General features: G+C 59.2%; 49 protein-coding genes, 1 tRNA gene and 1 pseudogene (1 of these 51 only partly in view). 33 read left to right on the top strand and 18 right to left on the bottom strand.

The genetic code is table 11. The annotated features are described in order from the left end of the window. Together murU and IF654_RS02920 are read right to left on the bottom strand one after the other, a co-directional pair. A protein-coding gene (murU, locus tag IF654_RS02925; protein WP_070414526.1) for an N-acetylmuramate alpha-1-phosphate uridylyltransferase MurU crosses the window boundary here: on the bottom strand, positions 1 to 385 show its 5' portion. Its footprint begins 287 nt before the window's first position; 385 of the gene's 672 nt are visible here — the first part of the coding sequence; it begins with the start codon at positions 383 to 385; the stop codon falls past the left edge of the window. Continuing rightward, positions 382 to 1407 carry an aminoglycoside phosphotransferase family protein gene (locus tag IF654_RS02920; protein WP_194862769.1) on the bottom strand — a complete coding sequence of 342 codons (1026 nt, stop codon included), beginning with the start codon at positions 1405 to 1407 and terminating at the stop codon, positions 382 to 384. Before IF654_RS02920 ends, murU begins: the two co-directional genes overlap by 4 nt. A gap of 130 nt (positions 1408 to 1537) precedes the next feature. On the opposite strand from IF654_RS02920, the gene IF654_RS02915 reads away from it, so the two are divergent. From IF654_RS02915 to IF654_RS02865, 11 genes are all read left to right on the top strand, one after another. Then, complete coding sequence (locus IF654_RS02915; protein ID WP_095009899.1) at positions 1538 to 4288, top strand: LPS-assembly protein LptD; 2751 nt, start codon at positions 1538 to 1540, stop codon at positions 4286 to 4288. After that, positions 4263 to 5603, top strand: coding sequence for a peptidylprolyl isomerase SurA (surA, locus tag IF654_RS02910; protein WP_194862770.1), 1341 nt, complete (start codon positions 4263 to 4265; stop codon positions 5601 to 5603). The genes IF654_RS02915 and surA overlap by 26 nt, the downstream gene beginning before the upstream one ends. Next, positions 5600 to 6589 carry a 4-hydroxythreonine-4-phosphate dehydrogenase PdxA gene (gene pdxA, locus IF654_RS02905; RefSeq protein WP_047278005.1) on the top strand — a complete coding sequence of 330 codons (990 nt, stop codon included), beginning with the start codon at positions 5600 to 5602 and terminating at the stop codon, positions 6587 to 6589. Before surA ends, pdxA begins: the two co-directional genes overlap by 4 nt. Continuing rightward, positions 6586 to 7404, top strand: a complete 819-nt coding sequence (gene rsmA, locus IF654_RS02900; protein WP_194862771.1) for a 16S rRNA (adenine(1518)-N(6)/adenine(1519)-N(6))-dimethyltransferase RsmA — start codon at positions 6586 to 6588, stop codon at positions 7402 to 7404. The genes pdxA and rsmA overlap by 4 nt, the downstream gene beginning before the upstream one ends. A gap of 115 nt (positions 7405 to 7519) precedes the next feature. Beyond that, on the top strand, positions 7520 to 7900 hold the full coding sequence (gene apaG, locus IF654_RS02895; protein ID WP_047281413.1) for a Co2+/Mg2+ efflux protein ApaG: 381 nt from the start codon (positions 7520 to 7522) through the stop codon (positions 7898 to 7900). Further along, entirely contained in the window at positions 7900 to 8784 is an 885-nt protein-coding gene (locus IF654_RS02890) for a symmetrical bis(5'-nucleosyl)-tetraphosphatase (RefSeq protein ID WP_047278012.1), read from the top strand. Before apaG ends, IF654_RS02890 begins: the two co-directional genes overlap by 1 nt. Positions 8785 to 8804: 20 nt before the next feature. After that, complete coding sequence (gene glpE, locus IF654_RS02885) at positions 8805 to 9134, top strand: thiosulfate sulfurtransferase GlpE (RefSeq protein WP_047281414.1); 330 nt, start codon at positions 8805 to 8807, stop codon at positions 9132 to 9134. A gap of 300 nt (positions 9135 to 9434) precedes the next feature. Then, positions 9435 to 11357 carry a PrkA family serine protein kinase gene (locus IF654_RS02880; RefSeq protein ID WP_047278017.1) on the top strand — a complete coding sequence of 641 codons (1923 nt, stop codon included), beginning with the start codon at positions 9435 to 9437 and terminating at the stop codon, positions 11355 to 11357. Positions 11358 to 11472: 115 nt separating this feature from the next. Beyond that, positions 11473 to 12747, top strand: coding sequence for a YeaH/YhbH family protein (locus IF654_RS02875; protein WP_047278020.1), 1275 nt, complete (start codon positions 11473 to 11475; stop codon positions 12745 to 12747). After that, positions 12744 to 14306, top strand: coding sequence for a SpoVR family protein (locus tag IF654_RS02870; protein ID WP_047278022.1), 1563 nt, complete (start codon positions 12744 to 12746; stop codon positions 14304 to 14306). The genes IF654_RS02875 and IF654_RS02870 overlap by 4 nt, the downstream gene beginning before the upstream one ends. Before the next feature lie 62 nt (positions 14307 to 14368). Further along, positions 14369 to 15613 carry a multifunctional CCA addition/repair protein gene (locus IF654_RS02865; protein WP_095009903.1) on the top strand — a complete coding sequence of 415 codons (1245 nt, stop codon included), beginning with the start codon at positions 14369 to 14371 and terminating at the stop codon, positions 15611 to 15613. A gap of 31 nt (positions 15614 to 15644) precedes the next feature. Here IF654_RS02865 and folK read toward each other — a convergent pair whose 3' ends face one another. Then, complete coding sequence (folK, locus tag IF654_RS02860) at positions 15645 to 16172, bottom strand: 2-amino-4-hydroxy-6-hydroxymethyldihydropteridine diphosphokinase (protein WP_047278026.1); 528 nt, start codon at positions 16170 to 16172, stop codon at positions 15645 to 15647. Further along, positions 16163 to 16516, bottom strand: a complete 354-nt coding sequence (gene folB / locus IF654_RS02855; RefSeq protein WP_047278029.1) for a dihydroneopterin aldolase — start codon at positions 16514 to 16516, stop codon at positions 16163 to 16165. The genes folK and folB overlap by 10 nt, the downstream gene beginning before the upstream one ends. A 74-nt stretch (positions 16517 to 16590) precedes the next feature. On the opposite strand from folB, the gene plsY reads away from it, so the two are divergent. After that, the gene (gene plsY, locus IF654_RS02850; protein ID WP_047278031.1) at positions 16591 to 17160 is read left to right on the top strand and encodes a glycerol-3-phosphate 1-O-acyltransferase PlsY; all 570 of its coding nucleotides are present in this window, start codon (positions 16591 to 16593) and stop codon (positions 17158 to 17160) included. Between the two features lie 53 nt (positions 17161 to 17213). Here the strand turns inward: plsY and tsaD are convergent, their stop codons facing one another. Further along, entirely contained in the window at positions 17214 to 18239 is a 1026-nt protein-coding gene (tsaD, locus tag IF654_RS02845; RefSeq protein WP_047279319.1) for a tRNA (adenosine(37)-N6)-threonylcarbamoyltransferase complex transferase subunit TsaD, read from the bottom strand. 198 nt (positions 18240 to 18437) lie between these two features. Here tsaD and rpsU point away from each other — a divergent pair, with 198 nt between their 5' ends. The 15 genes from rpsU to IF654_RS02770 all read left to right on the top strand — a co-directional run bounded on the left by rpsU (position 18438) and on the right by IF654_RS02770 (position 37644). Further along, positions 18438 to 18653 (top strand): 30S ribosomal protein S21, encoded by a 216-nt coding sequence (gene rpsU / locus IF654_RS02840; protein ID WP_002551877.1) that lies wholly within the window; start codon positions 18438 to 18440, stop codon positions 18651 to 18653. A gap of 470 nt (positions 18654 to 19123) precedes the next feature. Further along, the gene (gene dnaG, locus IF654_RS02835; protein ID WP_070414532.1) at positions 19124 to 21073 is read left to right on the top strand and encodes a DNA primase; all 1950 of its coding nucleotides are present in this window, start codon (positions 19124 to 19126) and stop codon (positions 21071 to 21073) included. Positions 21074 to 21140: 67 nt separating this feature from the next. Beyond that, the gene (gene rpoD / locus IF654_RS02830) at positions 21141 to 22991 is read left to right on the top strand and encodes an RNA polymerase sigma factor RpoD (RefSeq protein ID WP_047278039.1); all 1851 of its coding nucleotides are present in this window, start codon (positions 21141 to 21143) and stop codon (positions 22989 to 22991) included. Positions 22992 to 23113: 122 nt separating this feature from the next. Then, positions 23114 to 26485, top strand: coding sequence for a bifunctional diguanylate cyclase/phosphodiesterase (locus tag IF654_RS02825; protein ID WP_047278040.1), 3372 nt, complete (start codon positions 23114 to 23116; stop codon positions 26483 to 26485). Between the two features lie 15 nt (positions 26486 to 26500). After that, positions 26501 to 26577, top strand: a tRNA-Ile gene (locus IF654_RS02820). 159 nt (positions 26578 to 26736) lie between these two features. Beyond that, a complete protein-coding gene (locus IF654_RS02815) occupies positions 26737 to 27189 on the top strand; it encodes an Lrp/AsnC family transcriptional regulator (protein ID WP_047279149.1) in 453 nt (150 codons plus the stop codon). A gap of 162 nt (positions 27190 to 27351) precedes the next feature. Beyond that, positions 27352 to 29034, top strand: coding sequence for a flavin monoamine oxidase family protein (locus tag IF654_RS02810; RefSeq protein WP_047281417.1), 1683 nt, complete (start codon positions 27352 to 27354; stop codon positions 29032 to 29034). 35 nt (positions 29035 to 29069) lie between these two features. After that, positions 29070 to 29864: a carbon-nitrogen hydrolase family protein gene (locus IF654_RS02805; protein WP_194862773.1), complete on the top strand. Its 795-nt coding sequence runs from the start codon at positions 29070 to 29072 to the stop codon at positions 29862 to 29864. A gap of 48 nt (positions 29865 to 29912) precedes the next feature. Then, positions 29913 to 32357 carry a pyrroloquinoline quinone biosynthesis protein PqqF gene (gene pqqF, locus IF654_RS02800; protein WP_194862774.1) on the top strand — a complete coding sequence of 815 codons (2445 nt, stop codon included), beginning with the start codon at positions 29913 to 29915 and terminating at the stop codon, positions 32355 to 32357. Positions 32358 to 32511: 154 nt separating this feature from the next. Beyond that, positions 32512 to 32586 (top strand): pyrroloquinoline quinone precursor peptide PqqA, encoded by a 75-nt coding sequence (gene pqqA / locus IF654_RS02795; RefSeq protein ID WP_003444522.1) that lies wholly within the window; start codon positions 32512 to 32514, stop codon positions 32584 to 32586. Positions 32587 to 32672: 86 nt separating this feature from the next. Beyond that, positions 32673 to 33584 (top strand): pyrroloquinoline quinone biosynthesis protein PqqB, encoded by a 912-nt coding sequence (gene pqqB, locus IF654_RS02790; RefSeq protein WP_047279331.1) that lies wholly within the window; start codon positions 32673 to 32675, stop codon positions 33582 to 33584. A 105-nt stretch (positions 33585 to 33689) separates the two neighbouring features. Further along, entirely contained in the window at positions 33690 to 34442 is a 753-nt protein-coding gene (pqqC, locus tag IF654_RS02785) for a pyrroloquinoline-quinone synthase PqqC (protein ID WP_047278051.1), read from the top strand. Then, on the top strand, positions 34439 to 34714 hold the full coding sequence (gene pqqD / locus IF654_RS02780; protein ID WP_047279333.1) for a pyrroloquinoline quinone biosynthesis peptide chaperone PqqD: 276 nt from the start codon (positions 34439 to 34441) through the stop codon (positions 34712 to 34714). The genes pqqC and pqqD overlap by 4 nt, the downstream gene beginning before the upstream one ends. Further along, the gene (gene pqqE / locus IF654_RS02775; RefSeq protein ID WP_047278055.1) at positions 34686 to 35852 is read left to right on the top strand and encodes a pyrroloquinoline quinone biosynthesis protein PqqE; all 1167 of its coding nucleotides are present in this window, start codon (positions 34686 to 34688) and stop codon (positions 35850 to 35852) included. The genes pqqD and pqqE overlap by 29 nt, the downstream gene beginning before the upstream one ends. Continuing rightward, positions 35818 to 37644 (top strand): S9 family peptidase, encoded by a 1827-nt coding sequence (locus IF654_RS02770; RefSeq protein ID WP_194862775.1) that lies wholly within the window; start codon positions 35818 to 35820, stop codon positions 37642 to 37644. Before pqqE ends, IF654_RS02770 begins: the two co-directional genes overlap by 35 nt. A gap of 89 nt (positions 37645 to 37733) precedes the next feature. Here the strand turns inward: IF654_RS02770 and IF654_RS02765 are convergent, their stop codons facing one another. Together IF654_RS02765 and IF654_RS02760 are read right to left on the bottom strand one after the other, a co-directional pair. After that, entirely contained in the window at positions 37734 to 37892 is a 159-nt protein-coding gene (locus IF654_RS02765) for a YqaE/Pmp3 family membrane protein (RefSeq protein ID WP_047278059.1), read from the bottom strand. Positions 37893 to 38083: 191 nt separating this feature from the next. Beyond that, positions 38084 to 39367, bottom strand: coding sequence for an aspartate aminotransferase family protein (locus IF654_RS02760; RefSeq protein WP_194862776.1), 1284 nt, complete (start codon positions 39365 to 39367; stop codon positions 38084 to 38086). Positions 39368 to 39596: 229 nt separating this feature from the next. Between IF654_RS02760 and IF654_RS02755 the strand changes: the two genes are divergently transcribed. Next, complete coding sequence (locus IF654_RS02755) at positions 39597 to 40496, top strand: LysR family transcriptional regulator (protein ID WP_047278062.1); 900 nt, start codon at positions 39597 to 39599, stop codon at positions 40494 to 40496. A 271-nt stretch (positions 40497 to 40767) separates the two neighbouring features. Here the strand turns inward: IF654_RS02755 and IF654_RS02750 are convergent, their stop codons facing one another. From IF654_RS02750 to bioB, 10 genes are all read right to left on the bottom strand, one after another. Further along, the gene (locus tag IF654_RS02750; protein ID WP_047278063.1) at positions 40768 to 42546 is read right to left on the bottom strand and encodes an acyl-CoA dehydrogenase C-terminal domain-containing protein; all 1779 of its coding nucleotides are present in this window, start codon (positions 42544 to 42546) and stop codon (positions 40768 to 40770) included. A gap of 126 nt (positions 42547 to 42672) precedes the next feature. Next, the gene (locus IF654_RS02745; RefSeq protein WP_194862777.1) at positions 42673 to 43965 is read right to left on the bottom strand and encodes a GGDEF domain-containing protein; all 1293 of its coding nucleotides are present in this window, start codon (positions 43963 to 43965) and stop codon (positions 42673 to 42675) included. Positions 43966 to 44235: 270 nt separating this feature from the next. Beyond that, positions 44236 to 46041: a phenylacyl-CoA dehydrogenase gene (locus tag IF654_RS02740; protein ID WP_047283209.1), complete on the bottom strand. Its 1806-nt coding sequence runs from the start codon at positions 46039 to 46041 to the stop codon at positions 44236 to 44238. Positions 46042 to 46127: 86 nt separating this feature from the next. Continuing rightward, positions 46128 to 46286: a hypothetical protein gene (locus IF654_RS02735; protein WP_156466845.1), complete on the bottom strand. Its 159-nt coding sequence runs from the start codon at positions 46284 to 46286 to the stop codon at positions 46128 to 46130. A gap of 40 nt (positions 46287 to 46326) precedes the next feature. Continuing rightward, complete coding sequence (locus IF654_RS02730) at positions 46327 to 46623, bottom strand: pyrroloquinoline quinone biosynthesis protein PqqE (RefSeq protein WP_094988977.1); 297 nt, start codon at positions 46621 to 46623, stop codon at positions 46327 to 46329. Between the two features lie 120 nt (positions 46624 to 46743). Continuing rightward, positions 46744 to 47424 (bottom strand): dethiobiotin synthase, encoded by a 681-nt coding sequence (gene bioD / locus IF654_RS02725; RefSeq protein WP_047278070.1) that lies wholly within the window; start codon positions 47422 to 47424, stop codon positions 46744 to 46746. Further along, a complete protein-coding gene (gene bioC / locus IF654_RS02720) occupies positions 47421 to 48221 on the bottom strand; it encodes a malonyl-ACP O-methyltransferase BioC (RefSeq protein WP_047281425.1) in 801 nt (266 codons plus the stop codon). Before bioC ends, bioD begins: the two co-directional genes overlap by 4 nt. After that, on the bottom strand, positions 48214 to 48933 hold the full coding sequence (locus IF654_RS02715) for an alpha/beta fold hydrolase (protein ID WP_070414809.1): 720 nt from the start codon (positions 48931 to 48933) through the stop codon (positions 48214 to 48216). Before IF654_RS02715 ends, bioC begins: the two co-directional genes overlap by 8 nt. Next, the gene (bioF, locus tag IF654_RS02710; protein WP_194862778.1) at positions 48926 to 50098 is read right to left on the bottom strand and encodes an 8-amino-7-oxononanoate synthase; all 1173 of its coding nucleotides are present in this window, start codon (positions 50096 to 50098) and stop codon (positions 48926 to 48928) included. Before bioF ends, IF654_RS02715 begins: the two co-directional genes overlap by 8 nt. 121 nt (positions 50099 to 50219) lie before the next feature. Beyond that, a complete protein-coding gene (bioB, locus tag IF654_RS02705) occupies positions 50220 to 51275 on the bottom strand; it encodes a biotin synthase BioB (protein WP_047279342.1) in 1056 nt (351 codons plus the stop codon). An 88-nt stretch (positions 51276 to 51363) separates the two neighbouring features. Between bioB and IF654_RS02700 the strand changes: the two are divergent. The 5 genes and pseudogenes from IF654_RS02700 to rarD all read left to right on the top strand — a co-directional run. Then, positions 51364 to 52103: pseudogene (locus tag IF654_RS02700) on the top strand (hypothetical protein); the annotation flags it as partial. A 56-nt stretch (positions 52104 to 52159) separates the two neighbouring features. Further along, on the top strand, positions 52160 to 52921 hold the full coding sequence (locus IF654_RS02695; protein ID WP_194862779.1) for a TOBE domain-containing protein: 762 nt from the start codon (positions 52160 to 52162) through the stop codon (positions 52919 to 52921). 85 nt (positions 52922 to 53006) lie between these two features. Next, positions 53007 to 54908, top strand: coding sequence for a PhoX family protein (locus tag IF654_RS02690; RefSeq protein WP_194862780.1), 1902 nt, complete (start codon positions 53007 to 53009; stop codon positions 54906 to 54908). Positions 54909 to 55010: 102 nt separating this feature from the next. Then, entirely contained in the window at positions 55011 to 55985 is a 975-nt protein-coding gene (locus IF654_RS02685; protein ID WP_047278086.1) for a serine/threonine protein kinase, read from the top strand. Between the two features lie 165 nt (positions 55986 to 56150). Continuing rightward, positions 56151 to 57038, top strand: coding sequence for an EamA family transporter RarD (gene rarD / locus IF654_RS02680; protein ID WP_047278088.1), 888 nt, complete (start codon positions 56151 to 56153; stop codon positions 57036 to 57038). A 107-nt stretch (positions 57039 to 57145) separates the two neighbouring features. Here rarD and IF654_RS02675 read toward each other — a convergent pair whose 3' ends face one another. Beyond that, the gene (locus IF654_RS02675; protein WP_047278090.1) at positions 57146 to 57664 is read right to left on the bottom strand and encodes a glycine cleavage system transcriptional repressor; all 519 of its coding nucleotides are present in this window, start codon (positions 57662 to 57664) and stop codon (positions 57146 to 57148) included. Between the last annotated feature and the right edge of the window lie 7 nt (positions 57665 to 57671).

Genomic DNA, 57671 nt, shown 5'->3' with positions numbered 1-57671 from the left:
GCACCAGATGCGCCAGACCGGCGCAAGGTTTGCGCAAGGCAGCAAAATCGTAGTCGGTCCAGATATCACCGTTCACCACCACGAACGGGTTATCGCCCAACAAGGGCAATGCTTTAAAAATCCCCCCGCCGGTTTCCAGTGGCTCGCCCTCGGCGGAGTACTGAATGCTCACCCCGAAGCGCGACCCGTCGCCCAGGTAATCTTCAATTTGCTGACCGAGCCAGGCGTGATTGATCACGATCTCGGTAAACCCTGCGGCCGCGAGCGCCCGCAGGTGGTACTCGATCAAAGGCACGCCGCCCGCACGGATCAAGGGCTTGGGCGTATGCAGGGTTAAAGGCCGCAGGCGCTCACCTTTGCCGGCGGCCAGAATCATCGCCTTCATGCCTGAGCCTCGACCGGTTCACGCAGACTGACAAATAGCTCACCCAACTCTGACAGTTCCGGGCGGCGGGCCAACACGGCTTCTATATAAGAGAAGAAACGCGGCACGTCGGCCAGATAACGTGGTTTGCCGTCGCGATGGCAAATCCGGGCAAAAATGCCGATCACTTTCAAATGCCGCTGCACACCCATCAGGTCACTGGCGCGCAGGAAGTCCTGCAGCACGGGCTGCACCGGGATCGCCAGATGACGCGCGTTTTCCCAGTACTGGGCCAGCCATTGCAGCACCCGCTCTTCGGGCCAACTGAGGAAGGCATCCTTGAACAGGCACGTGATGTCATAGGTCACCGGCCCGTACACCGCATCCTGGAAATCCAGCACGCCGGGGTTGGGGATGCTCAGCATCAGGTTGCGCGGCATAAAGTCGCGGTGCACAAGCACTTTGGGCTGCGCCAGCGCGCTGTCGATCAGCACATCGCTGACCCGTTGCCACTGCGCCTGCTGTTGCGCGTCCAGTTCGATCCCCAGGTGACGGCGGACATACCACTCAGGGAACAATTCCAGTTCGCGGCGCAGCAACGCCACGTCATAACTGGGCAACGGGGCGGTCATGGGCAATTGCTGAAAAGCCAGCAAGGCTTCGATGGCATCGTCGAACAGTTCATCGGCGTTATCGTCATTAATAACGTCAAGAAAGGTTTTATTGCCCAGGTCATTGAGCAAAAGAAACCCGCGATCGAGGTCCTGAGCAAAAATTTCCGGCACATTTATCTCGCTGATACGCAGCAATTGAGCGATATCGACGAAAGGTTTGCAGTTTTCCTGAGGCGGCGGCGCGTCCATCACGATAAAACTACGACCCTCACCCTCCCAGCGAAAATACCGCCGAAAACTTGCGTCACTGCTGGCCGCAGCCAACGTGGCCGGGGGCACGGCGCCCCATCCGTTGTTTAAATACAGGGCTGACAATTGCTCATCGAGCCAAACTTTAAGGTGTTGCAAGCGTACATCTTGGTCAGGCATTACGTGGGTCTCCGACGGCCCTAGCCGTCAAGCGGGTCATGCTTTATTATCCAGCATCTTTTCCAGACCATCGAGAGGCGTGCGGCCCCCACCGCGGGCTGATGGCACGCAGGAAGCCCGGACTAATAAGATGGCATTGAAATCCCCCGCGTTTCGTAAAAAATTTCCGTTGCTGGTAACCGGCAGTTTGCTGGCCATGCAACCTCTAGCCACGCCTTTCGCTGTTGCCGAGGAGCAGTATGACTGTTCCGTGTCGGCTTCGGGCGGCTGGGACTGCGCACCGAAAGCGACCACGGCTCAATTGCCGCCGCGCCCGGTTCACAACGCCAACTCGGTGGGCGCCAATGGCGAACCCGTCGAGGAGGTCGCCCAGACCCCTTTGGTGACAGAAGCCAAGGGCCGTGGTCTCAAAGCGCGCAGTGCCGACTACAGTCACCTCGACTGGGTTCCGCGAGACAAGCTGACCCCCGCACAACTGGCCGAGACCGGCCCGTATTGCGCAGGCGCGTATGTCGAGCCGATCCGTCCGGGCATGAACGACCCGACCAGCAAAAGCGATGCGCCGACCTTTATCGGCGCCAAGGCTTCCCGCTACCAGCAGGAAGAACAGATCGCAACGCTGGCCGGTGACGTTGTCATGCGTCAGGGCAGCATGCAGATCGAGGCCGACGAAGCCAGCCTGTATCAGGCTGAAAACCGCGGCGAGCTCAATGGCAAAGTCCGCCTGCGCGACAACGGTGCACTGATCGTCGGCGATCACGCCGATGTGCAGCTCGACACCGGCGCGGCCAAGGTCGACAACGCTGAATACATCCTGCACAAGTCGCGCATTCGCGGCAGTGCGCTGTACGCCAAGCGCGGCGAAAACGCGATCATCCGCCTCAAGGATGGTACATACACCACGTGCGAACCGAACAGCAACGCCTGGCAACTCAAGGGCAACAACATCACGTTGAACCCGGCCACCGGTTTCGGTACGGCGACCAACGTGACGCTGCGGGTCAAAGACATTCCGGTCTTCTACACCCCGTACATCTACTTCCCGATCGACGATCGCCGTCAGTCCGGTTTCCTGCCGCCGTCGTTCAGCAGCAGCACCGACACCGGCTTTATGCTCGTGACCCCGTACTACTTCAACCTGGCGCCCAACTACGACGCCACGTTGTACCCGCGCTACATGACCAAACGCGGCTTGTTGATGGAAGGCGAATTCCGCTACCTCACCGAGTCCAGCGAAGGCCAGTTCGGTGCTGCTTACCTGAACGACAAGGACGACAAGCGCAAAGACCAGACTGACTACAAAGACACCCGCTACATGCTCAACTGGCAGCACAAGGGTGGCCTGGACTCCCGCGTCCTGACCGAGGTCGACTACACCAAGATCAGCGATCCGTACTATTTCCAGGATCTTGAAACCGAACAGATCGGTGTTGAAAGTCAAGACTATGTGAACCAGCAGGGTTCGGTGACGTACCGTGGCGACACGTTCAACGCCAAGCTGAATGCGCAGGCCTATCAACTGGCCACCGTGACGCAAATCACCCCTTACAACAAGCTGCCGCAAATCACCTTTAACGGTGCGCTGCCGTATCACCCGGGAGGTGTGGACTTTAGCTACAACACCGAATTGGTACGGTTTGATCGCGACCTTGAAAATGGTTACTTCACTAACGAAGACGGTACAAAATCGAAAAGGCTTGACAGCTACGTAACCGGTTTGGCGCGCGCGAACGGCACACGCTTGAACGTTGCGCCAAGCATTAGCCTGCCAATGACCGCAAGCTACGGCTATGTGACGCCAAAGCTCAAGTACATGTACACCCAGTACGACCTCGATTTGGACTCGGTTGGCAAAAGTACACTGTCGGCAGGAGAGCGGTTCAAGAGCTCCCAAAACCGCAGCGTGCCAATTGCCAGTATCGACAGCGGCCTTTACTTCGATCGCAACACTCAATGGTTCGGCACCAACTACCGCCAGACCCTCGAGCCGCGTGCCTTCTATCTGTACGTACCAGAACGCGACCAGACTGATATCCCGGTCTTCGACACAGGCGAAAGCACCTTCAGCTACGGCTCCCTGTGGCGGGACAACCGCTTCTCGGGCAGCGACCGTGTGGGCGACGAAAACAAACTGTCGCTGGGCCTGACCAGCCGCTGGATTGAAGAAAACGGCTTTGAGCGCCAGCGCATCAGCGTGGGCCAGGCCTATTACTTCAAAGATCGCAAAGTGCAAATGCCGGACATCCCGGAGAACCGCGACGATTCCACCTCCAGCGTTTCGCCGTATGCACTTGAGTACGCCTACCGTTTCAACCGTGACTGGCGCGCAACCGCTGACTACAACTGGGACCCGGAAACCCGCAGCCCACGTTCTGGCAGCGCGATGATGCATTACCAGCCGGAGGACAATCCGAACAAAGTCGTCAACATCGGTTACCGCTATCGCAATGACCAGGTGCGCTACAACCAGTACACCGGTAAGTGGGAAATCGGCGGCGGTGACTTCGGTAAAAAAGGTGATCCGAACTACATCAAGGACTACTACAAGATCCAGCAGCATGATTTCTCGGTTATCTGGCCGATCGTGCCGCAGTGGAACGTCATCAGCCGCTGGCAGTACGACTACAACCGTAACCGCACGCTGGAAGCCTTCGGTGGTTTCGAATACGACAACTGCTGCTGGAAACTTCGTCTGATCAACCGTTACTGGGTCGACAACGATGAGTACACCCAAGAAGCCCCGACCAACGAAAAGGGCGACCATGGTCTCTTCCTTCAAATTGTGCTGAAAGGTCTCGGTGGCGTTGTTGGCACCAAAGTAGAGAGCTTCCTCGACAAAGGCATCCAAGGTTATCGTGAACGTGAAGATCAAGCTTTCTGAGTGTTTGCGCCCGCTAGTGCTGGGCGCGTTGTTCCTGGGTACCGCGGCTCACGCCGCGGTTGAACCTCTCGACAAAATCGTTGCCATCGTTGACAACGACGTGATCATGCAGAGCCAACTGGACCAGCGTGTTCATGAAGTTCAGCAAACCATCGCCAAACGCGGTCAGGGCGTACCGCCTACCAGCGTGTTGGATCAGCAAGTGCTGGAGCGCCTGATCGTCGAGAACCTGCAATTGCAGCTCGGCGAGCGCATGGGCATTCGTATCACCGATGAAGAGCTGAACGATGCCGTGGCCACCATTGCCCAGCGCAATGGCATGACCATCGATCAGTTCCGCAGGGCCCTGGCACACGACGGTCTGTCTTATGAAGACGCCCGCGAGCAGATTCGCCGCGAAATGACGATCAGCCGTGTGCGCCAGCGTCGTGTGGCCGAGCGCATTCAGGTCACCGATCAGGAAGTGCAAAACTTCCTGAAATCGGACCTGGGCAAGATGCAGATGTCCGAAGAGTTCCAGTTGGCCAATATCCTGATTCCAACGCCTGAAAGCGCGAATTCGGAAGCCATCCAGAACGCCTACAAGCAAGCGGTTGATGTCTACAACCAACTGAAGAAAGGCGCCGACTTCGGCCAGATGGCGATTGCCCGTTCGGGCAGCGACACTGCTCTGGAAGGTGGCGATATGGGCTGGCGTAAAGCAGCTCAACTGCCACCTCCGTTTGACAGCCTGCTCAGCAAAATGCCGGTTGGCGAAATCACCGAGCCTATTCCTACACCGGGCGGCTTCATCATCCTTAAGCTCAATGCCAAGCGCGGCGGCCAGTCAGTGGTAGTGGACGAAGTACATGTTCGTCACATCCTGATCAAGCCAAGCGAAATCCGCACTGAAGCGCAGACCGAAGCCCTGATCAACAAAATCCACGACCGCATCGAAGCGGGCGAAGATTTTGCCACCCTGGCAAAAACCTACTCCGAAGACCCGGGCTCGGCACTTAACGGCGGCGATTTGAATTGGGTCAACCCCAACTCACTAGTTCCCGAGTTCCGTGCTGCCATGTCCGACACGCCTCAAGGCGTATTGTCCAAACCGTTCAAGACTCAATACGGCTGGCATGTGCTGGAAGTACTCGGTCGCCGCGCCACGGACAGCACCTCTCAAGCGCGTGAGCAACAGGCCATGAACGCCTTGCGCAACCGTAAGTACGACGAAGAGCTGCAAAGCTGGTTGCGTCAGATCCGTGACGAAGCCTACGTAGAGATCAAGCTGCCCAGCGCGAACTCGGACGAGAGCGCAAGCCAGGCGGCTCAGTGAACACCCAGCGGTTTGCACTGACACCCGGCGAACCGGCAGGCATAGGCCCAGACCTGTGCCTGCTGCTCGCTTCGCAACACCAGCCCCATCCCCTGATTGCCATCACCAGCTGCGACCTGCTCTCTGAGCGGGCCGCCCAGCTGGGGGTGGACGTCAACCTGCTGCCCGTCGTGCCGGGGCAATGGCCCGAACAACCGGCGCCCGCAGGCAGCTTGTATGTGTGGGATACCCCGCTGAGCGCTGCGGTGACGCCCGGCGTACTGGACAAGGCCAATGCCGCCTTTGTGCTGCACACGCTGACCCGCGCCGCCCAAGGCTGTGTGGACGGCGACTTCGCGGGCATGATTACCGCCCCTGTACACAAGGGCGTTATCAATGAAGCCGGCATCCCGTTTTCCGGTCATACCGAATTCCTCGCCGACCTGACCCGCACCGAACAGGTTGTGATGATGCTCGCCACCCGCGGCCTTCGCGTGGCGCTTGTCACCACACACTTGCCGCTGCGTCAGGTCGCGGATGCAATCACCCCCGAACGCCTGATGCGGGTGACGCGCATTCTGCACGCCGACCTGCAACAAAAATTCGGCATTGCCCAACCGCGAATCCTGGTGTGCGGGCTCAACCCCCATGCGGGCGAAGGTGGACATTTGGGCCATGAAGAAATCGACATTATCGAACCCACCCTGGAGCTTCTGCGCAGCGAGGGCATGGACCTGCGTGGCCCGCTGCCTGCCGACACTCTGTTTACCCCCAAATATCTGGAGCACTGTGACGCAGTGCTGGCGATGTACCACGACCAAGGCCTGCCCGTGCTGAAGTACAAAGGGTTTGGCGCCGCCGTCAACATCACCCTGGGCTTGCCGATCATCCGCACCTCTGTTGACCATGGCACTGCCCTGGATCTGGCAGGCAGCGGCAAGATCGACACCGGCAGCCTGCAAGTCGCCCTGGAAACCGCCTACCAGATGGCCGAGACCCGTTTATGAACGAGCAATACCAACACAAGGCGCGTAAGCGCTTTGGTCAAAACTTCCTGCACGATGCTGGTGTTATCGACCGCATCCTGCGCGCCATCAATGCCAAGGCAGGCGATCGCCTGCTGGAGATCGGCCCGGGCCAGGGCGCATTGACTGAAGGCATCCTCCACAGTGGCGGCCAGCTTGACGTGGTCGAACTGGACAAAGACCTGATCCCGATCCTGAACCAACAGTTCGCAGGCATGAGCAACTTCAACCTGCATCAGGGCGACGCCCTCAAGTTCGACTTCAACACACTGGGCGCGGCACCCCGCACCCTGCGTGTGGTCGGCAACCTGCCGTACAACATCTCCACGCCGCTGATTTTTCACCTGTTGAAAAACGCCGAATTGATCCGCGACATGCACTTCATGCTGCAAAAAGAAGTGGTTGAGCGTATGGCCGCAGGTCCGGGCGGTGGCGACTGGGGCCGTCTGTCGATCATGGTTCAGTACCATTGCCGCGTGGAACACCTGTTCAACGTCGGGCCGGGCGCCTTCAACCCGCCGCCCAAAGTCGACTCGGCCATTGTGCGTCTGGTGCCACACGAGACCCTGCCGCACCCGGCCAAGGACCATCGTTTGCTGGAGCGCGTCGTGCGCGAGGCCTTTAACCAGCGTCGCAAAACGTTGCGCAACACCCTCAAAGCCTTGCTGAGCAACGCTGAAATCGAAGCCGCGGGCGTCGATGGCAGCAAGCGTCCCGAACAACTCGACCTGGCAGCCTTTGTGCGCCTGGCCGACAAACTAAGCGAGCAAGCCGTCGCACCGCCCGCTGCCGACTGACCGTCCTTACAAATCGGGTACTGGCCGCATCTGGCCTAGTACCCGTGACTTGGCCTAGACTCAGGCATCAGTTTTATCCCGAGCTGTGTCTCTGCTTTCAAGTAAGGCCTACCGCATGTCCGAACCCCGCTATCAGGTTGACGTCAGCGTCGTCACCCGTTACTTGCCAGAACAATCTCAACCCGAGCACGACCGCTTCGCCTTCGCCTACACCATCACGGTGAAGAACAACGGCTCAATCCCCGCAAAACTGCTGTCACGTCACTGGATCATCACCGATGGCGACGGGCACACCGAAGAAGTACGCGGTGCCGGTGTGGTCGGGCAACAACCGTTGATCAAGCCGGGCCAGGCGCACACCTACAGCAGCGGCTCCGTGATCACCACACAGGTCGGCACCATGCAGGGCAGCTACCTGATGCACGCCCAAGACGATCATGAATTCAAGGCCATCATTGCGCCCTTTCGCCTCGCCGTCCCCGGAGCACTGCACTGATGGCGGTCTATGCCGTGGGTGACCTACAAGGCTGCCTCCAACCTCTCAAATGCTTGCTGGAGCGGGTCGCCTTTGATCCGACCAAAGACACCCTGTGGCTGGTAGGCGACCTCGTAAACCGGGGCCCTGAGTCGCTGGAGACGCTGCGTTTTCTGTATGGCCTGCGTGAATCACTGGTCTGCGTGCTGGGCAACCACGACCTGCACCTGCTTGCGGTGGGCAACAACATTGAGCGCCTGAAAAAGGGTGACACGCTTCGCGAGATCCTTGAGGCACCGGATTGCGACCAACTGCTGGACTGGCTGCGCCAGCAACCACTGCTGCATTACGACCTCGAGCGAAATACCGCCCTGGTCCACGCAGGCATTCCCCCGCAATGGAGCCTGAAAAAAGCCCTCAAATATGCTGGCGAAGTGGAGCACGCGTTGCGCGATGACAGCCTCTTGGGCCCATTCCTTGATGGCATGTACGGCAACGAGCCTGCCAAATGGGACAGCGACCTCACGGGCATTGCACGCCTGCGTGTCATTACCAACTACTTCACCCGCATGCGGTTTTGCACCCGCGACGGCAAACTCGACCTTAAAAGCAAAGAAGGCGTGGGCAGCGCTCCACCCGGTTATGCACCGTGGTTCAGTTATAAAGAACGCAAAACCCAAGACCTCAAGATTATCTTCGGTCACTGGGCCGCACTTGAGGGCAACTGCAAAGAGCCCGGCATCTACGCCCTCGACACCGGCTGCGTTTGGGGCGGCGCCATGACCCTGCTCAACGTCGACAGCGGCCAGCGTTTGAGCTGCGACTGCGATGATCTGCACCTTAAAGCCCCCGCCAGCGTCCAACCCCCTTCCCAACCTTTGGGCGTAACGACTCCACGCCCGTAGTCAGGCCACAGGAATTTCCCATGACCGATTTCAAACGTATCCCTCCCGAACAGGCCCAAGCACTGCGCGAACACGGCGCCGTGGTGGTCGACATTCGCGACCCGCAAGCCTATGCCGCCGGGCATATCAAAGACGCGACACACTTGGACAACCACTCGCTGCACGACTTCATCGCCAAGGCTGATCTGGATGCGCCGCTGATCGTCGCTTGCTACCACGGCAATTCAAGTCAGAGCGCGGCGGCTTACCTGGTAGGTCAAGGATTCAGCGAGGTGTATAGCCTCGACGGTGGTTTCGAGTTGTGGCGGACGACTTATCCGGGCGAAATCGCCCAAAGCCCGGAGGAATAATTTTTTAAAACACGCCAAGCCCACGTATTCAGTGGGCTGGCGCCCTGCCTGACCAACGGTCGCACACAACAATTCGCGCATCTCGCCTTGACCTCTCCCAGAACCAACTATCCTTTAGCTCAGGCCATCCGAATCTGGGGAGAGCCGGTACACCGGCGTGAGGATCATCAGTAGTAACTTCAAAGGGTTAGCCCCTTTGATGGTGTCCTGGGGGGTACACAGCAACAGCAACGTTGCCGCATGCCAGCACTCGAACTGACCGATCAATCGCCGGTTCCACGTATCGAGCGAGGTGACGTCATGAGTATTTTTAGCCACTTCCAACAGCGCTTTGAATCCACGCGCCAGGAAGAACTTACGCTCCAGGAATACCTTGAGCTGTGCAAAAACGATAAAAGCGCTTACGCCTCGGCCGCCGAACGGCTGTTGATGGCCATTGGTGAACCGCAACTGCTGGACACCTCGACAGACTCTCGCCTCTCGCGAATCTTCTCCAACAAAGTGATTCGCCGGTATCCCGCCTTTGCCGACTTCCACGGAATGGAAGAGTGCATTGAACAGATCGTTTCCTACTTCCGCCATGCAGCCCAAGGGCTGGAAGAGAAAAAGCAAATCCTTTACCTCCTCGGCCCGGTGGGTGGCGGTAAGTCGTCCCTGGCTGAAAAACTCAAGCAATTGATCGAGAAGGTCCCGTTCTACGCCATTAAAGGCTCGCCGGTATTCGAATCACCACTGGGCCTGTTCAACGCCACGGAAGATGGCGCGATTCTTGAGGAAGACTTCGGGATCTCCAAGCGCTACCTGAGCACTATCATGTCGCCCTGGGCCACCAAGCGGCTGGCTGAATTTGGCGGCGACATCAGCCAGTTCAGGGTGGTCAAACTCTACCCGTCAATCCTTAACCAGATTGCAGTGGCGAAAACCGAACCCGGTGATGAAAACAACCAGGACATTTCGGCATTGGTGGGCAAGGTCGATATCCGCAAGCTCGAAGAATTCCCGCAAAACGACGCCGACGCCTACAGCTATTCCGGCGCTTTGTGCCGCGCCAACCAGGGTCTGATGGAGTTCGTTGAGATGTTCAAGGCACCGATCAAGGTGCTGCATCCATTGCTCACGGCCACTCAGGAAGGTAACTACAACAGTACCGAAGGACTGGGGGCGATTCCGTTTACCGGGGTTTTGCTTGCGCACTCCAACGAATCGGAATGGCACACCTTCCGTAACAACAAAAACAACGAAGCGTTCATCGACCGAATTTACATCGTCAAAGTGCCGTACTGCCTGCGGGTCAGTGACGAAGTCAAAATCTACGACAAGCTGCTGTATAACAGCTCGCTGGCCAAGGCCCATTGCGCACCTGACACCCTGAAGATGCTGGCGCAGTTCACAGTACTGTCACGCCTCAAAGAACCGGAAAACTCCAACATCTACTCCAAAATGCGGGTCTACGACGGCGAAAACCTCAAGGACACCGATCCAAAGGCCAAATCCATTCAGGAGTACCGCGACAGCGCCGGTGTGGACGAAGGCATGAACGGTCTCTCGACCCGCTTTGCTTTCAAGATTTTGTCCAAAGTCTTTAACTTCGACCCGCACGAAATCGCCGCCAACCCGGTGCACTTGCTCTACGTGCTTGAGCAACAAATTGAACAAGAGCAGTTCCAGCCCGAAACCCGCGAGCGTTATCTGCGCTTTTTGAAAGAGTACCTGGCGCCCCGGTATATCGAGTTCATCGGCAAGGAAATCCAGACCGCTTACCTGGAGTCCTATAGCGAATACGGGCAAAACATTTTCGACCGCTACGTGCTTTACGCAGACTTCTGGATTCAAGACCAGGAATACCGCGACCCCGAAACCGGAGAAATCCTCAACCGCATTGCCCTTAATGAGGAACTGGAAAAAATCGAAAAACCTGCGGGCATCAGCAATCCGAAAGATTTCCGCAACGAAATCGTCAATTTCGTTCTGCGTGCCCGCGCCAACAACAATGGCAAGAACCCGACGTGGCTCAGCTACGAAAAACTGCGGGTGGTCATCGAGAAGAAAATGTTCTCCAACACCGAAGACCTGTTGCCGGTCATCAGCTTCAACGCCAAGGCGAGCAAAGAGGATCAACAGAAGCACAACGACTTTGTGACCCGAATGGTTGAACGCGGCTACACCGACAAACAAGTACGACTGCTCTCTGAGTGGTACCTGCGGGTCAGAAAATCGCAGTGAGGCAGCGGCAAGCGCCCGGCTACACGCTGCTCGCGCCTGACGAACACTCCCTGACCCGGGAGCTCGCAGTGGCTTGCGGCGTGCAGCTCACCTCTTGAAGCGGCCCGGAGGGCTTATGAGCTATGTGATCGATCGACGCCTCAATGGCAAGAACAAGAGCACGGTAAACCGCCAGCGTTTTCTGCGGCGCTATCGCGACCACATCAAAAAGGCCGTCGAAGAAGCCGTGGGCCGGCGTTCCATCACCGACATGGAGCATGGCGAACAGATCAGCATTCCCGGTCGCGACATTGATGAGCCGGTGTTGCACCACGGTCGCGGCGGCAAACAGACCGTCGTACACCCGGGCAATAAGGAGTTCACCAGCGGCGAACACATTCAGCGCCCCCAAGGCGGGTCCGGGGGCGGAGGCGGCCCGGGCAAAGCAGGCAATTCCGGCGAGGGCATGGATGAGTTTGTGTTTCAAATCACCCAGGAGGAATTCCTCGAGTTCATGTTCGAAGACCTCGAGTTGCCGAACCTGGTCAAACGCCACCTGACCGGCACTGACACCTTTAAAACCGTGCGTGCCGGGATCAGTAACGAGGGCAACCCCTCACGCATCAACATCATCCGGACCTTGCGCTCAGCCCATGCCCGGCGCATCGCACTGACCGGCAGCAGCCGCGCTCGACTCAAAGAAGCCAAAACTGAACTGGAGCGCTTGAAGCGCGAAGAACCGGACAATTTCGGTGATATCAAAGACATCGAAGCTGAAATCGAGAAACTCAGCGCCCGGATTCATCGCGTGCCGTTCCTCGACACCTTCGACCTGAAGTACAACTTGCTGGTCAAACACCCCAACCCGAGTTCAAAGGCGGTGATGTTCTGCCTGATGGACGTTTCAGGCTCCATGACACAAGCCACCAAGGACATCGCCAAGCGGTTCTTTATCCTGCTGTACCTGTTTCTGAAGCGAAATTACGACAAGATCGAGGTGGTCTTTATTCGCCACCACACCAGCGCACGGGAAGTGGACGAAGAGGAGTTTTTCTATTCACGGGAAACCGGCGGCACCATCGTGTCCAGCGCTCTCAAGTTGATGCAGGAGATCATGGCCGAGCGCTATCCCACGAATGAATGGAACATTTACGCCGCCCAGGCTTCCGACGGTGACAACTGGAACGACGACTCACCCATTTGCCGCGACATTCTGATCAACCAGATCATGCCGTTCGTGCAGTACTACACTTACGTGGAAATTACCCCGCGCGAACATCAGGCACTCTGGTACGAATATGAGCGTATCAACGAGGCTTTTCCCGACACCTTCGCTCAGCAACAACTGGTCTCGGCCGGCGATATTTACCCGGTCTTCCGTGAACTCTTCCAGCGCAGGTTAGTGACATGACCGCCAAAGAGAATAAGCGCCACCCTATCTCCACTGGCTCCGAGTGGACCTTTGAACTGATCCAGGCCTACGACCGGGAAATCGGTCGCCTGGCAGAACGGTATGCACTGGACACCTACCCCAACCAGATTGAGGTGATTACCGCCGAGCAAATGATGGACGCCTATGCCTCTGTCGGGATGCCGTTGGGGTATCACCATTGGTCCTACGGCAAACATTTCCTGAGCACCGAGAAATCCTACAGCCGTGGGCAAATGGGGCTGGCGTACGAAATCGTCATCAACTCAGACCCGTGCATCGCTTACCTGATGGAAGAAAACACCATTTGCATGCAAGCCCTGGTGGTTGCCCATGCCTGCTATGGCCACAACAGTTTCTTCAAAGGTAATTACCTGTTCCGGACCTGGACTGATGCCAGTTCGATCATTGATTACCTGGTGTTTGCCAAGCAATACATCATGCAATGCGAAGAGCGCCACGGGATCGATGCCGTGGAAGACCTGCTGGACTCTTGCCATGCACTCATGAATTACGGCGTAGACCGCTACAAACGGCCTTACCCGATTTCGGCCGAAGAAGAGCGGCGGCGTCAGAAGGAGCGCGAAGAGCACCTGCAAAAACAGATCAATGACCTGTGGCGCACCATTCCCAAGAACGCTGACAAATTCAACGAAAAGGACAATGCTCGTTTCCCCGACGAGCCGCAGGAAAACATCCTGTATTTCATCGAGAAACACGCGCCGCTGCTGGAACCCTGGCAGCGGGAAGTGGTGCGTATCGTACGTAAAATCGCACAGTACTTTTACCCGCAGCGCCAGACACAAGTCATGAACGAAGGCTGGGCAACTTTCTGGCACTACACCCTGATGAACGACCTTTACGATGAAGGGCTGGTGACGGAAGGCTTCATGATGGAGTTCCTGACCTCGCACACCAGCGTGGTGTTTCAGCCGGGTTTTGACAGCCCTTATTACAGCGGTATCAACCCGTATGCCCTGGGGTTTGCGATGTACCGCGATATCCGGCGCATGTGTGAAGACCCCACCGAGGAAGACCGCCGCTGGTTCCCGGAACTGGCCGGTAGCGATTGGTTATCGAGCATCAAGTTCGCCATGAGCAGCTTCAAGGACGAAAGCTTCATCCTGCAATACCTGTCTCCCAAGGTGATGCGCGACCTCAAGTTGTTCAGCATCATGGATGACGATCAGAAGGACGATTTACTCGTTCCCGCCATCCATGACGAAAACGGCTACAGGATCATTCGTGAAACCCTGGCAGCGCAGTACAACTTGGGTAATCGCGAGCCCAACGTGCAGATCTGGAGCATTGACCGCCGCGGCGACCGCTCCCTCACCCTGCGCCATCAACAACATGACCGCAAACCGCTGGGCGATTCCACCGACGAGGTCCTTAAACACCTGCACCGCCTGTGGGGCTTCGATATTCATCTGGAGACGCTGCAAGGAGATCAAGTGATGAAAGTCCATCATGTTCCGCCTAAAGGCGAACATGGGGACGCTGACTATGGGCGCCTGGATTTGAGCGCCATTCACCTGTGACGCACGTGAACCTCCGTTTGCGCGACGCAGCGGTTATCCTGTCGCGCTAACGGAGGTTTTTTATGAAGATTTATAAAGTCGGCGGCGCAGTCCGAGACCGCTTGCTGGGCAAGCCCGTCACCGACATCGACTGGGTCGTGGTAGGCGCAAGCGCAGAACAAATGCTGGCCAAGGGCTTTCGTCCTGTGGGTTCCGACTTCCCGGTCTTTCTGCACCCCAAAACCGGTGAGGAATACGCCCTCGCCCGCACCGAGCGTAAAAGCGGACGCGGCTATGGGGGCTTTGTATTTCATGCCAGCCCTGACGTGACCCTTGAAGAAGATTTGATCCGCCGCGATCTGACCATTAACGCGATGGCCGAAGATGACGCGGGCACTATCACCGATCCCTACCACGGCCAACGGGACCTGGAAGCGCGCATACTGCGCCATGTTTCCCCGGCATTCGCCGAAGATCCACTACGGGTGCTGCGCGTTGCACGTTTTGCAGCACGTTATGCGGGCCTGGGTTTCAAGGTTGCAGACGAAACACTTGAACTGATGCGTCAACTGTCGGCTTCGGGCGAACTGCAGGCGCTGACACCGGAACGCTGCTGGAAGGAAATCTCCCGCGCGCTGATGGAAGATCATCCCCACGTCTTTATCGACGTGCTCAGACAGTGCGGCGCTCTTGAGGTGCTGTTACCGGAAGTTCAGGCATTGTTCGGCGTACCGCAGCCGCCGGCTCATCACCCGGAAATCGACAGCGGCATTCACACCCTCAGCGTGCTTGAACAAGCTGCGCGACATCATCAGCCTTTGACCATCCGCTGGGCGTGCCTGCTGCATGACGTGGGCAAAGGCCTTACACCTGTAGATAAATGGCCTCGCCACATTGCCCATGAACACACAGGGCTGCGCCTGATCAAGGCGGTGAACGAGCGCTTCAAGGCGCCCCGCGATTGCCAGGAACTTGCATTGCTGGTCGGTGAATATCACACCCACGGGCATCGTGCCTTTGAGCTGAAGGCCTCGACCTTACTGGATTTGCTGCAACGGTTTGACGTATACCGCCGGCCTCAGCGCTTCGAGGAGTTTATCGTCGCGTGCGAGATGGACGCCAAGGGCCGCCTTGGACTTGAAGAGCGGCCTTACCCGCAGGCTGATTACCTGCGCGGCGCCGCAAAAGCGGCACAGGCCGTTGCCGTTCAGCCGCTGCTGGAACAGGGCTTCAAGGGGCCGGAATTGGGAGAAGCCCTCAAGCGCGAACGGCTCAGGGCTATACACACGTACAAAGAGACCCGCAAACACCCGGGGCCTGCTTCGTAACCGCTGTCCAACAAGTTAGAGCGGCAGCGCCTTACAGGTGCCTCAGCATCTCTTTAGGTGTTAAGGGTTCGCCCCGCCATTCAAACGCAGCCGGGGCGAGCACTTGGTCAATCTGCGCATCAGCCCACATCTGACTCAGCGTGATACCCACAATCGGGTGCAATTTGTCAGGGGCGATGAGCGAAAGCGGCCACAGCACAAAGGCATTCTTGAGAATTTCGGCGCGCGGCAGGATCAAACCGTCAAAGTTACCCACCAGATCGCCGTAAAACAAAACGTCAATGTCCAGCGGCAGACCCTTGCGATCCTGGGCATATCGTCCGTTATCGGCTTCGATCAGCTTCAAACGTCGGCTCAACTCAGCTAAAGGAAGATCCGTGTTGGCCACCACCACCAGGTTGAAAAAAGGCCCACTCTTGATGCCTACAGGCTGGCTTTCGAAGACCGCCGAGCACTGCATGCCGTGCAGGAAGCCAGCCAGCGCATCGAGCCCCGCCTGTAAATGCTTTTCGCGCTCGACATTACTGCCCAACCCGAGAAAAACCTGAGTTAGCGACATCCGCGCTCAATCTCCACGCCCACCCCTGTGGCGGCCGCGACGGCGCCCGGCTTGGTCAGCTTGAGGTGCATCCAGGGAATATTGAATTCACGCATCAACACTTCCGTCAGATGCTCGGCAAAGGTTTCTACCAATTGGTAGTGGGCTTGCTCGGCAAAGGCCTGAATTCTGGTCGAGACGCTGGCGTAGTCCAGCGCAAGGGTCAGATCATCCCCTGCTGCGGCCGGGCGGTTATCCCACGCAAAATTCAGATCAAGGCGCAAACACTGACGGATGCCACGCTCCCAGTCATAGGCACCGATCACGGTGTCAACTTCCAGGCCTTCGATAAACACTCTGTCCAAGCACTTTTCTCCGCAGCACGACAAGGGCGCAATGCGCCGTTAGAATCAGGGCGTCCTCGCCCGGAATAGTTAGCATGTTTTGGTTACTGGCGATTATCGCCTACCTGCTTGGCTCGCTGTCCTTCGCCATTTTGCTCAGCCGCCTGACGGGTAATCCCGACCCGCGAATGAGTGGCTCAGGCAATGCTGGCGCGACCAATATGTTACGCCTGGCCGGTAAAAAACTGGCCGTCCTGACCTTGCTCGGTGATCTGTGCAAAGGCCTGCTGCCCGTCCTGCTCGCCAACCAACTCAACCTGCCACTCCAGCAACAAGCCTGGATTGGTGTGTGCGCCGTCATCGGGCACATGTATCCCCTGTACTTCCGCTTCAGGGGCGGCAAAGGCGTCGCCACGGCTGCCGGCATGCTGCTGGGGCTTTATCCTCCCGCCGCCTTGCTGGCCGTCCTGGCCTGGCTGCTGACCTTCCAGCTGACCCGCACCAGCTCACTCGCCGCGCTGATCGCCACCCCCTTGACCCTGCCACTTCTGGCCTGGCAAGAGCCTGCCGCGCTGCTGCCCATGTGTGGATTAACCGCACTGATTGTCTGGCGCCACCGCGGCAATTTACGCGACCTGATGGCCGGGCGCGAACGGCATTTCTGATTTACCCGCATGAAAATACCTCATGCTGGCCAGTAAACGCCTGAACACCACCGTCACAAAGGCTTTAACTGCTCCATCGGCCAGCGCGCCTGCACACTGATCGCCAGGCTTTCATGCTGGCCCGCCTGCAAGCGCTGACACCCGGCGAATGCGATCATCGCGCCATTGTCCGTACAAAATTCAGGGCGCGCATAAAACACCTGACCGTTCATGCCACCGAGCATGGTCTCCAGCGAAGACCGCAACGCCTTGTTTGCGCTCACACCGCCGGCAATCACCAGACGCTTCATGCCTGCCTGCTTCAGGGCGCGCTTGCACTTGATGGTGAGCGTCTCAACCACGGCCTGCTGAAACGCCAGCGCGATGTCGCAACGGGCCTGTTCGTTATCATCACCCGCCGCCACGCAGCGCTGCCAAGTGTTCAAGGCAAAGGTCTTGAGGCCGCTGAAACTGAAATCGAGGCCAGGGCGATCGGTCATGGGCCGCGGGAACACAAAGCGTCCCGCCACACCTTGGGCCGCAAGGCGGGCAATTTCAGGGCCACCCGGATAGTTGAGTCCCATCATCTTCGCCGTTTTGTCGAAAGCCTCGCCTGCGGCATCGTCCAGCGTTTCGCCCAGCAGCGCGTATTGACCGATGCCATCCACCTGAACCAGCTGCGTGTGGCCACCTGACACCAACAATGCGACGAACGGGAACTCTGGGGGCTGCTCTTCCAGCATGGGGGCCAGCAAATGGCCTTCCATGTGGTGTACGCCCAAGGCAGGAATGCCCCATGCGAAGGCCAGCGCCTGGGCGCAGGAAGCCCCGACCAGCAAGGCCCCGACCAGGCCTGGCCCCGCCGTGTAGGCAATTGCATCGATTTCGGTCGGCACGCAGTCTGCCTCGGCCAACACCTGACGAATCAAGGGCAGCATGCGTTTGACGTGATCCCGTGATGCCAGCTCAGGCACCACGCCACCATAGGCACGGTGCAAATCGATCTGACTGAACAGTGCATCGGCCAAAAGCCCGCGTTCACTGTCGTATAGCGCGACGCCGGTTTCGTCGCAGGAGGTTTCTAATCCCAGTACTAGCATGGGTTTGCGCCTTGTAGAGGCTAAATTCGAAGGCGCGCATAATAGTCGCCACTACCGCCCCCGGCCAGCGGTTTTCGATCAGAGGCTTTGCATTCCGGGCGATGAGGGGTTAACATCCGCAACCCTTAAAAACCGACGTCTTCCAACGCGATTTTGCCTTGAGACGTTGACCCCGGTAATGAATGAAGGTAGCTCTGGATGCCAGCCGTCAAAGTAAAAGAGAACGAACCCTTCGACGTAGCTCTGCGTCGTTTCAAGCGCTCCTGCGAAAAAGCCGGTGTACTGGCTGAAGTTCGCAGCCGCGAATTTTACGAGAAGCCGACTTCCGAGCGTAAGCGCAAAGCAGCAGCCGCTGTTAAGCGTCACGCGAAGAAAGTTCAGCGCGAGCAGCGCCGCGCCGTTCGTCTGTACTAATACACAGACGTTCGTTGCACGCTTCTGCCAAGCCCGGCCTAAAGCCGGGCCGTAGGCAGTTGCAGCAAGTTACACGCTTTACCGTCAAGGCCGCAGATGCGACCGCGACAAACTGCTACACCACGTCAGACCTGGCCTTTAAGCCAGCGGTGCACGTCTTTACTGACGAGCCTTCAAGGCTACCGACGAGCACACACCTCTGATTCTCCTCAAAGACGATCAGCCCAAGGCATCTCTCCCATGCCTGCTTATGAGCTATCCGAGACCAGCCATTGGTCAGCGCCGGACTCAGAGCGTGATATTTCGAACCCATTTACTCTGTTTTAAATACGAGTCTGCGGAGCTTCGACAGATACACTTCCCGACATGATTGAGCAGACGTCACACGTACGAGCAGCGTTTTCGCCTGCACGCCGCCATGACCAAACCTTTCTATACGGCTTTTTTTGCGCTGAGATGACGAGAACGCCATGGCCGGGTTAATCCCCCAGAGCTTTATTGACGACCTTCTGAACCGCACCGATATCGTCGATGTCGTCAGCTCGCGCGTGCAAATGAAGAAAGCAGGCAAAAACTACACCGCCTGCTGCCCCTTCCATAAAGAAAAAACACCCTCGTTCAGTGTCAGCCCGGATAAACAGTTTTATTACTGTTTTGGTTGTGGCGCAGGCGGTAATGCCCTCGGCTTCATCATGGACCACGACAACCTGGACTTCCCCCAGGCTGTCGAAGAACTGGCCAAAGCCGCAGGTATGGAGATTCCCAGAGAGGAAAGCGGGCGCTCGCACAAACCGCGACAGCCGACCGACTCGCCGCTCTACCCGCTGCTGACCGCAGCCGCCGACTTTTATCGGCAGGCCCTGAAAAGCCACCCGGCGCGCAGGGCCGCCGTGGACTACTTGAAAGGCCGGGGCCTGACCGGCGAAATCGCCCGGGATTTCGGCCTGGGCTTTGCTCCGCCCGGCTGGGACAACCTCTACAAGCACTTGAGCAGCGACACCCTGCAGCAAAAAGCCATGATCGATGCGGGCTTATTGGTTGAGAACGCTGAAACCGGCAAACGCTATGACCGCTTTCGCGATCGCGTAATGTTCCCGATTCGCGACAGCCGTGGCCGCATTATTGCGTTTGGCGGTCGCGTGCTCGGTGATGACAAGCCCAAATACCTGAACTCCCCTGAAACACCTGTCTTCCACAAAGGACAGGAATTGTACGGGCTGTTCGAAGCGCGCAAGTTCAATCGCAGCCTCGACGAAATCATCGTGGTTGAAGGCTATATGGACGTCATTGCCTTGGCCCAACAGGGCTTGCGCAATGCCGTGGCCACGCTGGGCACCGCGACCAGCGAAGAGCACATGAAGCGCCTGTTTCGGGTCGTACCCAGCGTATTGTTTTGCTTTGATGGCGATCAGGCTGGCCGCAATGCCGCCTGGCGCGCACTTGAGGCCACGCTGCCCTGCCTGCAAGATGGCCGCCGCGCCCGCTTCCTGTTTCTGCCAGAAGGCGAGGATCCGGACACATTGGTGCGCTCCGAAGGCACTGATGCGTTCAAGGCGCGCATTAACCAGCACGCGCAGCCGCTGGCAGATTATTTTTTCCAGCAACTGACTGAAGAAACCGATCCGCGCTCGCTCGAAGGCAGGGCCCACATGGCCACGCTGGCAGCACCGCTCATCGACAAAGTGCCGGGCGCCAACCTGCGCAACCTGATGCGTCAACGCTTGAGCGAAATCACGGGCCTCAACAGCGAAGCGGTCAGCCAACTGGCGCAAAGCGCACCACCGCCCTCGCAACCCGCCTACGATCCCGGCATTGATTACGATGCGATGCCGGACTACAGCGACTTTCAGCAGCCGGAAACGTACGCCCCCCAACAGGAATGGACCCCGAAAAAGTCGGGGGCGGGCGGTAAAAAGTGGGAAAACAAACCATGGGACAAAAAAGGCAAGCGCGGCGGTGAGCGCGAGCAGGCCTGGATCCCGGTCGGCGTTGAACCGCCGACATTAACCGCCCTGCGCACCTTGCTGCACCACCCGCAACTGGCCAAAAAAGTAGAAGACGCGGGCCACTTTGCGGCCGAAGACCAGACGAATAACCAGCTGTTGATCGCGCTGGTCGAGGCCGTACAGAAGAATCCTAAGCTAAGCTCTATTCAGTTGTTGTCCCGCTGGCACGGCACTGAACAGGGCCGCTTGCTGCAAAGACTGCTCGAAAAGGAATGGCTAATTGACGCCGACAACCTTGAACAACAGTTTTTCGACACCATAACTAGCTTGTCAGCTCGCCAACGCGAGCGAAATCTGGAACAACTTCTTCGAAAAGCACGTCAAGGCGAGCTAAGTAGCGAGGAGAAAAATCAGTTACGCGACCTTCTGAGTCGCAATAATCCCGCATCAAACCCGACCTCAACTGGCGCGTGAGGTCATAGCTAAGGTATAATCCTCGGCTTGTTTTTTGCCCGCCAAGACCTTCAGTGGATAGGGTGTTATGTCCGGAAAAGCGCAACAGCAGTCTCGTATCAAAGAGTTGATCACCCTCGGCCGTGAGCAGAAGTATCTGACTTACGCAGAGGTCAACGACCACCTGCCCGAAGATATTTCAGATCCGGAGCAAGTGGAAGACATCATCCGCATGATTAATGACATGGGGATCCCCGTACACGAGAGTGCTCCGGATGCGGACGCCCTTATGTTGGCCGATGCTGACACCGACGAAGCCGCTGCTGAAGAAGCAGCTGCAGCGTTGGCGGCAGTAGAAACCGATATTGGTCGCACTACCGACCCAGTACGCATGTATATGCGTGAAATGGGCACGGTAGAACTGCTGACACGCGAAGGCGAAATTGAAATCGCCAAGCGTATCGAAGAAGGCATCCGCGAAGTGATGGGCGCAATCGCGCACTTCCCTGGCACGGTTGACCATATTCTCTCCGAGTACACTCGCGTCACCACCGAAGGTGGTCGCCTTTCTGACGTCCTGAGCGGTTATATCGACCCGGACGATGGAATTACGCCGCCTGCAGCCGAGGTTCCGCCTCCTGTCGATCCTAAAACGGCCAAGGCCGAAGGTGATGACGAAGAGGAAGAGAAGGACGACGCTACCGATGACGAGGAAGAGGTCGAAAGCGGCCCCGATCCAATCATCGCGGCACAGCGCTTCGGCGCCGTTTCCGATCAGATGGAAATCACTCGCAAGGCACTGAAGAAGCACGGTCGCGACAGCAAGCAGGCGATTGCCGAGCTGGTTGCCCTGGCTGAGCTGTTCATGCCGATCAAGCTGGTGCCCAAGCAGTTCGAAGGCCTGGTTGAACGTGTTCGTAGCGCTCTGGAGCGTCTGCGTGCACAAGAGCGGGCCATCATGCAGCTGTGCGTCCGTGATGCACGCATGCCGCGTACCGATTTCCTTCGCCTGTTCCCGGGCAATGAAGTCGACGAAAGCTGGAGCGACGCGCTGGCCAAAGGCAAAAGCAAATACGCTGAAGCCATTGCCCGCTTGCAACCGGACATCATCCGTTGCCAGCAAAAGCTGTCTGCTCTAGAAGCAGAAACCGGCTTGAAGATTGCCGAGATCAAGGACATCAACCGTCGCATGTCGATCGGTGAGGCCAAGGCCCGCCGCGCGAAGAAAGAGATGGTTGAAGCCAACTTGCGTCTGGTGATCTCCATCGCCAAGAAGTACACCAACCGTGGCTTGCAGTTCCTCGACCTGATCCAGGAAGGCAACATCGGCTTGATGAAAGCGGTAGACAAGTTTGAATACCGCCGCGGCTACAAATTCTCGACTTATGCCACCTGGTGGATCCGTCAGGCGATCACTCGCTCGATTGCCGACCAGGCACGCACCATCCGTATTCCGGTGCACATGATCGAGACGATCAACAAGCTCAACCGTATTTCCCGCCAAATGCTGCAGGAAATGGGTCGCGAACCGACCCCGGAAGAGCTGGGCGAACGCATGGAAATGCCTGAGGACAAAATCCGCAAGGTATTGAAGATCGCTAAAGAGCCGATCTCCATGGAAACCCCGATCGGTGATGACGAAGACTCCCATCTGGGTGATTTCATCGAAGACTCGACCATGCAGTCGCCAATCGATGTTGCCACCGTTGAGAGCCTTAAAGAAGCGACACGCGATGTACTTGGCGGCCTTACAGCACGTGAAGCCAAAGTACTGCGCATGCGCTTCGGTATCGACATGAATACCGACCACACCCTTGAGGAGGTTGGTAAGCAGTTCGACGTTACCCGTGAGCGGATTCGTCAGATCGAAGCCAAAGCGTTACGCAAGCTGCGCCACCCGACGAGAAGCGAGCACCTGCGCTCCTTCCTCGACGAGTGATACCAAAACCCCCGGCCCTGCCGGGGGTTTTGCTTTGTACCCGCCAAACCTTTCCAGCGCCTCACGCCCATATCCCACAGCCCGTCTACACTCGTCACATTCGCGAGTAGAACGAGCCCCGCATGCCACGACTGCCAGCCACCCTCCTCTTGCTGCTAATCGCCTTTTCCACAGCGGCCAACGCCCTGACGTTGACCGATGAAGAGCGACAGTGGCTCGACAAGCATCCCGAGCTACGCCTTGGGGTTGATGCGTCATGGCCACCCTTTGAGTTCCGCGACGAAAAGGGGCTCTATACCGGCTTGGCCGCGGACTACGTGGAACTAATCAAAAACCGTTTGGGTGTGAGCATCAAACCGGTGGAGCCCTACGACTGGAGCAGCGTCCTTGAGCTCGCCAAAGATGGCAGTCTCGACTGGCTACCCGGCATCATGTCGACCCCTGAGCGTCAGAAAACCCTGGCCTTTACGCGCCCCTACCTCGACTTCCCGATTGTCATCCTCGCGCACAAAGGCGGCCCCGCCCCAAAAAACATTGATGAGCTCTATGGGCTGAAAATCGCCGTGGTCGAAAACTACGCCCCGCACGAGCTGTTGCATGCCCAACACCCCGACCTGAATCTCGTCGCCCTGCCCAATGTCAGCTCCGCGCTACAAGCATTGGCTACCGATCAAGTCGACGCCATGGTGGGCGACCTGGCGTCCAGCGTCTGGAGCCTGCGCCAGCTCAAGCTGGATGGGTTGTACGTCAGTGGCGAAACCCCGTATCGCTATCAACTGGCAATGGCCGTACCCAAAGACCAAACCATCCTGTTGCGCCTGCTGGATAAAGTCATGGCCGACATGACACCCCGTGAAATCGAAGCCATTCAAGCGCGCTGGATCGGCAACACCGGCGATTATCAGGCGTTGTGGCGCGGGTTACTGCTGTATGTACTGCCGGGCATCTTGTTGCTCGTCACCGTATTGATCGTGGTCGTGCGCATCAACAGGCGCCTGAGCTCCGAAATAGCCCGCCGCGTTGCCCTCGAACAGGAACTGCGCAGTAGCGAATACCGCTATAGAGGCTTGGTCGAAAGTCTGTCTGCCATCGCATGGGAGGCCCAACGGGATGATTACACCTACACCTATGTTTCCCCTCAGGCCGAAACACTCATCGGCTACCCCTTGGCCGACTGGCTGACCCCTGGGTTCTGGGAGCGAATCATCCATCCCGATGACCTGCCCCGAACCAAAATGTACTGCGAAAGCGAAATCAAGGCCGGGCGCGACCACAGCATCGACTATCGCGTGATAACCGCCGATGGCAGAACCCTGTGGCTACGGGACATCATCACGCTTTCCACGCACAATCAGACGCCCGTACTGCGCGGATTGATGATCAACATCAGCGAAACCAAACAAACCGAAGAAGCGCTGCGCCTTTCTGAGGAAAAATTTGCCAAAGCCTTCCATGCATCGCCAGACGGATTGCTGTTGAGTCGGCAGAGTGATGGCTTGCTGATCGAAATCAACGAAGGCTTCAGCCGCTTGACCGGCTACGACAGCGCCAGCGCACTGAATCGATCCTCTCTGGACCTCAACATCTGGGCCGATGTTCACCAACGCCAAGAGTTACTCACACGCCTGAGTGAGGACGGGTTTGTAAGGGATTTCAGGTGCAAATTGCGCCACAAAAGCGGGCGCATACGCATCTGTGAAGTCTCTAGCCGACCGCTGAAAATCGGTGATGAAGACTGCATGTTGACCATCACGCGGGACATCACCGAACGCCAACAGATGCAGGAAAAACTCCTGCAAACCGCCACCGTGTTCGAAAGCACGGCTGAAGGCATCTTGTTCACCGACCCGGCGCAAACCATCACCGCCGTGAACCGCGCCTTCACCGAAATCACGGGCTACAGCGAGGCCGAAGTGCTCGGCCAGACACCGCGGATTTTGGCCTCCAATCAGCACGACAGCGCCTTCTTTGCCGCCATGTGGCATCAGTTGTCAGGCGAGGGACACTGGCAAGGGGAGATTTATAACAAGCGCAAAAACGGGGAAGTCTATCCCTGCTGGATAACGATCAGCGCAGTACACAACTCCGAAAATATCGTCACTCACTTTGTGGCCGTCTTTGCCGACATTTCCAGCCTCAAGCACGCACAGGCGCGTCTGGATCATCAGGTCCATCACGACCCGCTGACTGGCTTGCCGAACCGTTTGCTGTTCGAGAGCCGTCTGGACCAGATCCTCAATCAGCAAAATGCGCAAGACCAACACGCGGCAGTACTGTTTCTGGACCTTGATCGCTTTAAAAACATCAACGACAGCCTGGGCCACCCGGTGGGCGACCTGTTGCTCAAAGGCATCACCGCACGCCTCAAGGTCCAGTTGCGCGACATTGATACCGTCGCCCGCCTCGGCGGCGATGAATTCATTATCCTGCTGCCCGGCCTTCAGCAACCCCGTGATGCCGAGGTGATTGCCAACAAGTTACTGGCCTGTTTCAGCGCACCGTTCCCAGCGGGCGAACACGAACTGTTTATCAGCGCCAGCATCGGCATCAGCGTGTACCCGCATGACGGCACGGACGTGGCCACACTGGTAAAAAACGCCGACGCCGCCATGTACCGTTCCAAGCTCAAAGGCCGCAACCGGGTTGAGCGCTACACCCATGACCTCACCTCACAAGCGAGCGAACGGGTGATCCTTGAACAGGAACTGCGACGTGCGCTGGAGCGCAACGAGCTATCGCTGTTCTATCAACCCAAAATCAGCCTGCACGACCTGAGTCTGGTCGGCGCTGAAGCCCTGATTCGCTGGACCCACCCCACGCTGGGCGTCATTGCCCCTGAGCGCTTCATTCATCTGGCCGAAGAAAACGGCATGATTATCCAGGTGGGTGACTGGGTGCTGGAGCGTGCCTGCATGCAATTGAATGAGTGGAATCAGACATACGCACCTTTTGGCCCGGTCTCCGTAAACCTGGCCGGCGCCCAATTACACCAACCCCGACTGGTCGGCCGCATCCGCCAACTCCTGAAAAAATACAACCTCCAGCCGGGTTACCTGCAACTTGAGATCACTGAAAACTTCATCATGAACCAGACTGAAGAAGCACTGGACGTCCTGCATCAGCTCAAGCGATTAGGCGTGCAACTGGCGATTGATGACTTTGGCACCGGATATTCCTCACTCAGCTACCTCAAACGCCTGCCCCTGGACACCTTGAAAATTGACCAGTCATTCGTGCGCGGCTTACCCCACGACCCCAATGACGAAGCCATCGTACGGGCCATCATTGCCCTGGGTCGCAGCATGCAATTCACCGTCATTGCCGAAGGTGTGGAAAACCAGGCCCAGCAAGACTTCTTGGCCAACGCCGGTTGCGAACAGATTCAGGGGTACATCATCAGCGTGCCTTTATCTGCTGAAGAATTCGCGACGACCTTTCTTCGTATCTCTATTTCAGACTTTTCGGATAGCACTGCCGAGAAACCATCGTTATAATCCGCGACCTACTGAGGGCCTATAGCTCAGTTGGTTAGAGCAGGGGACTCATAATCCCTTGGTCGTAGGTTCGAGTCCTACTGGGCCCACCACTTTGAAAGCCGCGCACTGCGCGGCTTTTGTGTTTCTGGCGTTTGCAGGGCTGTGCTGCGAAAAGTCGTGATCGTCCATATCCCGTCCACCACTGGACGCCCCGCCCCTCAAGCGCTGTACCATGAGCGCCCACTTCGATGACGCCACTGGAGCCTCTCTTGCCTGACTCTCGCCCGCCCGTGCTGGATGAAATCGATCGTCAGTTGATTGCCGCCTTGCAGCTCAATGCACGCGAAAGCGTCGCCATGCTGGCGCGTCAGTTGGGAATTGCACGCACCACGGTGACGTCACGGCTGTCACGCCTGGAGAAAAACAACATCATCACCGGGTATGGCGTTCGACTGGGGCAGCGCCTGATTGATGGCGGACTGCAAGCGTATGTCGGGATTACCGTGCAGCCACGCTCGGGCAAGGAGGTGGTCAGGCGCTTGAGTGCCATGGCGCAGGTGCAGCAACTGTGCGCCGTCAGCGGAGAATTTGATTACGTCGCGTGGCTGCGCAGCGATTCCCCCGAGCAACTTGATCAATTGCTGGACCAGATCGGCAGTGTCGAGGGCGTTGAAAAAACCACGACCTCCATCATTCTCAGCAGCAAAGTCGACCGCGGCTAAGCCGACGCGAACAACACTTTGCACAGCGCTTTCGTCATACTGCGCAAAGACAATGCAAAACGACGACACTTTGCGTCTTAATAACGTGTTCTGTGCTCCCTATCATGGTGCCTGTCTTTTCCTATACTCAGCGTTAAGCGCGGGTCGCCAGCAAGGTCAGCCATGAATAAGAACAATCGCCACCCGAATGACGGCAAAAAACCGATCACCATTTTCGGCCCCGATTTCCCTTTTGCCTTCGACGACTGGATCGAACACCCAGCCGGTCTGGGGAGTATTCCCGCACATAAACTGGGCGCAGAGGTCGCGATTGTCGGTGCTGGCATGGCGGGAATGGTCGCCGCGTATGAGTTGATGAAGCTCGGCCTCAAGCCTGTGGTGTACGAGGCCTCGAAAATGGGCGGACGTTTGCGCTCGCAAGCGTTTGAAGGCAGTGAAGGCGTCATCGCCGAGCTGGGCGGGATGCGCTTTCCGGTGTCCTCTACCGCCTTCTATCACTATGTCGACAAACTCGGGCTTGAGACCAAACCGTTCCCCAACCCGCTGACACCCGCTTCTGGCAGCACCGTAATTGATCTCGAAGGACAAACCTTCTACGCGCAAAAACTGTCGGACCTGCCTGCACTGTTTCAGGAAGTGGCTGACGCGTGGGCGGATGCACTGGAAGCAGGGTCGCAATTTGGCGATATCCAGCAGGCCATTCGCGATCGCGATGTCCCGCGTTTGAAAGCGTTGTGGAACACCCTGGTTCCGCTGTGGGACGACCGCACGTTTTATGACTTTGTCGCGACCTCCAAAGCCTTTGCCAAACTCTCGTTCCAACACCGCGAAGTGTTCGGTCAGGTCGGCTTCGGGACGGGCGGCTGGGACTCAGACTTCCCCAATTCAATGCTCGAGATCTTCCGCGTGGTCATGACCAACTGCGATGACCATCAACACCTGGTGGTGGGCGGGGTTGAGCAGGTGCCGCTGGGAATCTGGCGCCACGCGCCGCAGCGCTGTGCTCACTGGCCGGAAGGCACCAGCCTCAGTTCGTTGCACCATGGCGCACCACGAACCGGGGTCAAGGCGATTTCCCGTACAGACGACGGTTTGTTTTCTGTCACCGACAACCTCGGTGTGACCCGCCCGTTCGAGGCAGTGTTGGTGACGTGCCAAAGCTGGCTGCTGACCACCCAGATCGAGTGCGAAGAAGCGCTGTTCTCGCAAAAGATGTGGATGGCGCTCGACCGCACGCGCTACATGCAATCGTCCAAAACCTTCGTCATGGTCGACCGCCCGTTCTGGAAAGACAAAGACCCGGAAACCGGCCGCGACCTGATGAGCATGACCCTCACCGACCGCCTGACCCGTGGCACTTATTTGTTCGATAACGGCGACGACAAACCAGGCGTTATTTGCCTGTCGTACTCATGGATGAGCGATGCGCTGAAAATGCTGCCGCATCCCGTCGAAAAACGCGTGAAGCTGGCCTTGGACGCGTTGAAAAAGATCTACCCCAACGTCGACATCGCCAGCCGGATTATTGGCGACCCGATCACCGTTTCGTGGGAAGCCGACCCGCACTTCCTGGGGGCTTTCAAAGGCGCACTGCCCGGTCATTACCGCTACAACCAGCGCATGTACGCGCACTTTATGCAGCAGGAGATACCGGCAGAACAACGCGGAATTTTCATCGCCGGCGACGATGTGTCGTGGACACCTGCCTGGGTGGAAGGAGCGGTACAGACCTCCTTGAACGCCGTGTGGGGCATCATGACCCACTTTGGCGGACGCACCCACGCCGACAATCCCGGGCCGGGCGATGTGTTTAACGACATCGGCCCAATCGCCCTGCCGGATTGAACCGCGCGCCAACCCACCCGGAACAGGAGAACCCCATGCGCGTCGCCCTTTACCAATGCCCGCCCCTGCAACTGGACATCGCGGGCAACTTGAAACGCCTGAGCCTCGTTGCCCAGCACAACCCCGGGGTTGATCTGCTGGTGCTGCCCGAAATGTTCCTGACGGGGTACAACATTGGTCAGCCTGCCGTGGCGCAATTGGCTCAACCCCACGACGGCGACGCGGCCCGAGCAATCGCCCAAATAGCCAAAGCCTGCAACATGGCCATTGCTTACGGTTACCCGGAGCTGGGTGCGGACGGCCGCCTCTACAACAGCGCGCAACTGATCGATTGCCACGGCCAACCCCTGCTCAACTACCGCAAAACCCACTTGTTCGGGACGCTTGACCACGCCCAGTTCAGCGCCGGCGAAGAAGCGTACCCCGTGGTCGAGCTCAACGGCTGGAAGGTCGGCATGCTGATTTGCTATGACCTGGAGTTTCCGGAGAACACGCGGCGTCTGGCCCTGGCCGGCGCGCAATTGATCGTTGTGCCCACCGCCAACATGCAACCCTACGACTTCATTGCCGATGTCACGGTGCGCAGCCGTGCGTTTGAAAATCAGTGTTACGTGGCCTACGCCAATTACTGTGGCCGCGAAGACACGCTTCATTATTGCGGCCAAAGCAGCATCGCAGCGCCAAATGGCCAGCAAGTAGCACTGGCTCAACGGGACGAAACGGTGATCGCCGCCGAGCTTGATCCACAAAAACTGACGGACGCGAAGGCGGGAAACAACTACTTGGCCGACCGCCGTCCGGAACTTTACGGTGCGCTGAGCGCGCGCTGATTGCCAGTAATCCGCTAGCATGAGCGCTTCTCTGTAACGGAAGTGCCCATGCCCGCGTTGAACACCCCAGACCTCCTACGCCTGACCACCCGCAATGGTCTGACGCTGACCGTGCGCCATGTCCCACGGCTCACGCGCAGCGCAGCTTGCGTCCGAGTGGCCGTGGGCAGTCATGACGTACCCGCCGACTGGCCGGGGCTGGCGCATTTTCTGGAGCATTTGTTGTTCCTCGGCACCGAGCGCTTCCCCGCGGCGCAGGGCCTGATGGCCTATGTGCAACAGCATGGCGGGCACCTCAACGCGCGCACCAGCGAACGCCATACCGACTTCTTTTTTGAATTGCCCCCCGAAGCCTTTGCGGGCGGGCTGGATCGCCTGTGCGACATGCTGGCTCATCCGCGTCTGGATCCGGACGACCAGCGGCGCGAACGCGAAGTGCTGCACGCGGAATTCATTGCCTGGGCCCGCGAGCCTTCGGCGCAACGCGACCTGCAAAGGCTTCAACCGCTCAACGCCACACACCCGCTGCGGGGCTTCCACGCGGGCAATCGCTACAGCTTGCCCGTGCCACGCGCAGCCTTTCAGCGCGCCTTGACGCATTTCCATGAGCAGTTTTACCGAACCGGGCACATGACCTTGAGCCTGGTGGGCCCGCAATCGCAGGACACGCTGATCGCACTCGCCGAGCGTTACAGCCTTGAGCTTCAACCGGGTAAGGCCGCCACGCCACAGCCCCCGCCGCCTCTGATGAGCGAGGGTTCGTCACAGTACGTCCAGGTCGAGGGTTCACACGTGGACCTGATGTTTACCTTGGAGCAGCTACCCACTGCATCAGAAGAAGCGCTGGCATTCCTGTGTCACTGGATCAACGCCGACAAACCGGGCGGACTTCTCGCTCACTTACGTCAGCAGCAACTGACCGACAGCCTGCGTGCCACGCCGGTGTACCAGTTTCAGAACCAGGCCCTGCTCGGCCTGACGTTCACAGGGTCGACTGACATGACAACCAAGGCTCAACCGATCCGCGACGCTGTCGACGACTGGTTGTGTTTTTTCAGCGCTCAGCAACCCTGGACCGGCCTGCGCAACGAATACCGACGCCTACAGCAGCGTCAGCAACGGGTCAGCAGCGCCTTGGAATTGGCCCACCGCGATCTTCAGCACTATCCGGTAGAGCTGTCAGACCACGGGGTTGAAGCACTGGCGGTGATCCTGAAACACATGCAAACCGAGCCCCGCCCGAGCGGGCAGCACGCCTGGCAATTACCCACACCCAATCCCTTCCTCATATCGGAGAAACACCCCGTGACCGCTGGCCTTATTCGTGGACAAACCAGTGCCCATCGCGGCTTGCGCACGTTTGCCCAGGACCGCTTGCGCAGCCGCCGCGAAGTATCGGCCATGACGTTCAGCCCTGCTCTCGCGAACCCCAATGGCGAAGCCGCTGTGTACGTGCGCTGGCACTTGGGCGTGACCCCTGCCCCCTCGCTGTTACCGGCGCTGCAACACCGCCTGCTGACACTGCAACACGATGCGCGCGAAGCGGGCGTTGAAATGTCGCTCATCGCGCAGGGCAATGACTGGTTGCTGAAGTTGCATGGCCTGCAAGAGCCGATGCCTGCCATTCTCGAACACGCGCTGCCATTGCTCACCCCGCTGACGGATGATGCGCCGGGAGCGACGCCGCAAACGCCACTGATGCCCATCCGCCAGTTACTCAAACGCCTGCCGGAACTGCACACCCGCTTCGCACTGCCTGCGGCTGACACCCTGCAGCATGTCTGGCCATCCGCCCGATGGCACGGTCTGGCGGTGGGCGTTTCCCCGGCCAGTCAACCCATGATCAGCAGCGCGCTCAGCAAAGCCCCCGGCACCCCGGACCCGCACCTGACGCACGCCGTCGAAGCACCCTCAGCACGCCACTGGCACACCGAACCGTGCGAGTCGAGCGAACAGGCGTTGCTGCTGTTCTGCCCGGCACCGCGGGCCGACCTCACGCAAGAAGCCGCCTGGCGACTGCTGGCCCATCTGGCGCAAACCCCGTTCTATCAGCGTCTGCGGGTGGAGCAGCAAATGGGTTACGCCGTGTTCAGCGGCGTGCGCCAGCTTGGCGACAGAACCGGCCTGCTGCTGGGGGTGCAATCGCCTCAAGCCACGACGGCAGACATCTTCGAGCAGGTCCGCACTTTCCTCGGGCAATTGCCGCAGCAGATTGCCGCACTGGATGAAGCGTCTTTCATCGAGGCACGCACCGCACTGGCTCAACAGTTCTCAGCCGAGGCCCTCAGCCTGGCTCAAGCCGCCGACCTGCTCTGGCACGCTCAACAGGCGGGCCACTCGTCGGATTACCTCAAGGTGCTCTACAACGCACTTATGACGCTGGACCGAGCCACTACACTCAAGGCAGCTGAGTGCCTCAATGACCCGGACAGCGACTGGCTGTGCATGGCCACCGAGCCGCAAACTGAATCGTTTTATCAGCGTAGAAGCTGATTTTTACCATCCACGTAATGAGCTTTCTTCGACTTTGGTCGTTCATGCTCAGTCAAATTTAGTAACATAGCCACCTAAGCATCTGAACATCTCCTTCGGGAGCTGGACTAAGTTAAAGACACCCCACCCACCCCCACTGCTAAGGAGTCACCTCATGGCTTGGACTAAACCGGCTTACACCGATCTGCGCATTGGCTTTGAAGTCACCATGTACTTCGCAAGCCGTTGATCTGCCGCTTTTATTGAGCAGAGCAACCCAACGCCTCGGTTCGCCGGGGCGTTTTTATTTTCAGATTTGCAAGAGAACAGCCTCCCATGTTCGTCCAGATTCTAGGTTCCGCCGCTGGCGGCGGGTTCCCGCAGTGGAACTGCAACTGCGTCAACTGTGCCGGTTTTCGCGAGGGCACCTTGCGCGCCACAGCCCGTACCCAGTCTTCCATTGCGATCTCCGATGACGGCGTGAACTGGGTGCTGTGCAACACCTCGCCCGACATCCGCGCCCAGCTCCAGAGCTTCGCCCCCATGCAGCCCGGCCGCGCCCTGCGTGATACCGGGATCAGTGCCATCATCCTGATGGACAGCCAGATCGACCACACCACCGGCCTGTTGAGCCTGCGCGAAGGTTGCCCGCATGATGTCTGGTGCACCGACATGGTCCACGAGGACCTGAGCACCGGTTTCCCGCTGTTCACCATGCTCAAGCACTGGAACGGCGGCCTGAACTGGCACCGCATCGAACTCGAAGGGTCGTTCACCATCCCGGCCTGCCCGAACCTGCGCTTCAGCCCGTTGCCGCTACGCAGCGCTGCGCCGCCGTACTCGCCGCACCGCTTCGACCCGCACCCGGGCGACAACATCGGCCTGATCGTCGAAGACCTGCGCACCGGCGGCAAACTGTTCTATGCACCAGGGTTGGGCAAAGTGGATGCGCCCTTGCTCGACATCATGGCCAGCAGCGATTGCCTGCTGGTGGACGGCACGATGTGGGATGACGACGAAATGCAGCGCCGCGGTGTCGGCACGCGCACCGGCCGTGAGATGGGCCACCTTGCACAAAATGGCCCCGGCGGCATGCTCGAAGTGCTGGAGCAATTGCCCGAGCAACGCAAAGTGCTGATACACATTAACAACACCAACCCGATCCTCGACGAAGACTCCGCCGAACGTGCCGAACTGGTCCGCCGTGGCGTAGAAGTCGCCTTTGATGGCATGAGCATCGAGTTGTAAGCCACACCCTGTCGCTGCCACACGCTGCGTTCACGGACGCAGCGCTCAGGTCGGCGTCACCCCCCTGCGGCAGCAACGACACACCGTATTTTCTGGAGGCACCCGATGACCCAAGCCCCACTGTCCAAAACCGAGTTCGAAGCCGCATTGCGAGCCAAGGGCGCGTATTACCACATCTACCACCCGTATCAGGTGGCGATGTACGAAGGCCGCGCCACGCGCGAACAGATCCAGGGCTGGGTCGCCAACCGCTTCTACTATCAAGTCAACATCCCGCTCAAGGACGCCGCGATTCTGGCCAACTGCCCTGACCGCGAAGTACGCCGCGAGTGGATTCAGCGCTTGCTCGATCACGATGGCGCCCCCGGCGAAGACGGCGGTATCGAAGCCTGGTTGCGCTTGGGGCAGGCCGTCGGCCTTGACCCGGATCAACTGCGCTCCCAAGAGCTGGTGCTGCCCGGCGTCCGGTTTGCCGTGGATGCCTACGTCAACTTTGCCCGCCGCGCCACTTGGGAAGAAGCCGCCAGCAGCTCGCTGACCGAAATGTTTGCCCCGCAGATCCATCAGTCGCGTCTCGACAGCTGGCCGCAGCATTACCCGTGGATCGACCCGGCGGGCTACGAATACTTCCGCACGCGTCTGGGCCAGGCACGCCGCGACGTCGAGCATGGGCTGGCTATCACGTTGCAGCACTACACCACGTGGGAAGGCCAGCAGCGCATGCTGGAAATTCTCCAGTTCAAACTGGACATCCTTTGGAGCATGCTCGACGCCATGACCATGGCTTACGAGCTGGACCGCCCGCCGTACCACAGCGTGACCGACCAACGCGTCTGGCATAAAGGAATCACCCTATGAGCTTCGATCGCAGCAAAATCCCGACCTGGCGCCCCGGCTATCGTTTCCAGTACGAGCCCGCGCAAAAAGGCCACGTGCTGCTCTACCCCGAAGGCATGATCAAACTCAATGACAGCGCCGCGCTGATCGGCGGCCTGATCGATGGCCAGCGCGACGTCGCGGCCATCATTGGCGAACTGGATGCACAGTTCCCCGACGTTCCCGAGCTCGGTCAAGACATCGAGCAATTTATGGAGGTCGCTCGTGCAGAGCACTGGATCGAACTGGCCTGACAGCCGGGTGCCACCCACGCCAGAAGTCGGCTTGCCGCTGTGGTTATTGGCGGAGCTGACCTACCGCTGCCCGCTGCAATGCCCGTACTGCTCCAACCCGCTGGATTTCGCCCAACAAGGCAAAGAGCTGACCACCGAACAGTGGATCAAGGTGTTTCGCGAAGCGCGCGAAATGGGCGCCGCACAACTGGGCTTCTCGGGCGGCGAACCCTTGGTGCGTCAGGACTTGGCCGAACTGATTGGTGAGGCGCGCACGCTGGGGTTCTACACCAACCTCATCACCTCCGGCATTGGCCTGACCGAGCAAAAAATCAGCGACTTCAAAAAGGCCGGTCTGGACCATATCCAGATCAGTTTTCAGGCCAGCGACGAGCAAGTGAACAACCTGCTCGCCGGGTCGAAAAAAGCCTTCGCACAAAAGCTGGAGATGGCCCGCGCCGTCAAGGCTCACGGCTACCCGATGGTGCTCAACTTTGTGACCCATCGACACAACATCGACAAAATCGACCGCATCATCGAGCTGTGCATCGCGCTGGAGGCCGACTTCGTCGAACTCGCCACCTGCCAGTTCTACGGCTGGGCGCAGCTCAACCGCGTGGGTTTGCTGCCCACCCGCGAGCAATTGGTGCGGGCCGAACGCATCACCAACGAATACCGCGCCAAACTTGAGGCCCAAGGGCATCCCTGCAAGCTGATATTCGTCACCCCGGACTATTACGAGGAACGCCCCAAAGCCTGCATGAATGGCTGGGGCAGCATCTTTTTGACCGTCACCCCGGACGGCACCGCGTTGCCCTGCCATGGTGCGCGGCAGATGCCGGTTCAGTTCCCCAACGTGCGCGACCACAGCATGCAACACATCTGGTACGACTCGTTTGGCTTCAACCGTTTCCGCGGGTATGACTGGATGCCCGAACCCTGCCGCTCCTGCGACGAGAAGGAAAAGGACTTCGGCGGCTGTCGCTGCCAGGCGTTCATGCTGACGGGCGACGCCAGCAACGCCGACCCGGTGTGCAGCAAGTCACCGCACCACGACCTGATCCTCAAGGCGCGCGAAGAAGCCGAGCACGCCACCCAAACCATTGAGCAACTGGCCTTCAGAAATGACCGAAACTCACGACTCATCGCCAAAGGCTGAACCGTTCAGCGCCGCCCTCGCCGTGGCCGCCGGGGTGGATTTTGCCGAATTGAAACTCGGCCGCCACGGCCTGTTCTGGAACGAATATCGCCCCCAGGACGCGGCCTGCCGCCTCTGGCACTGGCGCGACGGTCAGGCGCACTGCCTGACACCCAACGGCTTCAGCGTGCGCAGTCGTGTGTATGAGTACGGCGGCGGGTCGTTTTGCCTGAGCGATGACGGCGTGGTGTTCGTCAACGAGGCCGATCAACAGGTGTATGTGCAAACGCTGGAGGGCACTGCGCCTCACGCCCTGACCCAAGGCAACTGCCGCTATGGCGATGTGCAGTTTGCCCATGGGCAGGTGCTGGCGGTCGAAGAAGACAACGACCGTCATCGTTTGGTCAGCTTTGACACCGCTTCGCGGGCGCGCCACGTACTGGCCGAAGGCGCTGATTTTTATGCGGCGCCGACGCTCAGCCCGGACGGTCAGCGTCTGGCGTGGATCGAGTGGTATCGCCCGCATCAGCCGTGGACCTCAACCCGCTTGATGGTCGCCCGGCGCAGTCACGAAAACCATTGGCAAGCGCCGCAGTGCATCGCGGGCGAGGAGTCGCTGCAACAACCGCGTTTCGATGAGCACAACCGCCTGTACTGCCTGACGGACCGCGAAGGTTTCTGGCAACCGTGGATCGAATCGTCCGGGGGCTTGAAGCGCTTGCCGTGCGAGCGCGCCGACCATGCGCCTGCGCCCTGGCAGCTAGGTGGCAACACCTGGCAACCGCTGAGTGACAACGCGTATGTCGCCAGTTGGACGCAAGACGGTTTCGGACGCTTGGGCATACGCGCATCCGACGCCAGCCTTGAGGATTACACAGGCGAATACAGCCGTTTCCGCAGTCTGGCGCTGGATGACGACGCCCTTTATTGCATCGCGGCCTCACCGGTAAGCCCCTCGGCCATCCTTCGCATTGCCCGCAACAGCCGGCAGGTGACGGTGTTGGCCGGTGGGGTGGCGCCATTGCCAGCTGATCGCGTCAGCCGCCCGCAAACGCTGCGCTACCCCACGGCGGGGGGCGAGGCTCATGGATTTTTCTACCCGGCGATGCACGGCGAAAAACAGCCGCCGCTGGTGGTGTTTATCCATGGTGGCCCGACCTCGGCGTGTTATCCGATGCTCGACCCGCGCATTCAATACTGGACGCAACGCGGCTTTGCCGTCGCGGACCTCAACTACCGGGGTAGCACCGGCTATGGCCGCGAGTACCGGCAGGCGCTGCACCTGAAATGGGGTGACGTGGATGTGGAGGATGCCTGTGCAGTGGTCAGCTATCTGGCCGATCAGGGGTTGATCGATCGCCAGCATGCCTTCATTCGCGGCGGCAGCGCAGGCGGTTACACCACGCTGTGCGCGCTGGCATTCAAGGACGTATTTCGGGCAGGCGCCAGTCTGTACGGGGTCAGCGACCCGGTGGCGCTGGCACGCGATACCCATAAGTTCGAAGGCGATTACATGGAGTGGCTGATTGGCGATCCCGACCGGGATGCCGAGCGTTATGCCGCGCGCACGCCCTTGTTGCACGCCGCCAACATCCGCGTGCCGGTTATTTTCTTTCAAGGTGAGCTGGATGCGGTCGTGGTGCCACAGCAAACCCGCGACATGCTGAGCGCCTTGCAGGCGAACGGTATCCCTGCCAAAGCGTATTACTACCCCGACGAACGCCACGGGTTCCGCAAGGCCAGCAATCAGGCCCACGCCCTGGAGCAGGAATGGATGTTTTATCGGGAAGTGATGCAATCACCCCCTGAATAAGTCGGGCGAATCGCGGCCGGGCCACGAAGCTGCGTGGGGCGCAGCTTCGTGCGGATCGGTAACAGTGACCGATCAGGGCGAAAGGAAGGTTATCGCTTGGCGATGATGTACACCGCGTGGATCACGCCCGGGAAATACCCCAACAGCGTCAACAGAATATTGAGCCAGAAAGCACCGCCGAAACCGACTTGTAAAAACACACCCAGCGGCGGCAGCAGGATGGCAATGATGATTCGAATAATGTCCATGTGTTCAGTCCCCAATCAATGGTGGGCTCAATCAAGCCCTATGGTTAATCGACTCTGAGCACTGTCAAAAGGTTCAGTCGGTACTTTTCCACAGGCAAAAAAACGCCCCGTGCCGAACGAAACAGGCACGGGGCGATGCGTTATACCGCGAGACGGTTCTTTAAATTCTGTGTGTGACGGTGTGTCAGCGATTACGCCAACACGGCACGGCGACACTGCAACTGCGCGGTTCTGACCCGGGAAAACGCGCGGGCCAAACGCAGCAACATTTCATCAATATTGCCTTTGCTGACGCACAGCGCCGGGGTAAAGCGCAGGCAGTCGGGTTGCGGCGCGGTAATCAGCAAGCCTTCATACAACGCTGCTTTTACGACCTCATCTGCCGAATCATCCGACAGTGTCAGGCCCCACATCAGGCCCTGACCGCGTAATTCTCCCTGTGCATAACGATTGGCCAAACGCCCCAGGCCCTCGCGCAAGTGTTGCCCTGCGTCGCGAACCTGCTGCAAAAAGCCTTTTTCAACAAGCGTTTCCAGCACGGCACTGCCCGCTGCCGTCATCAGGGCATTGCCGTGATGCGTGCCGCCCAGCTCGTCCGCTTCCAGGCAACACGCTTTGCCGCGCGCCAGCAGCGCAGCCAGTGGCACACCACCGCCCAAGCCTTTGCCCAGGGTGATGACATCGGCACGAATGCCGTAATTCTGTTCCGCCAGCAGGGTGCCGCAGCGCCCCATACCGGTGTGGACCTCATCGAGAATCAGCAAAATGCCCAACTCCCGGCACAGGCGCTCGACCCCTTTGAGGTAATGCTCGGTCGCGGGAATCACCCCCGCTGCGCTCTGCACCGGTTCCAGCATGATGGCCACGGTTTGCGCATCGACCGCGGCATGCAACGCGGGTAGATCGTTGAACGGCACATTGATGAACCCCGGCAGTTGCGGCTCGAAACGGTTATCGAACGTGCCGCTGCCCGACGCCGACATCGCGCCAAAGCTGCGACCGTGACAACTGCCGGTCGCCGTGATGATCCGGTGAGCGCCGCCGCGATGCAGTTGGCCCCATTTGCGCGCCAGCTTGATCGCGCCTTCGTTAGCCTCGGCCCCGGTGTTCAAAAAATGCACCTGATCGCTGCCCGTGCTGTGGCACAGGCGTTCAGCCAGGTCCAGCATGCCGCGATTGAAAAAACCGGAGCCGGGGTTGATCAATGACTGCGCCTGTTCTGCGATCGCCCGGGTCAGCACGGCCGGGCTGTGGCCCAGACAATTGGCGGCCCCGCCCTGGGTGAAATCCAGGTAAGCCCGACTGTCGCTGTCCCACATCCAGGACCCCTGACCGCGCACGAAAACCTGCGCTGGCCGCTCTACGCTGGGCATCAAACACGCTCTGGATACGGCGTTATTCATAGGCAATGACTGAGGCTCAATCGCCAGCTCATCAAGGCTGGGGGATTGGCGACGCAGGTTAAACAGGTTCATGCACGCTGACCTTGTGACCATAAGCCGTTTCGATTTGCAACCGGGGGCGGGGCATATTCAGGGTGAATCCCTCTGCGGGGTTTTCTGCCTTGCCTATGCAAAATTGCGCTACGCCCATGCACTTCATTGGGCTCTGTGACGCTATGAGCCCTGTGGAATGGGCGTAGACTAGGCGCCTGACGGCGTTTGAGCCATTTCGTTTTTTAAGCATTTTCGATAAGTATTACTTATGGATTTCAAGCAACTGCGTTATTTCGTCGCGGTGTACGAAGAAGGTCATGTGGGGCGCGCTGCCGAACGGCTTTCCATCTCGCAACCGGCCCTTTCGCAACAGATCCGCCATCTCGAACATAACCTTGATGTCAGCCTGTTCGAGCGCAGCAGCAAACGCTTGCTGCCCACACTGGCCGCGCACACGTTGTATAACCACGCATTGCCACTGCTTGACGGGTTGCAGCGGGCGAAAGAAGCCTTGCGCAACTTTCAGGGCCAAGCCTTGCGCACCATTGCCATTGGCGTGTTGCAAACCGTCCACACCAGCTTGGTGCCGCAGATGCTGGAGCGAGTGCGTCAGGCGCAACCGCACCTGGTGGTGCAGATTTATGAGCTGACAGGCCTTGAGATTGAACGTCGCCTGCTCAATGGCTCACTCGACATCGGCATCAGCTACCTGCCGCCGCGCCAGCCAGGGTTACACGGCATGCTGCTGTACGAAGATGAGCTGCAACTGGTCATCCCGGCAGATCACCCACTGCGGGAATTCAAGAAGGTCTCGCTGACGCAGGCGGCAGAGTTGCCGATGCTGCTGTTGGGGGAAGAGTTTCAGGTGCGCCAGATCTGGCAGAGCCAATTGGCCAATCTGGGCCGTCGCCCACAGGTCCAGGCGGAGCTCAACAACATGGCCGGGATTCTCGACAGTTTGCCGCACACCAAATTGGCCACGGTGCTGCCGGGGCGTTCGCGTCACGAACACGACGACAAGGCGCTGCTCTGGAAACCGCTCAGCGAGCCGAGGGTGCCATTGAAAGTGGGGTTGGTGTGTCGAGATGTGCAACGCCAGCAAGCCACATTGGGGTTACTGCGCACGTTGCTTGAGGATGTGATCCAGCAGGAAGAAACCCCGCTCTAACGTTTACGATCCACGAGAAGGCTTGCTCCTACACGGCGTAAACATCTTTCTGCGCCACAAAAAGAAAACCCCGCCGAAGCGGGGTTTTGCAGACTGTTTCCCTGACATCCTTTTCACTCCGCCTTCCTGGCAGAATCCTACGTGTCCCTGTTGTTGCTTTGAGCTTCCTGCTCGACGTCCATGTGAAGTAGATTACCGCTGGATCCAATTCTGCGATATGGACGATTGGCAGCGCGTTGTGTAAGCAAATGCTTACATATGCCTAAACAGGTTAAAAATGTGCTTCATCCAGCAAATACAACGACTCGCTGCCCGCCTTGACCGACGCACTCAGAGAATGAATACGGGGCAGCAAACGCTCGAAATAGAAGCGTGCAGTGCCCATTTTGCTGACATAGAACGCGTCTTGCGCCTCCTTGCCCTTAGCGGCTTTGGCCATCATTGCCCACATGTAGGCATACGTTATGTAACCAAAAACGTGCAGGTACTCGACCGAGGCAGCGCCGATCTCGTTAGGGTTGGATTTCGCACGCTCCAGAACCCAGGCCGTCAACGCATCAAGTGTGTCCAAAGCTGACGCCAAAGGCGCCGTGAACTCATGCAGGTCACCGCAAGCCGACGCGATGAACTGACGGATTTCATCGGCGTACAAACGGTAATACGCGCCGTTATTACCCACGATCTTGCGCCCGACCAAGTCCAGCGCCTGAATACCGTTGGTGCCTTCGTAGATTTGCGTGATACGCACATCCCGCACCAGTTGCTCCTGGCCCCACTCACGGATGTAACCGTGACCGCCAAACACCTGCTGGCCGTGGACAGTTGTTTCGAGGCCCAGGTCGGTGATGAACGCCTTCGCCACCGGTGTCAGCAATGCCACCAGGGCATCGGCCCGCTCGCGGGCGCCCGGGTCATCGCTGAACTTGGCAATGTCCAGCTGATTGGCCACGTAGGTGGAAAAGGCACGTCCGCCTTCGTTCGACGCTTTCATGGTCAGCAGCATGCGACGCACGTCAGCGTGGACGATGATCGGGTCGGCGGCTTTGTCTTTGGCTTGAGCGCCAGTGGCTGCCCGGCCTTGCAGGCGATCACGCGCGTATTCCACCGCGTTCTGGTACGAGCGTTCGCCCGATGCCAGCCCCTGAATGCCTACCCCCAGACGCTCATAGTTCATCATGGTGAACATGGCCGCCAGGCCACGGTTCGGCTCGCCCACCAGGTAGCCGACAGCCTCGTCGAAGTTCATCACACACGTGGCCGAGGCCTGAATGCCCATTTTGTGTTCGATAGAGCCGCAGGTGACCGGGTTGCGCTGGCCGAGGCTGCCATCGGCATTGACCATGAACTTGGGCACCAGAAACAGCGAAATGCCTTTAGGCCCCGCCGGGGCGTCCGGCAGTTTGGCCAGCACCAAATGGATGATGTTTTCCGTCAGGTCGTGCTCACCACCGGTGATGAAAATCTTGGTGCCGCTGACCCGGTATGAGCCATCGGCCTGAGGCTCGGCCTTGGTCCGGATAATGCCCAGATCGGTGCCAGCGTGTGGCTCGGTCAAGCACATGGAACCGGCCCACACCCCGGCGTACATATTCGGCAAATAGGTGGCTTTCAGCGCATCGCTGGCATGGGCGTTGATCGACACGCAGGCACCGGCCGTCAGCATCGGGTACAGGCCGAACGCGAGGCTGGAGGAGTTGATCATCTCTTCAACTTGAGCCGACACCGCCTTGGGCATGCCCATGCCGCCGAACTCGGGATCGCCGCCGACGCCTACCCAGCCGCCCTCGGCGTACGTTTTATAGGCCTCGACAAAACCGGCGGGGGTGGTCACGACCGTGTCGTTCCAATGGCAACCTTCTTCATCACCGCTACGGCTCAACGGCGCGATGCTTTTGGCTGTCACTTTGCCCGCTTCTTCAAGAATGGCTTCAACCGTTTCGGCGTCCACGGTCTCGGCCAGTGCCGGCAGTGTTGCCCAAAGGGAGGCGACCTCGAACACTTCATTGAGGACGAAGCGCATATCGCGCAGGGGCGCTTTGTAATCAGCCATAGCAAACCTCGTAATCGCTAACGGTCAAAGCCCGGACGGGCCACGGATAGAAGTGGCACAGTCTAACTTAACAACGAGAGCGATACATAGGGTCGCCTAGTGACTGAATAGACAGATACAGTCACTTCAGGCCGGGGCTTCAGTGGTCCGGACGGCGCCCCGCCGGGTTTGGCCATAGGCAATGACGCAATTGCGGCCTGCACTCTTCGCACTGTAGAGCGCCTTGTCCGCCGCCTTGAGCACCTCTTCGGCCGTGCGCTGCTCCGGCATGCGCTCGGCGACGCCGATACTCACCGTGACCGACACACTGCTGGCCCGCGTGCCTGCACGGCGCTGTCGACCTTGTTGGTCATCTTGCGGGCGGCTTTCCTGATTACGTAAGTGGATGTTGTAAATGGCAATGGACTCACGCAACTCATCGAGATGCGGCATGCATTCGTCCAGGGTTTTGCCTGCGAAAACCAGCGCGAACTCCTCGCCGCCGTAGCGATAGGCACGGCCGCCGCCACCGACTTTGGACAGCTTGCTGGCAACCAGACGCAAGACCTGATCGCCGACATCGTGACCGTGGGTGTCGTTGAATTTCTTGAAATGATCGACGTCGCTCATGGCCAGAACGTAATTACGCCCCAACCGCTGCAAGCGTTCGTTCAATGCGCGACGCCCCGGCAAACCGGTCAGCTCGTCACGGAAAGCCATTTGATAGGCCTCGTGCGCCACAGCGGCGGCGATCATCAACATCACCTGGCTGCACATGATGTTGAGCGTGAACGGCAGGATGAACGTTTGCGGCAACATCCAGAACAGCCCCAGCAACCCCACCAATTGGGCCGCATGCAGCGGCCGGGGGTTGCGCCAGTACTGCCAGCCGAGCAGTACAAAACCGACAAAAAACACCGGATAAGACAATTGAATCAGGCTCATCCAGGCGCCATGCAAGGCGGGCCAGCGAATTTCTGCCAGCCAGTTCAGCAGCACCTGTGGGTAACTTTGCTCCAGCCCCAGCGCGACACTGCCGACCGCCAACAGCACAGCAAAACGCGCCACCAGATCCTGAAACAGGTGGGTGCGCTCCTCCCAGGCCGCGTAGAGGCTGTACAACAGCGGCAATAACAGTGAACACAAATGGAACACCACAGCGGCATCGGTGCGCACTTGTCCGTTGTCACGGTAGTAATCGGTCTGGGTATCGAGCAGAAAGTAGGCGATGTACACCGTCAGCATCAAAAACAGTTCGCGCTGACGCCGGTAGACCGCGCAGTAAGCACCGCCCAACAACAGCACCAGGGTGGGGAGCACATTGAACAATGAGGTAAAAAACACATTGAGGTCTTTGACATACGCAGCCGCCAGGCCCGCTGTCAGCAGCAGAATAGACGGCAAAAAGTGACTGAAACGTGCAGCAGAAGGACGCGACAAAAGTAAGGCTCCAACCTGAACAACCAAGTAGTGGCATTGTGCCTGCTTTTTCCGCAGTTAAGCACATTTGGCGACGTCCCGTTCGCCTCGGCCATAGGTTTTAACGGCTGATAAGGCGAAAGTCTTAGAGGATTTGTCGGGTTTAAATGTTGCAGGTCGAGACAGGCAAGGCGCAGCGCACGGCGTAGACGATGAATCACTTTGCCAACCACAAAAAAAGCCGCTTCCCCCGAAGGAGAAGCGGCTTTTGGAAGGGGACAGCGGCGGAGCTTAGTAGCCCAGGTCGAAGTCTTCTTCTTTCATGTCCATCAGGTTGGCGGCACCCGACAGCATGGCGGCCACGTGAGTGCGAGTGCGTGGCAGGATGCGCTGGAAGTAGAAGCGGGCGGTCTGCAATTTAGCTTTGTAGAACGCTTCTTCCGAGGTGCCAGCAGCCAGTTTCTCAGCCGCCAGACGCGCCATGTCAGCCCAGAAGTACGCCAGGCAGGCATAACCCGAATACATCAGGTAGTCGACCGAAGCCGCGCCCACTTCTTCACGGTCCTTCATGGCTGCCATGCCGACCTTCATGGTCAGTTCGCCCCATTCTTTGTTCAGCGCCGCCAACGGTGCGATGAACTCCTGAACGCCTTCGTTGCCTTCGTTGTTCTGGCAGAACTTGTGCACGATCTTGGTGAAGCCTTTGAGGGCTTCGCCTTGGGTCATCAACACTTTGCGGCCCAGCAGGTCGAGTGCCTGAATGCCGGTGGTGCCTTCGTACAGCATCGAAATACGGCTGTCGCGAACGTTTTGCTCCATGCCCCATTCAGAGATGAAACCGTGACCGCCGTAGATTTGAACGCCGTGGTTGGCGGCTTCAAAACCAACTTCGGTCATGAACGCTTTCGCGATCGGCGTCATGAACGCCAGCAGTGCGTCGGCCTTTTTCTTCTCTTCTTCATCAACGCCGTATTTCACGATGTCGACTTGCTTGGCAGTGAAGTAGACCATCGCACGGTTGCCTTCGGCGAAGGCCTTCATGGTCAACAGCATGCGACGCACGTCCGGGTGGACGATGATCGGGTCAGCGGCTTTTTCCGGGAATTTAGGGCCGGTAAGCGAACGCATTTGCAGGCGGTCACGGGCGTATTTCAGGCCGCCCTGGAAGCCGATTTCAGCGTGGGCCAGGCCTTGCAGCGCAGTGCCCAGACGGGCGGTGTTCATAAAGGTGAACATGCAGTTCAGGCCTTTGTTCGGCGGGCCGATCAGGAAACCGGTCGCGCCGTCAAAGTTCATCACGCACGTGGCATTACCGTGAATGCCCATTTTGTGCTCAAGCGAACCACAGCTCACTGCGTTGCGCTCACCGATGGTGCCATCGGCAGCGGGCACGAACTTGGGCACGATGAACAGCGAAATGCCCTTGGTGCCAGCCGGTGCATCCGGCAGGCGCGCCAGAACGATGTGGACGATGTTGTCGGCCATGTCGTGTTCACCGGCCGAGATGAAGATCTTGGTGCCGGAAACTTTGTACGAACCATCAGCCTGAGGCTCGGCCTTGGTGCGCAGCATGCCCAGGTCGGTGCCGCAGTGCGGCTCGGTCAGGCACATGGTGCCGGTCCACTCGCCCGTGACCAGCTTGCTCAGGTACGTCTCTTGCTGCTCGGGGGTGCCGTGCTCGGAGATGGTGTTCATCGCACCATGAGACAGGCCGGGGTACATGCCCCACGACCAGTTGGCTTCGCCCACCATTTCACTGACCGCCAAACCCAGCGACTCAGGCAGACCCTGACCACCGTGCGCGACGTCGTGAGCCAGGCTTGGCCAGCCGCCTTCAACGAATTGTTTGTAGGCTTCTTTGAAGCCGGTCGGGGTTTTAACGCCAGACTCGCTCCAGGTGCAGCCTTCGGTGTCACCCACACGGTTCAGAGGTGCCAGCACCTGTTCACAAAACTTGGCGCCTTCTTCAAGAATGGCGTCAACCATATCTGGAGTAGCGTCCTGGCAAGCCGGCAGGCTCTGATAGTGCGCTTCGTAACCGAGCAGTTCGTCACGTACGAAGCGAATATCACGCAAGGGGGCCTTGTAATCAGGCATAGCGATAAACCTCTGCTGATGAATCCGGGAATGAACAACCGCGTAGAATTTGTTATTGCGGTCAAACAGGTGTTTGAAACATACGTTTACGCCCATTTATTGTCAAGCAGCCGCAATACGCCGTTCGTCCCGACGGACACACGGCGACCTGCCTGTGAAAAAGCGTTGAAAACAGTTAAGCGCGACAATGCCGGGGTGGCGTCAGGCTGCGCCGGGCAGCCCTTGGGAAGATCCAGAGTGGACATCGACCCGGCCTGGTGCCGCGTCGAGGTCAACACCCGCAGATCAGGCGTAGGTATCGATCAACGTACCGACCATTTCGTCAGCCGTGCGTACCACTTTGGCGCCGAGTTCGACTTGTGCTTTGCCTACGCTTAAATCAGCCACATCACTGGCAATATCAGAAAGCTGGCTACGATCAACAGCACGCATGCGGTTGACTTGAGTGTCGGAGGATTGGCTACCCACCGCGCGATCAACCGTCGCACCGGCGATCTGCCCGGCGGCTTGGTCGACCCGGTTCTGCCCGGCCTGAACGGTGCTCAGACCCGCGTAAAACGCAGTGCTTCCTGAGATTTCCATGGCGGCATCATCCTTTGAAGAGGGAGTCGACCTTCATTCAAGCAGACCTGATGGCAAAAGGCCCGTCAAAAAAGCTCATGGCTGTTGGCCAGTCGATAGGCCCCGGCAATAGCGTCAGGTTCAGTCCAGCAGGTCCAGTTCAAGGTACTGCGCGACGGCCTCGGGGGTCGGTGACTTGAGTTTGGGCACTCGCCCCAAACACGGCGCAGGCAAGCGTTCGGCCAGGGTGGCGAGGTTTTCCTCAAGACGCGAAGTCTTCGGGTCAATGATATTGGCCACCCAGCCAGCCAGTTGCAGGCCATCCTGAGCAATCGCTTCAGCCGTGAGCAAGGCATGGCTGATGCACCCCAGCCTCACCCCCACCACCAGGATCACCGGCAAATCCAGACCCTGAGCCACATCCGACAAACTGTCCTGCCCCGACAACGGCACGCGCCAACCGCCTGCGCCTTCTATAAGGGTGAAATCGGCGCGCTGACGCAGGATGCGCTGCATCGGTGTGAGTAATGCCTGCACCGTCAGGGCCACGCCTGCCTCACGGGCCGCGATGTGCGGCGCGATGGCGGGTTCAAACGCGACCGGGTTGACCTCTTCATAGCTCAACGCAAGGGTGCATTGAGCCATCAATGCCAGCGCGTCTGCGTTACGCAGCCCCTCGGGCGTCACCTCGCACCCGGAGGCCACCGGTTTACCCGCCGCCGTGCTCAAGCCCGCCGCACGCGCGGCCTGTAACAGACCCGCCGCGACCGTGGTTTTGCCGACATCGGTGTCCGTACCGGTAATGAAATAAGCAGGACTCATCGCGGGTTCTCCAAAATGCCGTAAACCACCTGATACGTCGCCGGTAACCCTTGGGGCTGACGGAAGTGTTCATAAGCGGCCATCAACCCCTGAAGCCGCGCCCTGCCGGTCAAGCCTTCGGGCCGTCCCGGATTAAGGTTATGCGCGCCCAGGGCTTTGAGTTCATGGGTCAGGTGGCGCACCTGAGGGTAGTGCAGCACATGGGGCTGAGTCTGCAAGCTGAGCACTTGAAAACCACTGTCGGCACAGCGTTGCTGATACGCGGCGAACGACCGGAAACGGTTGACATGGACTTGCCCGTCAACCGCCTGCCAACTGTCGCGCAACTCGCTCAGCGTGCCGACGCACAGGCTGGCAAACGCCAACACCCCGCCCGGCCTGAGCACGCGCTGGGCTTCTTTGAGCACCCCGTCAAAATGCTCGCACCACTGCAACGCCAGGCTGGAAAAGATCAGGTCACAGCTGTTGTCTTGCAGCGGCAAGCACTCAGCGTCCCCGGCAATAAAGTGCTGCGCGCCGCCCAGCGGCCGCGCATAGGTGAGCATGCCCTGCGCGATATCCAGCGCCACGCCTTCACTGCCCGCAAATTGCTGACCCAGCACGCGACTGAAATACCCGGTGCCACTGCCCACATCCAGCCAGCGTCGGGGGCTCACATCAGGCGGTAATCGCCCGATCAATTCATGACCGACTGCCCGTTGCAATTCAGCCACGCTGTCATAACTGGCAGCCGCACGCGAAAACGACACCGCCACCAGACGCTTGTCCGGCAGGTTGCCCACACTCAGATCAGTCATCACCCAACTCGTTTAAAAAACTCTGGATCGCCGCCGCCAGTTCGTGGGGTGCTTGCAGAAGAAACGCGTGACAGGCCTGTTCCATCAGGCCCACTTGAACATCGGGCAATAACGCCAGCAAATCGCTGGCGGCCTGCGCGGGCACCAGCCCGTCTTGCCCGGCGAAAACGTGAAATTGCGGCCCGTTAAAGGCTTTGAGCGCCCCTCGGGTGTCCAGCGTAGCGAGCAGCTCAAGCCCCGCCAGCAGGGTATCCGGCTGCGCGTGCGGTGCGCCGTTGAGCAGCCGACTGGCCATGGCCTTGCCGTCACTGCACAACAAAGAAAAACGCTTCAACGTTGTGTTGGGCGCCTCCCGAAACCCGTTGATAAACGCTTCAAACGTGGCACCCGGCATGGCGCCCGGCCAGTCGTCGGTGCGGACAAAACGCGGGTTACTGGCCAGCGTCACCAACCCGCAGCAGCGCTCTGCCCGGCGCGCAGCCAGCTCACTGGCGAGCATGCCGCCCAAAGACCAACCGCCCAGCCAAACGTCTTGAGGCACAACAGCCTCCAGTTCATCCAGCCAGTCGTCCAACTGCGCCGACGCAAGCACCGGCAACGGTTCGATCTCAACCCGCAAGTGCTCGTTCAGCCCTCGCAAGGCGGCCGCCAAAGGCTCCAGCGGCGACACGCCAAGCCCCCAGCCCGGCAACAGAATCAAGCGGTCACGCATGGTTCGACTCCACGGTTGGCCAGCAGTCGTTTAATGCGTTTAACAGTAGCTGCACCTGGGCCTCGGTGTGCGCGGCCGACAAGGTGACGCGTAAACGCGCACCGCCAGCCGGCACCGTCGGCGGCCGGATGGCGGTCACCAGCAGGCCGCGCGCACGCAATTGCTGCGATAAACGCACCGCTTGCGCGCTGTCACCCACGAGGATGGGTTGAATCGGCGTAAAGCTGTCCATCAGTTGCAGGCCCATCTGCTCGGCCCCTTGACGAAACTGACCAATCAACCGGTTCAAGTGCTCACGTCGCCAGTGTTCACTGCGCAGCAGCTCAAGGCTTTTTAACGTCGCGCAGGCCAAGGCCGGGGGCTGGCTGGTGGTGTAGATGTAAGGGCGGGCGAACTGGATCAGGCTTTCGATCAACGCCTCACTGCCCGCCACAAACGCACCGCTGGTGCCGAAAGCTTTGCCGAGGGTTCCGATCAGCACGGGAACATCGTCCAGCCCCAAGCCGAAATGCTCGACAATCCCGCCGCCCGTGGCACCCAGCGCCCCAAAACCATGGGCATCATCGACCATCAGCCAGGCCCCTTTGGCCTTGGCTTCGCGGGCCAGCGCGGGCACCTCGCCCACATCGCCGTCCATGCTGAACACGCCGTCCGTGACCACCAGCGTATTACCGACCGCTTTCTCCAGACGCTTGGCCAAACTGGCGGCATCGTTGTGCAGATAACGACTGAATCGCGCCCCGCTCAACAAGCCCGCATCCAGCAGTGACGCGTGGTTGAGGCGATCTTCGAGCACCGTATCGCCCTGCCCCACCAGCGCCGTGACGGCCCCCAGGTTGGCCATGTAGCCATTGCTGAATAAGAGTGCGCGCGGGCGACCGGTGAATTCGGCCAGTGCTTCTTCCAGGGCGTGGTGCGGGCGGCTGTGACCGATCACCAAATGCGATGCACCGCCCCCGACGCCCCAGCGCGAAGCGCCCTGCTGCCAGGCTTCAATGACCTGCGGGTGATTGGCCAGGCCCAGGTAGTCGTTGTTGCAAAACGCCAATAACGGCTGCCCGTCGACCACCACTTGAGGGCCTTGCGGGCTTTCAAGCAAAGGGCGATGGCGATAGAGATTGTCCGCCCGGCGCGCAGCCAGACGGGCACTTAAATCAAAAGACATGCTGGGCGAGCCCTCTTGTAGCCACCGGCGCACGCTGCGACAGGCTGCGCGGCGGGCAAAGCCGGGCCGTTACAGACCTGAGCGCAGCGTGCGCCCGCGCCTACCTGTGCGGTGGGTAGCGTTAAACCGCAGCGTTGTAGAACTGCTCGCTGGATTTTTGATCCATCAGCGCGTGCTCGATGGCCGCCTGATGCACTTCGTCAGCATGATCTTCGCGGGCCTCGGGGAGGATGCCCAGGCGACTGAACAACTGCATGTCCTTGTCCGCCTGCGGGTTGGACGTGGTGAGCAGTTTGTCGCCGTAAAAAATCGAATTGGCCCCGGCCATGAAGGCCAGCGCCTGCATTTGTTCGTTCATGGCTTCCCGACCGGCCGACAGCCGTACATGGCTCTTGGGCATCATGATGCGCGCCACGGCCAACATGCGGATGAAGTCAAACGGGTCCACTTCGTCAGCGTTTTCCAGCGGCGTCCCCGCCACTTTCACCAGCATGTTGATCGGCACGGATTCCGGGTGTTCCGGCAGGTTGGCCAGTTGGATCAGCAAATTGGCGCGGTCATCGAGCGACTCACCCATGCCCAGAATGCCGCCCGAACAAATCTTCATGCCCGCCTCGCGCACATAACTGAGGGTTTGCAGGCGCTCACTGTAAGTGCGGGTGGTGATGATGGTGGTGTAGAACTCGGGCGATGTATCGAGGTTGTGGTTGTAGTAGTCGAGCCCTGCCTGGGCCAGCGCGGCGGTTTGCTCCTGATCGAGCTTGCCCAATGTCATGCAGGTTTCCAGCCCCAGCGCTTTCACGCCTTCAACCATTTTCAGCACATAGGGCATGTCTTTGGCCGACGGGTGCTTCCACGCGGCCCCCATGCAGAAACGCGTGGCGCCGATGGCCTTGGCTTTCGCCGCTTCCTCCAGCACCGCCTGAACCTGCATCAACTTTTCTTTCGCCAGCCCGGTGTTGTAGTGACCGGACTGTGGACAATATTTGCAATCTTCCGGGCAGGCGCCGGTTTTGATTGAAAGCAGCGTCGAGACCTGCACCCGGTTAGCGTCGAAATGCGCGCGATGCACCTGTTGTGCCGCGAACATCAGGTCATTGAACGGCTGGGTAAACAACGCCCGCACTTCGGCTAAAGACCAATCATGACGCATGGTGTTAAAGGTGCTGGCGCTCATCGGCGTCTCTCTTGTTTATGCTTTGGTTTAAACCTGAATTCGGTCTTTCAGGCAGGGCACGGATGGCCGGTATGTTTAAGGATGTTACCTACGCTGTCAACCCGGAGAGAAATGGAGGTTTACATCTGGTCATTTAATGTACAAACCTGCTTACTGTGTGATGAGCCTTCAGCTACGCAGCTACCGGTATGCGGGCCCTGCAAACACGAACTGCCGTGGCTGCAAAACCCCTGTCAGTGCTGTGCCCTGCCGTTGTCCATGCCGGGCCTGACCTGCGGGGGCTGCCTTAAACACCCGCCCGCGTTTGCGGGGGTGCATGCGCCGTGGCGGTATGACTTTCCGGTGGACAGCCTGATCCTGCGGTTCAAACACAACAGTCGCTGGCCTTTTGGCCGCCTGTTGGCAGCACTGCTCAGCCAATCGCTGCTCGATAGCTACCAGCAGGCTCAACCCCGGCCGGATGTGCTGCTACCCGTCCCGCTGTCCACCGCCCGGCAACGTCAACGCGGTTACAACCAGTGCGCCATGCTGGGTCAGTGGCTCAGTGACCGGCTTGATATTCCCTGCCAGGCCCACTGGCTGTTGCGCACCCTGGACACCCCGGCACAACAGGCGCTCGACGCCAAAACCCGCAAACGCAACTTGCTCAACGCCTTCGCGCTGGCGCCCGACGCGCAGGTCCGGGGGCTGCATGTGGCGTTGGTGGATGACGTATTGACCACCGGCGCCACGGCGCAAAGCCTCGCCCTGGTGTTGCTCAAGGCCGGGGCGAAACGGGTGGATGTGTACTGCCTGGCGCGCACGCCAAAACCGGACGGCCCGGCTTGACGACGCCCCAGCAAGTGGGCACTTTGCCAAGCCCCCTGCCAAACGAATCAATCGACATGCACTTGCCGACCTTGCTGACGCAGCACATCGTCCGCCGCCCACAGCGAATAGCGCTGTTGCAGCACATCGCCGAGCAAGGTTCGATCACCCGAGCCGCCAAAAGCGCCGGCATCAGTTACAAGGCCGCGTGGGAGGCCATTGATGAACTGAACAATCTGGCACAAACCCCCTTGGTGGAACGCAGCGTGGGGGGCAAGGGTGGTGGCGGTGCCCGGTTGTCAGTAGCGGGCGAGCGTGTGCTGCGGCTTTATCAACGGCTGCAAGTGCTGCAAAGCCAGGTACTGGACGCCGCCGAAGAAGCCCAAGACCTTGAGCTGCTGGGCCGCCTGATGCTGCGCACCAGCGCCCGTAACCAGTTGCACGGCACCGTCGCGAGCATTCACGGCCACGGCCATTACGACCTGATCGATCTGCAATTGGCAGGCGGGCTGACCCTGCAAGCGCACATCACCCGCGACAGCACGCAGAGCCTGGAGCTTGAACCCGGCACGCCGGTGGTGGCGTTAATCAAGGCCGGTTGGTTGCAGCTGATTAAACCCGAAGCTGCGGTGGCGGGTCACAACCGGTTACACGGCAAGATCGAGCAGATTTTCCACGCGCACGACGGCCCGAGCGAAGTGCGCATCAGCCTGCCCAATGGCCAGACCCTGTGTGCGCTGAGCGAAGCGCAACACCTCGAAACACTCGCCTTGGTGGAGGGCAGTGAAGCCCTGGTGCAGTTCGCGCCGACCTTGGTGCTGTTGGGTACGCCGCTTTAACACGTCGCCCGCCACCCTCTGAAACATCCCTGTCACACCCTCTGATTAAGGTGGCTGCCAAAACCGTTGCGAGGGGCAGCCTGACATGAACCTATTACAAGAAGACCAAACCACTGATCTTGAACAGATCATCGGCCTCAGCCGTCGGGGCTTCATCAGCGCGGGCGCCTTGTGCGGCGCGGCGATGTTTCTGGGCGGCAGCCTTTTAAGCCGCAGCGTGCTGGCCGACGGGGTGCGCGCAGCGTCCAGCCCGTTACTGGGCTTTAACAGCATCGACGCCGCCACCACCGACACCCTCACCCTGCCACCCGGCTACCGCGCCTCGGTGCTCATCAGCTGGGGCCAACCGCTGCACGCCGATGGCCCGGCCTTCATGCCCGACGGCAGCGGCACGGCGGCGCAACAGGAAGTGCAATTCGGCGATAACAACGACGGCATGAGCCTGTTTGCATTCCCCGACGACCCCGACCGCGCTCTGATGGCCATCAACAACGAATACACCAACTACCGCTACCTCTACCCCCACGGTGGACAGCCGACCTCGGCCGAAGACGCGCACAAGGCGCAGGCCAGTGAAGGCGTGTCGGTGATTGAAATTCAGCGCAAGGGCGACCGCTGGCAGTTTGTGCAAGGATCGCCCTTCAACCGGCGCATTCACGGCAATACGCCGATTCGCCTGAGCGGCCCCGCCGCTGGCCATGCGTTGCTGCGCACCCAGGCCGACAGCACCGGCACCCGGGCGCTGGGTACGTTTCAAAACTGCGCCAACGGTAAAACCCCGTGGGGCACGTACCTGACGTGCGAAGAAAACTTCACTGACTGCTTTGGCAGTACCGACCCGAATCCAACCTTTGATGCCGCGCAAAAGCGTTACGGCGTGGTCGCCGCCAGTAAAGACATCAACTGGCACCTGCACGACCCGCGTTTCGACCTGGCGCACACCCCCAACGAATTGAACCGTCACGGCTGGGTGGTGGAAATCGACCCGTTCGACCCGCAATCAACGCCGGTCAAACGCACGGCGCTGGGCCGCTTCAAACACGAAAACGCCGCACTGACTGAAACCCGCGACGGCCATGCCGTGGTGTACATGGGCGACGACGAGCGCGGGGAGTTCATTTACAAGTTCATCAGCCGCGACAAGATCGACCACCAAACCCCCAAGGCCAACCGCGACCTGCTGGATCACGGCACCTTGTATGTCGCACGCTTTGATAACGGCGACAGCCACCCCGACCGGCCCAAGGGCAAAGGCCAATGGATCGAACTGACCCACGGCAAAAACGGCATCAACGCGGACAGCGGCTTCGCCAATCAGGCTGAAGTGCTGATCCACGCCCGCCTGGCCGCCAGCACGGTCGGCGCCACACGCATGGATCGCCCGGAGTGGATCGTCGTCAGCCCCAAGGACGGCCAGGTGTATTGCACCCTGACCAACAACGTTAAACGCGGTGAAGACGGTCAGCCCGTCGGCGGCCCCAACCCGCGCGAGAAAAATGTGTACGGGCAAATCCTGCGCTGGAGCGAGCAAGGTAATGACCCTGGCGCTGCCACGTTTGACTGGGACCTGTTCGTCGTCGCGGGCAACCCGGCCGTGCATCCCAAACAGCCCAAGGGCGGTTCGGCCAATATCACCCCGCAAAACATGTTCAACAGCCCGGACGGCATGGGCTTTGACGAGGCGGGAAGACTCTGGATTCTGACCGACGGCGACGTCAGCAACACCGGCGACTTTGCCGGCATGGGCAACAACCAGATGCTCTGCGCCGACCCCAACACGGGTGAAATCCGTCGCTTCATGGTCGGCCCGGTCGGTTGCGAAGTGACGGGGATCAGCTTTGCCCCGGATCAGAAAACCCTGTTCGTGGGCATCCAGCACCCGGGCGAAAACGGCGGTTCGACCTTCCCTGAGCACCTGCCTGGCGGCAAGCCGCGGTCCTCGGTAATGGCCATCAGCCGCGAAGACGGAGGAATCGTCGGCGCGTAAGGCCAACACCCGCAGGGCGATGGATATCTATCGCCCTCTGCTCAGCTGTCTGCGCTAACATGCGGGGCCGGACGCGGCAGCCTGCTGCGCGCAGGAGTCAGCATGTCTCATCCGTTTGCAACACTTACCCCAGATTTGGTGCTCGACGCCGTTGAAAGCATCGGTTTTCTCAGCGACGCCCGCGTGCTCGCGCTCAACAGCTATGAAAACCGCGTGTATCAAGTCGGCATCGAAGGCTCGGAACCGCTGATCGCCAAGTTCTACCGTCCACAGCGCTGGACCAACGCCGCCATTCTCGAAGAACACCGTTTCACCTTTGAACTGGCCGACTGCGACGTGCCGGTGGTCGCACCGTTGATTCACAACGGCGAAAGCCTGTTCGAACACGCCGGTTTCCGCTTCACCCTGTTCCCGCGCCGGGGTGGCCGTGCGCCGGAGCCGGGCAACCTCGATCAACTCTATCGCCTCGGCCAACTGCTCGGCCGTCTGCACGCGGTCGGCGCTACCAAGCCGTTCGAACACCGCGAGGCCCTGGGCGTAAAGAACTTTGGCCATGACTCCCTGACGACCTTGCTTGAAGGCAACTTCATACCCCGCAGCTTGCTCCCGGCCTACGAGTCTGTGGCACGCGATCTGCTCAAGCGCGTCGAAGATGTCTATGCCGCCACCCCGCACACCACGATCCGCATGCACGGCGATTGCCACCCCGGCAACATGATGTGCCGCGACGAGGTGTTCCACATTGTCGACCTGGACGACTGTCGCATGGGGCCTGCGGTGCAGGACCTGTGGATGATGCTCGCCGGGGATCGTCAGGAATGTTTGGGCCAACTGTCGGAATTGATGGACGGCTACAGCGAGTTCCATGATTTCAACCCGCGTGAACTGGCCTTGATCGAGCCGCTGCGCGCCCTGCGCCTGATGCACTACAGCGCCTGGCTGGCAAGGCGCTGGGACGACCCGGCCTTCCCCCACAGCTTTCCGTGGTTTGGCACCGAACGTTACTGGGGCGACCAAGTGCTGGCGTTGCGCGAGCAACTGTCCGCGTTAAATGAAGAACCGCTGAAGCTGTTCTGAACGCCCTGACACCACGTTGCTGAGGCCCGGGAGCACGTTTTCGCGGCCTCGGGCGTCGGCCGCAAAAATGCTGTCTGCCCCCGCCTTTCACACGACACCTTCGTAAAACCTGCTTACACTCTTACCCTTCACAGTGTCTGACAGTTGTTCACGCAAGGATTCCGCATGCAAGCCGCCAACCCGCGCCACGGGTACATTCTGGGCCTGAGCGCCTACATCATCTGGGGCCTGTTCCCGATCTACTTCAAGCTGCTGGCCAGCGTCCCCGCCGCAGAAATCATCGTCAACCGCGTGCTCTGGTCTGCACTCTTCGGCTCGTTACTGTTGTTGGTGTGGAAACATCCCGGCTGGTGGCAAGAGTTACGCGACAACCCCAAACGCCTGGCGGTGCTGACCGTAAGCGGCCTGCTGATTGCGGCCAACTGGCTGACCTACGTGTGGGCGGTCAACAACGACCGGATGCTCGAAGCCAGCCTCGGGTACTACATCAACCCGCTGGTCAATGTGCTGCTGGGCATGTTGCTGCTGGGCGAACGTCTGCGTCGCTTGCAGTGGGTCGCCGTCGGGCTGGCGGCGGTCGGCGTGGCGCAGCAAGTGTGGCAGGTGGGCAGCCTGCCCTGGGTGTCGCTGGCGTTGGCGCTGACGTTCGGCTTTTATGGACTGATCCGCAAGCAGGCGCCAGTCAAGGCATTGCCCGGCCTGGTGGTTGAAACCTGGATTCTGGTGCCGATTGCCATTGGCTGGCTGCTGATGCACCCGGAGGCCAACAGCGCGCACGCCGAATTCTGGGCCAGCTCCGAAGCCTGGTTGCTGGTGGCCGCAGGCCCGGCAACGCTGATCCCGCTGGTGTGCTTCAACGCCGCCGCACGGCATTTGCCCTACACCACACTGGGTTTCATGCAGTACTTGGCGCCCACCATTGTGCTGATTCTGGCCGTCACGCTGTACGGCGAACACTTGTCTGAAAGCACACTGATCGCGTTCATGTTCATTTGGGCGGGGTTGCTGGTCTACAGCATCGATGCGTGGGTCAACCTGCGCCGTCGCGCCTGATCAAAAAACGTACACTTCAATGCAGGCCATACCCCCTGTGGCCTGCAACGATGTTTCCAACGGTTATCCACAGGCAGGTGCAGCGTTTCATGGGATAACCTTTGGCCCTACTCGTCTGTGCGTAACTTCAGTTCGACTAGCATCTCATCGGCGAGTTTTTCCAGCCGCTCTTGCAGCACCTCCAGCGACAGCGTCAGCGGCACGGCCAGAATGGCTTCGGCATGAAACAACGGCTCATTGCTCATGGGCGCGGGCCGCACCTCCGTCACCAGCCGCTCCAGGCTGACCTCATGATCGGTCAGCACCTTGGTGATATCGCGCACGATGCCAGGGCGGTCGTTGCCGACCAGGTCCATGGCAATGGGTTTCCAGGTGCAGGCTTGCTCAATCCCGCTTTCAGCCACCAGCACCCGAATGCCTTCGGTCTCCAGCCTTTTAAGCGCGTCCACCAACTCCTCGTAGGTTTCGGCTGACACCCCCACCCGCAAAATGCCAGCGAACTGTCCGGCCATGCGCGACATGCGACTCTCCAGCCAATTGCCGCCATGTTCGGCAATGCATTGGGCGATGCGCTCGACCTGACCGGGTTTGTCCGGGGCAAAAACCGTAATCACGAGATGGTTCATGGCGCCA

It is taken from the genome of Pseudomonas lundensis, assembly GCF_015377145.2.
GTDB lineage: Bacteria > Pseudomonadota > Gammaproteobacteria > Pseudomonadales > Pseudomonadaceae > Aquipseudomonas > Aquipseudomonas lundensis.
The sequence above is the reverse complement of the archived record's forward strand: the minus strand, read 5'-3'. Positions and strand labels throughout refer to the sequence as shown.

Excerpts from the sequence above, each read along its gene's own strand:
- IF654_RS02920 (WP_194862769.1), bottom strand. The coding sequence starts at position 1,407 with ATGCCTGACCAAGATGTACGCTTGCAACACCTTAAAGTTTGGCTCGAT.
- IF654_RS02915 (WP_095009899.1), top strand. The coding sequence starts at position 1,538 with ATGGCATTGAAATCCCCCGCGTTTCGTAAAAAATTTCCGTTGCTGGTA.
- rsmA (WP_194862771.1), top strand. The coding sequence starts at position 6,586 with ATGAACGAGCAATACCAACACAAGGCGCGTAAGCGCTTTGGTCAAAAC.
- apaG (WP_047281413.1), top strand. The coding sequence starts at position 7,520 with ATGTCCGAACCCCGCTATCAGGTTGACGTCAGCGTCGTCACCCGTTAC.
- IF654_RS02890 (WP_047278012.1), top strand. The coding sequence starts at position 7,900 with ATGGCGGTCTATGCCGTGGGTGACCTACAAGGCTGCCTCCAACCTCTC.
- glpE (WP_047281414.1), top strand. The coding sequence starts at position 8,805 with ATGACCGATTTCAAACGTATCCCTCCCGAACAGGCCCAAGCACTGCGC.
- IF654_RS02880 (WP_047278017.1), top strand. The coding sequence starts at position 9,435 with ATGAGTATTTTTAGCCACTTCCAACAGCGCTTTGAATCCACGCGCCAG.
- IF654_RS02875 (WP_047278020.1), top strand. The coding sequence starts at position 11,473 with ATGAGCTATGTGATCGATCGACGCCTCAATGGCAAGAACAAGAGCACG.
- IF654_RS02870 (WP_047278022.1), top strand. The coding sequence starts at position 12,744 with ATGACCGCCAAAGAGAATAAGCGCCACCCTATCTCCACTGGCTCCGAG.
- IF654_RS02865 (WP_095009903.1), top strand. The coding sequence starts at position 14,369 with ATGAAGATTTATAAAGTCGGCGGCGCAGTCCGAGACCGCTTGCTGGGC.
- folK (WP_047278026.1), bottom strand. The coding sequence starts at position 16,172 with ATGTCGCTAACTCAGGTTTTTCTCGGGTTGGGCAGTAATGTCGAGCGC.
- plsY (WP_047278031.1), top strand. The coding sequence starts at position 16,591 with ATGTTTTGGTTACTGGCGATTATCGCCTACCTGCTTGGCTCGCTGTCC.
- tsaD (WP_047279319.1), bottom strand. The coding sequence starts at position 18,239 with ATGCTAGTACTGGGATTAGAAACCTCCTGCGACGAAACCGGCGTCGCG.
- rpsU (WP_002551877.1), top strand. The coding sequence starts at position 18,438 with ATGCCAGCCGTCAAAGTAAAAGAGAACGAACCCTTCGACGTAGCTCTG.
- dnaG (WP_070414532.1), top strand. The coding sequence starts at position 19,124 with ATGGCCGGGTTAATCCCCCAGAGCTTTATTGACGACCTTCTGAACCGC.
- rpoD (WP_047278039.1), top strand. The coding sequence starts at position 21,141 with ATGTCCGGAAAAGCGCAACAGCAGTCTCGTATCAAAGAGTTGATCACC.
- IF654_RS02825 (WP_047278040.1), top strand. The coding sequence starts at position 23,114 with ATGCCACGACTGCCAGCCACCCTCCTCTTGCTGCTAATCGCCTTTTCC.
- IF654_RS02810 (WP_047281417.1), top strand. The coding sequence starts at position 27,352 with ATGAATAAGAACAATCGCCACCCGAATGACGGCAAAAAACCGATCACC.
- IF654_RS02805 (WP_194862773.1), top strand. The coding sequence starts at position 29,070 with ATGCGCGTCGCCCTTTACCAATGCCCGCCCCTGCAACTGGACATCGCG.
- pqqF (WP_194862774.1), top strand. The coding sequence starts at position 29,913 with ATGCCCGCGTTGAACACCCCAGACCTCCTACGCCTGACCACCCGCAAT.
- pqqB (WP_047279331.1), top strand. The coding sequence starts at position 32,673 with ATGTTCGTCCAGATTCTAGGTTCCGCCGCTGGCGGCGGGTTCCCGCAG.
- pqqC (WP_047278051.1), top strand. The coding sequence starts at position 33,690 with ATGACCCAAGCCCCACTGTCCAAAACCGAGTTCGAAGCCGCATTGCGA.
- pqqD (WP_047279333.1), top strand. The coding sequence starts at position 34,439 with ATGAGCTTCGATCGCAGCAAAATCCCGACCTGGCGCCCCGGCTATCGT.
- IF654_RS02770 (WP_194862775.1), top strand. The coding sequence starts at position 35,818 with ATGACCGAAACTCACGACTCATCGCCAAAGGCTGAACCGTTCAGCGCC.
- IF654_RS02765 (WP_047278059.1), bottom strand. The coding sequence starts at position 37,892 with ATGGACATTATTCGAATCATCATTGCCATCCTGCTGCCGCCGCTGGGT.
- IF654_RS02760 (WP_194862776.1), bottom strand. The coding sequence starts at position 39,367 with ATGAACCTGTTTAACCTGCGTCGCCAATCCCCCAGCCTTGATGAGCTG.
- IF654_RS02755 (WP_047278062.1), top strand. The coding sequence starts at position 39,597 with ATGGATTTCAAGCAACTGCGTTATTTCGTCGCGGTGTACGAAGAAGGT.
- IF654_RS02750 (WP_047278063.1), bottom strand. The coding sequence starts at position 42,546 with ATGGCTGATTACAAAGCGCCCCTGCGCGATATGCGCTTCGTCCTCAAT.
- IF654_RS02740 (WP_047283209.1), bottom strand. The coding sequence starts at position 46,041 with ATGCCTGATTACAAGGCCCCCTTGCGTGATATTCGCTTCGTACGTGAC.
- IF654_RS02735 (WP_156466845.1), bottom strand. The coding sequence starts at position 46,286 with ATGTCCACTCTGGATCTTCCCAAGGGCTGCCCGGCGCAGCCTGACGCC.
- IF654_RS02730 (WP_094988977.1), bottom strand. The coding sequence starts at position 46,623 with ATGGAAATCTCAGGAAGCACTGCGTTTTACGCGGGTCTGAGCACCGTT.
- bioD (WP_047278070.1), bottom strand. The coding sequence starts at position 47,424 with ATGAGTCCTGCTTATTTCATTACCGGTACGGACACCGATGTCGGCAAA.
- bioC (WP_047281425.1), bottom strand. The coding sequence starts at position 48,221 with ATGACTGATCTGAGTGTGGGCAACCTGCCGGACAAGCGTCTGGTGGCG.
- IF654_RS02715 (WP_070414809.1), bottom strand. The coding sequence starts at position 48,933 with ATGCGTGACCGCTTGATTCTGTTGCCGGGCTGGGGGCTTGGCGTGTCG.
- bioF (WP_194862778.1), bottom strand. The coding sequence starts at position 50,098 with ATGTCTTTTGATTTAAGTGCCCGTCTGGCTGCGCGCCGGGCGGACAAT.
- bioB (WP_047279342.1), bottom strand. The coding sequence starts at position 51,275 with ATGAGCGCCAGCACCTTTAACACCATGCGTCATGATTGGTCTTTAGCC.
- IF654_RS02695 (WP_194862779.1), top strand. The coding sequence starts at position 52,160 with ATGCACTTGCCGACCTTGCTGACGCAGCACATCGTCCGCCGCCCACAG.
- IF654_RS02690 (WP_194862780.1), top strand. The coding sequence starts at position 53,007 with ATGAACCTATTACAAGAAGACCAAACCACTGATCTTGAACAGATCATC.
- IF654_RS02685 (WP_047278086.1), top strand. The coding sequence starts at position 55,011 with ATGTCTCATCCGTTTGCAACACTTACCCCAGATTTGGTGCTCGACGCC.
- rarD (WP_047278088.1), top strand. The coding sequence starts at position 56,151 with ATGCAAGCCGCCAACCCGCGCCACGGGTACATTCTGGGCCTGAGCGCC.
- IF654_RS02675 (WP_047278090.1), bottom strand. The coding sequence starts at position 57,664 with ATGAACCATCTCGTGATTACGGTTTTTGCCCCGGACAAACCCGGTCAG.